A 55,373-nucleotide genomic window follows, 5' to 3' on the forward strand; every position below is an offset into this window, starting at 1 on the left:
ATGTGGCCATAGACCTTCTTGCCGTCCAGCTCCTTGACGTCGTTGGAGAAGAAGTCGGCGATGTCCTCATAGGCGGACCAGTTGGTGGGCACCCCCAGCTCGTAGCCATACTTGGCCTTGAACTTGTCCTTCAGGTCCTGGCGCGCGAACCAGTCGGCCCGGAACCAGTAGACGTTGGCGAACTGCTGGTCGGGCAGCTGATAGAGCTTGCCGTCCGGAGCGGTGGTGAACTTGGTGCCGATGAAGTCCTTCAGGTCCAGGTTGGGGTTGGTCCATTCCTTGCCCGCGCCCGCCATGTAGTCGGACAGCGGCAGGATGGCGCCGTAGCGGTAGTGCGTGCCGATCAGGTCGGAATCGGAGATCCAGCCGTCGTAGATGGACTTGCCCGACTGCATCGAGGTCTGCAGCTTCTCGACCACGTCGCCTTCCTGGATCAGGTCGTGGTTGACCTTGATGCCGGTGATCTCGGAAAAAGCCTTGGCCAGCGTCTTGGACTCGTATTCGTGCGTGGTGATGGTTTCGGACACCACGCTGATTTCATTCACTCCCTTAGCCTTGAGCTTGGCGGCGGCCTCGATGAACCACTTCATCTCGGCCATTTGCTGGTCCTTGGACAGCGATGAAGGCTGGAACTCCGAATCGACCCACTTCTTCGCTTCCGGTTCGCCAGCCCAGGCCGCCGACGTCCCGATCAGTGCGATGGCGGCTGCCATGGCGTGCATGCGCAATTTCATGACCTGTCTCCTCGATAAGTCTTCCCCATCGTTTGCTGCGGACCGCTGGCCGGGGAAGACGCTGGCCGATAGTCCTTACCAACCGCTTGAATACGCGAGGGGTCTGGCGCCCCTCTTCAACCTTTCCTCATGACGAAAGCCAGCAGCAGCATGGACGCGATGAAGCTGATCCACACCGATGGCGGCTCGTCCAGCGAAAACCATTCCGCTGCCTTCTGGCCGAACCCCAGGAACGCCAGGTTGAGCCAGGCCGCAGCCATCAGGCCGATGAAGAGGCGGTCGCCGCGCGTGGTGCGCAGGGGCAGGAAGCCCTTGCGCTCGGCCGTGGGCGATTTCAGTTCCCATACCGTCATGCCTACCAGCATCAGCACGATGCAGGAAAAGAACACGGCGACGGGAGTGGTCCATACCATCCAGCTGAACATGAGCGCGCCCTCCTTGCCTCTACACCCGGCCCATCGCGAAGCCCTTCGCGATGTAATGCCGCACGAACCAGATGACGATGCCGCCCGGCACGATGGTCAGCACCCCCGCCGCAGCAAGCACGCCCCAGTCCATGCCGGAGGCCGATACGGTACGGGTCATGGTGGCGACGATGGGCTTGGCGTTGACCGAGGTCAGCGTGCGCGCCAGCAGCAGCTCCACCCAGCTGAACATGAAGCAGAAGAACGCCGCCACGCCCACGCCCGATTTGATCAACGGCAGGAAGATCGTCAGAAAAAAGCGCGGGAAGGAATAACCGTCGACGTAGGCGGTCTCGTCGATCTCGCGCGGCACGCCGGACATGAAGCCCTCCAGGATCCAGACCGCCAGCGGCACGTTGAACACCAGGTGCGCAAGCGCCACGGCCAGGTGCGTGTCCATCAGGCCGAAGGAGCTATAGAGCTGGAAGAACGGCAGCAGGAACACCGCGGGCGGCGTCATGCGATTGGTCAGCAGCCAGAAGAACACATGCTTGTCGCCAATGAAGCGGTAGCGCGAAAAGGCGTAGGCGGCCGGCAGCGCCACGGCCAGCGAGATCACCGTGTTGATGACCACGTAGATCAGCGAGTTGATGTAGCCCGAGTACCAGGCCGGGTCGGTGAAGATGGTGCGGTAGTGCTCGAAGGTGAAGTCGCGCGGCCACAGCGTCAGGGTGCTGACGATTTCGGTATTGGTCTTGAACGACATGTTCAGCATCCAATACAGCGGCAGGATGGCGAAGACCAGGTACAGGGTCAGGAAGACGCCGCGCCAGCGGGAATTTTTCTCACGCATTTGAGCGCTCCTCGTCAAAGCCGCCGGTGGTGCCGGCGCGTTGCATCCAGTTGTAGAGGATGAAGCACAAGAGCAGGATGATGAGGAAATAGATGATGGAGAACGCGGCCGCCGGCCCCAGGTCGAACTGGCCCACCGCCTTCTGCGTCAGGTACTGCGACAGGAAGGTCGTGGCGTTGCCCGGCCCGCCGCCCGTCAGCACGAAGGGCTCGGTGTAGATCATGAAGCTGTCCATGAAGCGCAGCAGCACCGCGATCATCAACACGCCGCGCATCTTGGGCAGCTGGATATAGCGGAACACCGCCAGGCGCGAGGCGCCGTCGATGCGGGCGGCCTGGTAGTAGGCGTCGGGGATGGCGCGCAAGCCGGCGTAGCACAGCAGCGCCACCAGCGGCGTCCAATGCCAGACGTCCATGACCAGCACCGTGACCCAGGCGTCGACGTCGTTGCCCGTATAGTTGTAGTCCACCCCCAGCCAGGACAGCGTGGCGCCCAGCAGGCCGATGTCGGTGCGCCCGAACACCTGCCAGATGGTGCCGACCACGTTCCAGGGAATCAGCAGCGACAGCGCGATGATGACCAGCACCGCGGAAGCGCGCCAGCCGCTGGCCGGCATGGACAGTGCCAGCAGGATGCCCAGCGGGATCTCGATGGCCAGCACGGCCAGCGAAAAGCCGATCTGGCGGAACAGCGCGCCATGCAGTTCTTCATCCTGCAGCACGGCGGCGTACCACTCGGTGCCGACGAAGACGCGGCGCTCGGGCGAGATGATGTCCTGCACCGAATAGTTGACGATGGTCATCAGCGGCAGGATGGCCGAGAACGCCACGCACAGCACCACGGGCAGGACCAGGAACCAGGCCCGGTGATCTATGGGTTTCATCGGATCAGCTCCTCGTCGCGGTAAAAGCAGGTGTGCGGATTCAGCGCCGACAACCAGACCGTGCCGCCAGCCGCGGCCGGGACGATGTTGCTGGCCAGCCGGGCGCGCACCGGCGTGCCTTCGAAGTCCGCCACCAGCAGCGTGTAGGTGCCCACGTCCTGCACCCGCTCCACGCGCATGGCCAGGGCGCCGGGCGCGCCCGGCTCGGTAATGCGCAAGTACTCCGGACGCACGCCCAGCTTCACGGGGCCCGCGCCGTCCAGCTTTGCCGCCATCTCCGCCGGCACCCCGGCGACGCGGCTCTTGCCCACCTCCAGGCCGCCGTCGCGCCATTGCGCCGGCAGGAAGTTCATGCCTGGCGAGCCGATGAAATGGCCCACGAAGGTATGTGCCGGCCGCTGGAACAGGTCATCCGCGGTCCCGACCTGCACCGCCCTGCCGCGCGCCATCACCATGACCTCGTCGGCAAAGGTCAGCGCCTCGGTCTGGTCGTGCGTCACGTAGATCAGCGTCAGCTTGAACTCGTGGTGGATTTCCTTGAGCTTGCGGCGCAGCTCCCATTTGAGCTGCGGATCAATCACGGTCAGCGGCTCGTCGAACAGGATGGCCGACACGTCGCTGCGCACCAGTCCGCGCCCCAGCGAGATCTTCTGCTTGGCGTCGGCGGTCAGGCCGCTGGCGCGCCGGTCCAGCACATGCGACATCTCCAGCATCTCGGCGATGCGCCCGACCCGCTCGCCGATGAGCTTGGGCGCCATGCCGCGGTTGCGCAGCGGAAACGCCAGGTTCTCGGCCACGGTCATGGTGTCGTACACCACCGGGAACTGGAACACCTGGGCGATGTTGCGCGCCTGCGGCGTCTTGTCCGTGACGTCCTGGCCGTCGAACAGGATGCGCCCGTGCGACGGCCGCAGCAGGCCCGACACGCAATTGAGCAGCGTGGTCTTGCCGCAGCCGGACGGACCCAGCAAGGCGTAGGCCCCGCCGTCCTTGAAGGTGAACGAAAGCGGCAGCAGTGCGTAGTCCTCGTCGGTCTTGGGGTCCGCCACGTAGGAATGGGACAGGTCCAGCTCGATCTGCGCCATCAGGCCGTCTCCCCAGCGCCCGCCGGCTGCCGCGGCGCCGCCAGCAGCGCGCCGCCCGCGCCGAAGGCGTAGGTCTGCGCCGGGTCGAAATAGAACTGCACACGGTGGTCCAGCGTGTAGCGGTGGACCCCGGGCAGTTGCGCCACCACGTCGCCCGCCGCCGTCTGCGCATGCACGAAGGTGTCGGATCCGGAGATCTCGGCCAGCTTCACCACCCCGGGCAGCGCGATGTGCCCGGGTCGCGGCTCGACATCGAGAGCGCCGGCGCGCAGGCCGGCGGTGATCTCCGCATCGGCGCCTTGCGGCAGCGCCCGCTCCACCGCCAGGTCTCCCTGCAGCACGAAGCCCGACCCCGTACGGCGCGCGGAGAACAGATTCATGGGCGGGTCGCTGAAGGCGCGGGCCACGCGGATGGAATTGGGGCGATGGAAGACCTCGGCCGTGGGGCCGTATTGCAGCAATTCGCCCGCATCCAGCACCGCGGTGTGGCCACCCAGCAACAGGGCCTCGCCCGGCTCGGTCGTGGCATAGACCACCGTGGAGCGCCCTTCGGCGAACAATTCGGAAAGTTCGTCGCGCAGTTCCTCGCGCAGCTTGTAGTCCAGGTTGACCAGGGGCTCGTCCAGCAGGATCAGCGGCGCGTCCTTGGCCAGCGCCCGGGCCAGCGCCACTCGCTGCTGCTGCCCGCCGGACAGCTCCGAGGGGTAGCGCTCCAGCAGGTGGTCGATGTGCAGCCGCGCCGCCATGGCGCGGACTTTTTCGCTGATGTCCGCCGCCCCGCGCAGCTTGAGCGGCGAAGCGATGTTGTCGTAGACCGACATGGACGGGTAATTGATGAACTGCTGGTAGACCATGGCGACGTTGCGCTGGCGCACCGGCACGCCGGTCACGTCGGCGCCGTCGACCAGTACGCGGCCCTCGGTGGGCCGGTCCAGCCCGGCCATGATGCGCATCAGCGAGGTCTTGCCCGCCAGGGTGGCCCCCAGCAATACCGTCATGGCGCCCTCGACGGGGGCCAGGCTCATGGGATACAGGTGCGTCTGCGAGCCGGCCCGCAAACCTACCCTGTCCAAGTTCAGCTGCATCTGGTCTCCTCTACCTACTTATACGTCCCTGTTTTTACGGCGGACTTCGGTATTCGGTACAGCGGTCTCGGCCTGCATTCAAGCGAACAACAGGATGAGCATACTCTTTCAGATAGCTTTCGTTTATTGTGCGTTTTACTCAAGAAGCGAACAAAAAACAATCTTGCGGCGCGTCATTATTTTTCGCTTTTGTTGTTTTACTATACGAACATGACACTGAATCCCAGACAGAGCGCCCTGATCGAAATGGTGCGGGCCCAAGGCTCGGCCTCGATCGAGGAACTCGCCAAACGCTTTGACGTCACGCTGCAGACCGTGCGGCGCGACGTCAATATTCTTTCCGAAGCGGGCCTGCTGTCGCGCTTCCATGGCGGCGTGCGCATCGAAGCGTCCACCATCGAGAACATCGCCTACCGCAAGCGCCAGGGCCTGCACGCCGCCGGCAAGCAGCGCATCGCCGAGGCCGTGGCCCGCGCCGTGCCCGACGGCTGTTCGCTGATCCTGAACATCGGCACCACCACCGAAGCCATTGCGCGCGCCCTGCTGCGCCATCGCGGCCTGCGCGTCATCACCAACAACCTGCACGTGGCCGACATTCTCTCGGACAACCCGGACTGCGAAGTCATCGTGGCCGGCGGCGTGGTGCGTTCGCGCGACCGCGGCATCGTCGGCGAAGCCACCATGGACTTCATCCGCCAGTTCAAGGTCGACATCGGCCTGATCGGCATCTCCGGCATCGAGGCCGACGGCACGCTGCGCGATTACGACTTCCGCGAAGTGCGCGTGGCGCGGACCATCATCGAACAGTCGCGCGAAGTCTGGCTCGCCGCCGACAGCAGCAAATTCAAGCGCCAGGCCATGGTGGAACTGGCGCACATCTCGCAAATCGACCGCTTCTTCACCGACGCGCATCCGCAAGAGCCGCTGGCGCAAGTCCTGCTGGACGCCGGCGTGCGCTGCGACGTGGCGGCCGCCCCGAATACCTTGAAGCAAACACCTTGAATCCCATGAACCAACCCCTAGCCCCCGTCGCCCCGCCCGACCGCAACCGCCTCCTGAACACGCTGGACAACACGCACTCCTGGGACGTGATCGTCATCGGCGGCGGCGCCACCGGCCTGGGCACGGCGGTCGATGCCGCTTCGCGCGGCTATCGCACCCTGCTGATCGAAGGCGCGGACTTCGCCAAGGGCACGTCCAGCAAGGCCACCAAGCTGGTGCACGGCGGCGTGCGCTATCTGGCGCAGGGCAACGTCAGCCTGGTGCGCGAAGCGCTGCATGAACGCGGCCTGCTCAACCGCAACGCGCCGCACCTGGTGTGGCCGCTGGGCTTCGTGGTGCCGGCCTACAACCTGTTCGACCAGCCCTTCTACGGCATCGGCCTGAAGATGTACGACATGCTGGCCGGCAAGCTGAACCTGTCGCCCAGCCGCTGGCTGTCGCGCCGCGACACGCTGGCCAATGCGCCGACGCTGGCCGAGAACGTGCAGGGCAAGAATCTCAAGGGCGGCGTGCTGTACTACGACGGCCAGTTCGACGACGCCCGCCTGGCCGTAAGCCTGATGCGCACGCTGTTCGACCTGGGCGGCACCGCGGTGAACTACATGCGCGCCACCGGCCTGACCATGACGGGCGGCAAGGTCGACGGCGTAACGGTGCAGGACGCGATCGGCGGCGCCAGCTTCACGTTGCGCGCGCGCTGCGTGGTCAATGCCACCGGCGTGTGGGTGGACGCGGTACGGCGCATGGAAGACAAGAACGCGCAGACCATGGTGGCGCCCAGCCAGGGTGTGCACCTGACCTTGCCGCAGGATTTCCTGCCGGGCAAGCGCGCCATCCTGATCCCCAAGACCGACGACGGCCGCGTGCTGTTCGTGGTGCCATGGAACGGCCACACCATCGTCGGCACCACCGATACGCCGCGCGACGATCTGCCGCTGGATCCGCAGGCGGGCGCGCAGGATGTGGATTTCATCCTCAGCACCGCGGCGCGCTATCTCAGCCGCAAGCCCACGCGCGACGACGTCACCAGCGTCTGGGCCGGGCTGCGTCCGCTGGTCAAGGCCACGGGCGAAGCCTCCACCAAGTCCTTGTCGCGCGAGCACACCATCCTGGTGTCCAAGGCCGGGCTGGTGACCGTCACCGGCGGCAAGTGGACCACCTACCGCCGCATGGCGCAGGACGTGGTCGACACGGCCATCCAGCACCAGCTGCTGACGCAGGCCACCTGCCGCACGGAATCGCTGCCGCTGCATGGCGCGGCGGGCCTGGCGCCGTCGCAGGAGCATGCCGGCACGCCGGACAGCTACTACGGCAGCGACCTGCCGGCCCTGAAGGCGCTGCCCGGCGCGGACCGCATGCTGGTCAGGAGCAGCGGCTTGTCGGAGGCGCACGTGCGTTTCGCCGCACGGTACGAACTCGCGCGCAGCGCCGAGGACGTGCTGGCGCGGCGCAACCGCGCCTTGTTCCTGGACAGCGAGGCCGCGATGCTGGCGGCGCCCGAAGTGGCTCGCATCCTGGCCGAAGAGCTGGGGCATGATGCCGCGTGGCAGCAGCGCACGCTGCAGGAATTGGCGGTGGTGGCAGCGAATTACCGCTTGAAGTGACCGCCCATCCGGAGTGCCCGACCCGTCGGCGATGCTGACGGGATCTGCGCTACGGAACCCTTAGGGGGCTCTTCGCGATCATCGCTTCGAACGTGCGCAACAGGGCCGGGTCGCATTTGGCGCCGGCTTCCTGGTTCAGGATGCGCATGATCTCCGCATGCGTGCGCGCAGGATGGTAGGGACGCGCATCGCCCAGGGCGTCGTAGGAATCTGCCAGCGAAATGATGCGCGAATGCAGCGGAATGTCCTCGCCCGCCAGTCCTGCGGGATAGCCCGAACCGTCGAAGTGTTCGTGATGATGGCGCACCGCCCGCGCGATCAGCTCGCGTTGCGGAATGTCGCTGTGCATGATGATGTCGGCGCCCACTGCGGCGTGCGCCTTCATGATTTCCCAATCGTCCTTGTCCAGCCGCTTCGGCGAATACAGCACACGATCCGGCGTGCCGATCTTGCCGATGTCATGCAGGCGGGCAGCGACCGCGACCGCCTCCTGTTCGGATTCCGGCAGGCCGCAGGCCCGGGCCAGCGCCACGCTCAGCGCAACAACTCTTTCGGAATGGCGGCCGGTGGCCGGGTCGCGCGCCCGCATGGCGGCAAACAAGGCCGCCACGCAGGAGCCAGCGGGATATTCGGGTACGTCTGGAGGCATCGGTCATCGCGCGCAATGGGCTCTTGCCGCTTTGCGCTGTAGCAAAAGGTCGCGATTCTGACACATTGCGCAGCAATCCTTGCCGATCAGATGCCGCGCGCCAGGGCAAAGCAGAGCCGGACCCGCCCCCGCATCCCGCGGGAACCGGGTCCGGCCCGCCAGCGCTCAATCCTTCAACCTGTCCAGCAGCGCCTGCGCCACGCCGACGGAAGATGCAGGATTCTGGCCCGTGACCAGCAAGCCATCGCCGACCACGTGCGGCTGCCAGTCCGGGCCGCTGCTGTACTGCCCGCCCAACTGCTTCAGCTCGTCCTCGACCAGGAAAGGCACCACGTCGCTCAACTGCACGGCCGCCTCTTCGGCGTTGGAAAAGCCGGTGACCTGCCTGCCCTGCACCAGCGGCTTGCCGTCGGCCGTCTTGGCGTGGCGCAGCACGCCGGGCGCATGGCATACGGCCGCAACGGGTTTGCCCGCCGCCAGCATGGTCTCGATCAGCGAGACCGAATTGGGATCTTCCGCCAGATCCCACAAGGGGCCGTGGCCGCCCGGGTAGAACACGGCGTCGTAGTCGGCCGCCTGCACCTGCGCCAGCCGCAAGGTGGCGGCCAGTTGCCGCTGCGCGTCCTTGTCCTGGCGAAAGCGCCGCGTGTCGTCGGTCTGGGCGTCGGGGTCATCGCTCTTGGGGTCCAGCGGCGGCTGGCCGCCTGCGGGCGAAGCCAGCGTGACCTTGGCGCCCGCGTCGACGAAGGCGTAGTACGGCGCAGCGAATTCTTCCAGCCAGAATCCGGTCTTGCGGCCGGTGTTGCCCAGCGTGTCGTGGGAAGTCAGCACGATCAGGATGTTCATGTGGCGCTCCTTTCGTCCGGGCCGACGCGCACAATGCGCTTGCCGGCGTTTTCACCCCTGAGCAGCCCGATCAGGCCGCGCGGCGCGTTCTCCAGTCCATCGACCACGTCCTCGCGATACTTGATGCGGCCTTGCTTGATCAAGCCCTCCATCGCCTCGCGGAATTCGCCGTAGCGGTGCGCGTATTCGTTGAAGATGATGAAGCCCTGCATCTTGAGGCGCTTGGTGAGGATGGTGCGCATCAGCAGGCCCAGGCGGTCCGGCCCTTGCGGCTGGCTGGTGGCGTTGTAGGCCGAAATCAGGCCGCAGACCGGTATCCGCGCGCGCGGGTTCAAGAGCGGCAGCACCGCGTCGAAGACCGCGCCGCCGACGTTCTCGAAATACACGTCGATGCCCTGCGGCACGGCGCGCGCCAGGCGGCCTGGCAGGTCGGGCGCCTTGTGGTCCAGGCAGTCGTCAAAGCCCAGTTCCTGGACTGCGTAGCTGCACTTGTCCGCGCCGCCCGCGATGCCGACCACCTTGCAGCCATGGATCTTGGCGATTTGGCCGACCACCGCCCCCACCGCGCCGCTGGCCGCGGCCACCACCACGGTCTCGCCCGCCTTGGGCTGGCCGATGTCCAGCAAGCCCATGTAGCCGGTGAAGCCGGGCATGCCCAGCACGCCCAGCGAATAGGACGGGTGTTCGGGATTGGGACCCAGCCGCAGCAGGCCGGCGCCATCGGACAGGGCGTAGTCCTGCCAGCCGGATTGCGCCAGCACCCACTCCCCTGGGCGGTAGTCGGGATGGTTGGAGGCTTCGACCCGCGTCACCGTGCCGCCGACCATGACGCCGCCGACCTGCACCGGTTCGGCATAGGACGGCGCGTCGCTCATGCGGCCGCGCATATAGGGATCGAGCGACAGGTACACGGTGCGCAGCAGCACCTGGCCGGGGCCGGGCTGCGGCACCTCGCCGGTTTCCAGGCGGAAATCGCGGTCTGCCGGCTCGCCTTGCGGGCGCGCGGCAAGCACGATGCGGCGGTTGATGGAAGACGATTGGGGCATGACGGTCCAGCCTCCTGCAAGAAAGCCGCCCGGGCCTGGCGCACACAACCCGGATGGCGGGATGGGGTACCGGCCCATTACACCATCTAAGCCGGCGCATCCGGCGTGTAACCCTGAAGCGCGCCCCTCTTTTAATTAATTAATAATTTAATTAACATACGCGCCATGCGTTCCGCTCCCTCTACCCCGTCCCGCCGGCCCGGCCGCCCGCCGCGACCCGACAATGCCGCCGCCCGCGCCAACCTGCTGGACACCGCCACCGGCCTGTTCGCGGCCCAGGGCGTGGCGGCCACCACGCTCACGCACATTGCGCAACGCGCCGGCGTCACCACGGCGATGGTGCATTACTACTTCAAGAGCCGCGACCAGTTGATCGACGCGGTCGTGCAGGAGCGGATCGTGCCGGTCATCGGCTACGTCTGGTCGCCGTTGCCACAACCTCAGATTCCCGCAGCGGACCCCGCCGCTGCCGCGCGCGCCTTCATCGCCGAGGTCGTGGGCCGGCTGGTGCAAAGCGCGGTCGAACGGCCCTGGCTGCCGGCCCTGTGGCTGCACGAGGTCGTGAATGAAGGCGGCCAGCTGCGCGAACGCGTGCTGCGCCATCTGCCCGTCGAGCGCCTGCAGGCCTTCATCGGCCTCATCGCCGAATGCCAGCGCGCGGGCGCCATCACCCCGGACGTGGAACCGCGGCTGGTCTTTCTGTCCGTCCTGGGCCTGACCCTGCTCCCGCTGGCCACCTCCGGCCTGTGGCGGCGCGTCCTGCTGGACGCTGCGCAACCGCAGGCCATAGACACCCGCGCGATCGCGGCCCACGCCATCGCCATGCTCACCGGCGGCCTGTTCTCGCCGTCCGCCCCGACTCCCGCCACTCCAGGACGCTGACCATGCGCATCCCTCCCGCCTTGCGCCGCCCCCTGCCCGCCTCTGCGCTGGCCTTGCTTGCCCTGGGCGGTTGCGGCAAGGACAACGGCGCCTTTTTCCAGGGCTACGCCGAAGGCGAATATGTCTACGTGGCGTCGTCCGAGGCCGGCCGGCTGGCCGAGCTGCCGGTGCGGCGCGGCCAGCAGGTGCAAGCCGACGCGCCGCTCTTCGCGCTGGAAGCTACGCGCGAAACCGCGGCGCGCGACCAGGCCAGCGCGCAATTGGCCGCCGCCGTGGCCCAGGAAGAAGACATCGCCACCGGCAAGCGTCCACCCGAAGTGGACGTCAGCCGCGCCCAATTGGCTCAGGCCGAGGCGGCCAGCCGCCGCTCGGCGGCACAACTGCGGCGCGATACCGACCAGTTCCGCATCGGCGGCATCGCGCGCGCGCAGCTGGACGACAGCCGCGAACAGGCGCAATCGGACGCGGCGCGCGTGCGCGAGTTGCAGGCCCAGCTGGAAGTGGCCCGCCTGCCTGGCCGCGACGACCAGCGCCGCGCCCAGGCCGCCCAAGTCGATGCGGCCCGCGCCGCGCTGGCCCAGGCGGAGTGGACGCTGGCGCAAAAGCGCCTGGCGGCGCCGGCCGCGGGGCTGGTGTTCGACACGCTCTACCGCGTGGGCGAATGGGTGCCTGCCGGCAGTCCGGTCGTCAGCCTGCTGCCGCCGGGCAACATCAAGGTGCGCTTCTTCGTTCCGGAAACGGCGTTGGGCGCGCTGAAGGTGGGGCAACAGGCGACGGTGCGCTGCGATGGCTGCGGCGATCCCATCCCCGTGCGCATCGACTACATATCGACCCAGGCCGAGTACACGCCGCCCGTGATCTACAGCCGCGAAAGCCGCAGCAAGCTGGTCTACATGGTGCAGGCGCGGCCAGCGCCCGAAGCCGCCACGCGGCTGCATCCGGGCCAGCCGGTGGAAGCGGTGCTGCAATGAGCGCACCCGCCGCCACGCAGGAAGCGTCCGCCGGGCAATACGTCATCGACGTGCACGGCCTGAACAAGCGCTTCGGCAGCAAGCACGTCGTCAACGACGTGTCGCTCCAAGTGCGGGAAGGCGAGATCTTCGGCTTCCTGGGCCCCAACGGCAGCGGCAAGACGACCAGCATCCGGCTGATGTGCGGTTTGTTGACGCCGGATTCGGGCAGCGGGACCTGCCTGGGCTACGACATTCTGCGCGACAGCGCGCAGATCAAGCGGCACGTCGGCTACATGACGCAGAAGTTCTCCTACTGGGACGACCTGACCATCCGCGAGAACCTGGATTTCGTGGCGCGCATGTACGGCATGCCCGAACGGCGCGCGGCGGTGGACCGCGCGCTGGAAGACCTGGGCCTGCAAAGCCGCGCCGGCCAGTTGACGGGTTCCTTGTCCGGCGGCTGGAAGCAGCGCCTGGCGCTGGCAGCCTGCCTGCTGCATCAGCCGAAGCTGCTGCTGCTGGACGAACCCACCGCGGGCGTGGACCCGACCGCGCGGCGCGACTTCTGGGAGCAGCTGCATGAACTGGCGGCGCGCGGCATCTCGGTGCTGGTCAGCACGCACTACATGGACGAGGCCGAACGCTGTCACAAGCTGGCCTATATCTCCTATGGCCGGCTGCTGACGCAAGGCACGGCCGAGGACGTCATCGCCGAGCAAGGCCTGACCACCTGGGCCATCCACGGCCACAACCTGGTGCCTCTGGCGCAGCGCCTGCGCAACGCGCCGGGCGTGGACCAGACCGTGGCCTTCGGTTCGGCGCTGCACATCAGCGGCCGCGACGCCGCCCTGCTGGAACGCACGCTCAGGGACGCCATCGCCGGCCAGGACCTGACCCTGGAACCCATAGCCACCAGCCTGGAGGATGTCTTCATCTACCTGATGAAACGCTCCACCGACAACTTCGCGAGCCCGCCATGATGCGCCATCTGCAAGGCTTTTCCTGGTCGCGCTGGTGGAGCATGGTGCTCAAGGAGTTCCTGCAGCTACGCCGCGACCGTATCACCTTCGGCATGATCGTGGGCCTGCCCATCATGCAGCTGGCGCTGTTCGGCTACGCCATCAACACGGATCCCAAGCAGATGCCGACGGCGGTCATCGCCGCCGACCACAGCCCGTTCACGCGCAGCTTCGTCGCGGCGATGAAATCGTCCGACTACTTCCACATCATCGAAGAACTGGACAATGAAGAAGCGGGCCGCGCGGCCTTGGCGCAAGGGCGCGTCCTGTTCGTCCTGACCATTCCGCCGGACTTCAGCCGCAAGCTGCTGCGCGGCGAGCGCCCCGCGCTGCTGATCGAGGCCGACGCCACCGACCCCATGGCGACCGGACTGGCCATCGGCGCGGCCACGCAGTTGTCGCAGGCCGTGGCGACCAAGGACCTGACCGGACCGCTGGCCAGCCTGGCCGGCGGCCAGCCGCCATTCGACGTGCTGGTGCACCAGCTCTACAACGAAGAGCAGATCTCGCAATACAACACCGTGCCGGGCCTGATGGGCGTGATCCTGACCATGACGCTGGTGATGATGACCGGCCTGGCCATGACGCGCGAGCGCGAACGCGGCACGATGGAAAACCTGCTGGCGATGCCGGTGCTGCCCATCGAAGTGATGACGGGCAAGATCGTGCCGTACATCGCGATAGGCCTGATCCAGTCCAGCATCATCCTGCTGGCCGCGCACTTCGTCTTCCACGTGCCGTTCCAGGGTTCGCTGTTGGCCGTGTACCTGTCTGCGCTGGTGTTCGTGGCCGCCAACCTGACCGTGGGCATCACGCTGTCGTCGCTGGCGCAGAACCAGTTGCAGGCCATGCAGCTGACCATGTTCTATTTCCTGCCCAACATGCTGCTGTCCGGTTTCATGTTCCCGTTCCAGGGCATGCCGATGTGGGCGCAATACCTGGGCAACCTGCTGCCGCTGACCCACTTCAACCGCCTGATCCGCGGCATCCTGCTCAAAGGCAACGGCTGGTGGGACTTGTGGCCCAGCATCTGGCCGCTGCTGGTGTTTACCGTGGTCGTCATGACCGCCGCCGTGAAGTTCTACCGCCGCACCCTGGATTGAACCGCCATGTCCCGCTCCACGCCCTTGCCCTTCCCGTCCGCCGCCGCGCCTTTGCGCCTGGCTGCGCCGGTCCTGTGCGCGCTGCTCGCGGGCTGCGCCGTGGGGCCGGACTTCGAGCGCCCGGCGCCGCCGCGGGTCGACGCCTACACCGCGCCTCGCGGTGCCTCAGCCGCCAGCGGCGCGCAACGCCTGCAGGACGGCGTCGACATCCCCGCGCAATGGTGGCAGCTGTTCCGCTCCGAAGCGCTCGACCAGCTGGTCCGGCAGGCCTTGCAGGCCAGCCCCACGCTGGAGCAGGCGCGCGCCCGCTTGCGCCAGGCCAATGAAGACCTGAACGCCGAAACCGGCGGCCGCATGCTGCCGCAGGTCGACGGCAACCTGTCGGTGACGCGGCAGAAGGTGGACCCTGCAGCCTTCGGCGTGCCGGTGGCCGAGCAGCCCCCGCCCTTCACGCTCTACAACGCGTCCATCGACGTGTCCTACACGCTGGACGTGTTCGGCGGCAATCGCCGCGCGCTGGAAGGCCTGGGCGCGCAGGTGAACTACCAGGCGCATGAGCTGCAGGCTGCGCGCATGTCGCTGGCCGCCAACGTGGTCACTGCCGCCATCCGCCAGGCCGACCTGAACGAACGCCTGGCCGACACGCGGGCATTGCTTGCGGCGCAGGAGCGGCAGCAGGACATCATGCGCCAGCGCCAGCAGGCGGGCGGCGTGTCCGAGGCCGATCTGCGCAACCAGGAGCTGCTGGTCGCGCAGACCCGGGCCACGCTGCCGCCGCTGGAATACCAGCTGGCGCAGGCCACGCACCAGCTGGCCGCCTACCTCGGGCTGGCGCCGGCCGAGCTGCGGTCCGCGCCCTTGCGGCTGGCCGACCTGACGCTGCCCGCCGACGTGCCCACCGGCGTGCCCTCGGCCCTGACCCGCCAGCGGCCCGACATCCTGGCCGCCGAAGCGCTCTGGCATCAGGCCTCGGCCAATGTCGGCGTGGCCGTCGCCAACCAGTATCCGCAATTCACCCTGACCGCCAGCTTCGGCTCGCAACGCACCCGTGCGGGCGACCTGTCCGATGGCCTGAACGTCTGGAGCCTGGGCCTGGGCCTGGTCCAGCCGCTGTTCCATGGTGGCGAGCTGCGCGCGCGCACGCGCTCGGCCGAGGCCGCCTACGACGCGGCCGCGGCCGGTTACCGTCAAACAGTGTTAGAGGGCTTCCGGCAGGTCGCCGACGCCTTGCGCGCGGTGCAGACCGACGGCGACGCCTACCTGGCCAGCGACGAGGCCTGGCGCCGCGCCGACCAGGCCGAGCGCATCGCGCAAGGGCGCTACCAGGCCGGCGGCATCAGCCATCTGAGCCTGCTGGACAGCCAGCGCCAACTGCTTCAGACACGCATTGCGCGCACCGCCGCGGACGCGGCGCGCCACGCCGACACCGCCGCCCTGCTGCAGGCGTTGGGCGGCGGTTGGTGGAATGAAACGTCCGCCGACGCACCATAACGGTGCCGCGACGCGCCTTGCGTAACCTTGCCCGAGAATTCGGGTAATAAAGTGGCGTTGTGCGGGGTTTAGGAAATCGCTGTATCCGATGCATCATGCATGCGCTCATGCTGCACAGATCACAACGATTCATGAATGACCTACTAGACCTGATCGTCTTCTCTCCCGATCCCGGAGTGCGCGCGCACCGCGGCGCGGCGCTGGCGGAAATGGGCTTCTCGCCCCGGTTGTGCGAAGACTCCAATAACTTGTTCCGCCTGTTTCAGGCCCGCCGCACCCCATTGCTGGTGATGGAAGCCGAGCTGTCCGATCTCTGCATGGCCGTGGCTGGCCTGCGCGCCCTGGACACCACCGCGGGCATCGTCGCCATCTCCACCTTCGACTCGCCCGAAAATCGCATACTCGGCCTGCACTGCGGCGCAGACGTCTGCCTGCCCTCTGACGCGGGCGCAACGGAAATCGCGGCCGCGTTGCAGGCGCTGGTGCGGCGCATCCCCGCGCCTGGCCGGCGCGCCGTCGACGCCGAGCCGCGCCCGGCGCAGCCGGCGCCAGGCGACGCGGCAGGCAAATGGCAATTCCATGATGCGGCCTGGACGCTGGTCAGCCCGCAAGGCAAGCGCCTGGCCCTGACGCTGGCCGAGCGCGAGTTCCTGCTCAAGCTGACGGCTTCCGCCGACAAGCGCCTGCCGCGCGCCGACGCAGCCATCACCGATTCGCATGGCGGCCACGAATCGATGCGCCGCACCGACGTGCTGGTCAGCCGCCTGCGCCGCAAGGCCCAGGACCTGAACCTGGAATTGCCGATCCGCACCGTCTGGGGCTGGGGTTACGCCTTTACCGGAGAAATCTGAGGAGGCTGGCCCGGATCAGCGTACGCGCCGCCGCGGCGCCGCGCGGCGGGCGTATCATGCGGCGTACGAGGCCGACTCCCGGCCTGCGCCCCGCCACATCCCGATCTACGCGCCCCGACATGGAAGTCTACGAACGCCTGCAAGCCTTGCTTGCCCAGAACCAGGCCCGCTACCGCCTGATTGAACACGCCGCGGCCGGCCGCTCCGTCGAAGTCGCCGCGATCCGCGGCACCGAGGTCAGCCAGGGCGCCAAGGCGCTGGTCTGCCGCGTCAAGATATCCTCCAACCAGCGCCGCAACGTGCTGGCGGTGTTCCCGGCCGACAAGCAGGCCGACCTGGACGCCATTGCCCGCGCGGCCGGCGGCAAGAAGGCCTCGCTGGCGTCGCAGGACCTGGCGCGAGAACTCACCGGCTGCGAGATCGGCGCCATTCCGCCCTTCACTTTCAATCCGGACCTGCACCTGCTGGTGGACCCAAGCCTGCGCGAGCGCCACGGTGAAATCGTATTCAACGCCGGCCGCCTGGACGCCTCCATCCTCCTGAATACGGAAGACTACTTCCGGCTGGCCGCGCCCGACGAGGCGCCGCTGATCAAGGCCTGATCCCCAGGCCGCGCCACGAGGCCGCCGTGTTCCGTTCCTCGCTGAAACATGTCGCGCGCAACGCCAACATGCGTTGGCTGATGAGCCTGGCGCACATGGAGCCTTCGCCCGTCAGCCGCTGGGTGGCGCTGCGCGCCGCGCTGGCCATCGGCCTGCCTTCGGCGGTCGGACTCGCGCTGGACCAAAGCGCGGCGGCGGCCCTGGTTGCGCTAGGCGCGCTGCCCGCCATCACCGGCGACAACGGCGGCCCATACCGCAACCGCGCCCTGTCCATCGGCGCCACCGTGTTCGGCGGCGCGCTGGGATATTTCCTCGGCACCCTGATTGCAGGGCACGGACTGTGGACGTCCGCCGCCATGACGCTGCTGGTACTGGCGGCCAGCCTGGTCGGCACCTTCAACAACATCGCCGCCGTCTCCACGCTGCAATTCGCCGCCTATGTCATCGTCGGCGCCAGCCTGACGTCCACCCTGCCGCCCTGGCTGCCTTCGGTGCTGGTGGGAGCCGGCGGCCTGTTCGGCCTGGCGCTGACCCTGACGGGCTGGGTGGTCCACCCGACGGCGCCCGAGCGCGCCGCCGTCGCCATGGCCTACCGCAAGCTGGCGGCCATGTTCGCCGCCATCGGCACCTCGCACACCATGAGCGCGCGGCGCGACATGGAAGCGGCCATGACGACCGCCTACGACACCGTGCTGGCCGCGCGCCGCAGCGCGGCCGGCCCCTCCCCGCGACTGGCCCGGCTGGCGGCCCAGTTGCAAGCCTGTACGCCTCTCACCAACACCGCCCTGGAGCTGGCCCGCGCCGGACGCGTGCTGCCGCGCGACTGCGCGCGGGTCATGAACCGGCTCGCAGACCGCGTGGAAAACGACGCAACGCCGGACCCGCGCGAGGACATCGCGGCCTTGCGCCACGTGGACATGGCCCCCTTGGCCGACGCGCTGGCCCAAGTGCAGCCCCTGCTGGACGGCGGCGCGCTGTCCGAAGCCGACGCCTTTGCCGGCCTGCCGCCGGCGCGGCCGCGCACGCCCTGGCGCGTGCTGGCGCGCACTTACCGGCCGGGGCCGACCACCTTGCGCTACCTGGTGCGGCTGGGCCTGTGCCTGATCGCCGCCGAGGCCGTGGCGCTGGCGGCCTCGCTGCCGCGTTCCTACTGGGTGCCGCTGATCGTGGTGGTGGTGTTCAAGCCCAACTTCGGCTCGGTGTTCGCGCGGGCGCTGCAAAGCTGCGCGGGCAGCGTGGTGGGCGTGGCGATCAGCGCGACCGTGCTGGCGCTGGACCGCAACGGCATCGTCAGCCTGCTCACGGTGGCGGGGCTGGCGTCCCTGCTGCCTTGGTCGGTGCGGCGCAACTACGGCTTGTTTTCCGCCATCCTGCTGCCCATCCTGATGCTGCTGATCGGCGCGCTGCAACCAGGCAGCTGGCCCATCGCGCTGGCGCGCCTGATCGATGTGGCCGTGGCCGCCGGCATCGTGCTGCTGGTGGGCTACCTGCCATGGATACGGATAGAACGCGGCAACCTGGACAACGCGGTCGCCGCCGCCATGGACACGCTGGCCGCCTACCTGAACACGGTGTTCCAGGCCGATCCCACCAGCCGCCACGACCTGCGCGCCAGCGCCTACGCACGCCTGTCCGATCTGCGCATCGCCTTGCAGCGCGGGCTGTCCGAGCCGCGCCTGGTCAGCCGCCGCGCACTGGCCTGGTGGCCGGTGGAGGTCGCGCTGGAACGCGTGGCCAACGCCATTTCCGACACGGCCTGGTCGCTGCCCGCCGACCAGGCCGCGCCTAGCGCCGCGGAGCTGGCGCAACTGGCGGCCAGCCTGCACCAGATGAGCGCCGCCGTTGCGCAAGGCGCGGCCATGCCGGCCGCCGCCATCGCCTCGACCGCCCCCGCGCTGCGCGACGTGGCCGCCCAGATCGAAGCCTTGCGCGCCGCGCTGGCCGGCCCGGATTTCGCGGCCGCGCCAGGCAAAGCCATCCCCGACAAACCCGCCAACCAGGTCTGAACCATGTGTCTTGCCGTACTGGCCCTGCATGCCCTGCCGGGCATCCCCGTCCTGATCGCCGCCAACCGCGATGAATTCCACCAACGCCCCACCTTGCCCGCCGCGCAATGGCCTGACGCCCCCGAGGTCTACGCCGGCCGCGACGGCCTGGCCGGCGGCAGCTGGATGGGCGCGACGACCGGCGGACGCCATGCGCTAGTGACCAACTTTCGCGAGCCGGGCAGGATGATCGAGAACGCGCCTTCGCGCGGCGCGCTGGTCGAAGACTATCTGCGCGGCACGGTCTCCCCGGCCGACTACCTGGCGCAAGTGCATGCCGCCGGCCAGGCCTACAACGGCTTCAACCTGATCGTGGGCGATGCGCGCGAAGCCTGGTATCTCAGCAATCGCGACGGCGGCCCGCGGCACCTGGCTCCGGGCGTCTATGCCCTGTCCAACCATCTGCTGGACACGCCCTGGCCCAAGCTGGCGCGCACCAAGGCGGCTTTCGAGGCCGTGCTGCGCAGCGGGCCGCAGCCCGACCTGCCCGCGCTGATGGCCGCCCTGGCCGACCGCCAGCCCGCCGACGACGCCGACCTGCCCGCTACCGGCCTGCCGCTGGATCGCGAAAGGCTATTGAGCAGCCCGTTCATCGTCAGTCCGAACTATGGCACGCGCAGTTCCAGCGTACTGGCGCTGCGCGATGATGGCGCCGGACAGCTGGATGAAAGGCGCTTCGCCCCGGACGGCTCGGTCAGCGGCGAAAGCCGGCTGACATTTTCCTGGAGCGCGGCACGCGGTACGCTTACCTAGGCTGCGGAAACAATCGGTTGATATCGGAGACCCGCGGGTGCGAACTCCGCGCCGGCATGCGGGTCGAAATGTTCATGCGCGCACGACACCGCGCAGATCGTCCTATTCAGGAGAGTCTCATGAACAAGCGTTTAGAACGCTGCACCATGGCCGCCGCGATGGCGCTGGGCAGCATGGCCTTTGCCGGCGTCCTGTCCACCGCCCAGGCAGGCATGCCGGCAGTGCAGCAGCAGGGTTCGGTGCAATACGTCAGCGGCGGCATCGGCCTGGACGAATCCGAGGCCATGAAGGCCGCAGCCAAGGACTATCCGCTGGCGCTGACGTTCGCGGCGCAACGCGGCGGCCAGGCGGACTACGTCGCCAATGTCGCCGTCACCATCAGCGATGCGCAGGGCAAGTCCGTGCTGCAAACCACTGCCGAAGGCCCGTACATGCTGGTCAAGCTGCCGGCCGGCAACTACAGGATTTCAGCGACCTACAACGGCCAGGCCCAACAGCGCGAAGTCTCGGTGCAGAACTCTGGCACCGCGCGCGCCGTGTTCGAATGGAAGTAGCGGCTTTCATGGCCCGCGCTTGAAAGCGCGCGCCACGGCTTCGATTTCGTTGGTCCAGATCCCGCCCGCGTATCCCGCCGGCACGCGGCGTATGTCCTCGGGGGTGTCGATGCCCGTGGAATGGCCCTCGCCGGCGTAAGGACCGAGCAGGAACACGCTGCTGCCCGCCGTCTCCATGCGGTCCAGGAAGCGGCCGGGCCAGCCCCACAACCAGGGCGCGACGTTCACCGGCACCGTCAGCGCCATGCCGCGGCAGACCTGCGGAACGTGGCCGGTCCAGCCCGCGGCCGCATAGCGCAACAGGCAGGACTTCAGGTCCGAGCGCGTCAGCGTGCGCACGCCCGGCGCCAACTGGCGCAACCGGCCTACCGGCTCCTCGCCCCCATACACCATGATGTCTGCCCGCCTGGCCGGCGGCATGCCGTTGAGCACCGCCGCCAACGCCGCGCCCTCCTCCGCATCGCGGCTCTTGACGTTGATGAGAAAGCGCTGGCGCGGAAACGCCTCCAGCACTTCGGACAGCGTCGGCATCAGGCCCACGCCGCGCCCGCGGAACGGAAAGGTCTTGCCGCCATCGGCGGTATAGCCGTAGCCGATGTCCAGCGCCTTGAGTTCGGCCATCGTGTGTTCGCGCGTCGCGCCGCGGCCCTCGGTGCGGCAATCGACCGTCCAGTCGTGGAACACGGCGAACTGGCCATCGGTGGTGGGATGGACGTCGATCTCGACGATGTCCGCTCCGGCCTCGAAGCTCGCGCGCATGGACGCGATGGTGTTTTCCAGATAGCCGTGGGTGGGTTCGACGATGCGGGTCGCGGTGCAGGTGTCCCGCTCCAGGCCCGCCGCGTCGTAGCGTTGCGCGATGCCGCGATGCGCGAGCAGCGTCACCCGCGCACCGGGATCGGGCGCCGCCCAGTCAGCGTTGTTGATGTAGATGAAGCCTAGCAGCGCGATGGCCGCCAGTGCCGCGACACGCCGCTTGCGCATGGCGCCGTCCGTCAGACGCCCGCGAACAGGATCGCGATGATGAAGCCCACGCTGATGGCCCACACCAGCGAACGCAGCGCGCCCCAGCCCGCCAGGTACATGGCCAGATAGCCCAGCCGCACGCCCAGCCAGCAGGCCATCAGCGTGGCCACGTGCGCGGGCGGCGCCTGGGTATACAGCGCGAACAGCACCGCCGCGTAGAAGAACGGCAGCGATTCAAAGGTATTGGTCTGCGCCGCATTGGCACGCGCGCGCCAACCTTCCTGGCGTGCCAGCCAGGCGCGCGGATCATTGTTGTCGAACTTCTTTCCGCCCGCCTTGGCGACGATGGCCGACACGAAAGGCAGCACTGCCGCCGCCAACATCAACCACGCGATCATCTTCATAGTCTGGCTCCCAGGTATCCGGCAGGCGCCAGGATACCTGGGTTCGCGGCGCGGCGTCAGCACACGCGCTCAGCGGTCCGGCGCGCATGCCGTGCGGCCCGCAAAGAGCCGCGCGTTTACACTCAGCCCTTTCAACGCCCGTCCACGCCCGTGTCCGCGCTAAGCCCCTGGTCCGCACTGTTCATCGCCGCCGCCATGTTGTGGCCACCCGCCACCCGCCGCTGGGCGCTGGCGCCTCTCGCCGCCGCCTACGCCTGGGCCTGGAGCGATGGCACGATAGACGCCGTGGCGCTGGCCTCGCCTGCGTTGCTGATCCTGGCCGCCGTGCTGGTCCGGCCCGCATCGGGCGCGCTGGCGCGCACCGCCGGCCATGCGCTCTTCATCGCGCTGGCCGCGCTGCTGTTCCTGCACCTGCTGCCGGGCTTTCACAACCCGCAGGTCATCGCGCCAGCGCCACTGAGTCCGGACGCCGTGCCTTTCGGCATGTACCTGAACCTGGACAAGCCGCTGGTGGCGTTCTGGGTCGTGCTGGCGCTGACGCCGCCGATGGCGGGACTGACTCCGCGCGCCACGCTGTCGTCCGCGTTCCTGGCTTGCGCGGGCGCCGTCGCCATCTGCCTGGGCTGCGCGCTGGCGCTGGGCGTGGTCGGCTGGGCGCCCAAGTGGCCGCAATCGGGCTGGATCTGGCTGATCAACAACGCCTTGCTGGTGACCTTGGCCGAGGAGGCGCTGTTCCGCGGTTATCTGCAACAGCGGCTGACGGACTTGTGGCGCGGCCGCGCCTGGGGGTCGTGGGCGGCGTTGATCATCGCGGCCGTGCTGTTCGGCCTGGCGCATTACGCAGGCGGCTGGCAATGGATGCTGCTGGCCAGCCTGGCGGGCGCGGCCTACGGGCTGGCCTACAAATACGGCGGCCTGGCCGCTGCGGTGCTGGCGCACCTGGGCCTGAACGCGGCGCACTTCGGCTTGTTCACCTATCCGATGCGCGCCGTGTTCTGAATGCCGGACCCGCCGGTCAGGCCAGGGCCGGATAGTCGGTGTAGCCGCCCGGGCCCGGCGCATAGAACGTGGCCGGGTTGGGCCGGTTCAGCGGCGCCTTGAGTTCGAAGCGGCGCGCCAGGTCCGGATTGGCGATGTACTGCACGCCAAAAGCCACGGCATCGGCGCGGCCCGCGGCAATGGCGGCCTCGGCGGACTCGCGGCCGAATCCTTCGTTGGCGATGTACGTGCCGCCGAATTCGGCCTTGAGCATCGGGCCCAGGCTGTCGGCGGCTTCGTATTCGCGCACGCACAGGAAGGCGATGCCGCGCTTGCCCAGTTCACGCGCCACATAGCCGAAGGTGGCGGCCGGGTTGGAATCGCCCATGGTGTGGATTTCCCCGCGCGGCGACAGATGCACGCCCACGCGGCCCGCGCCCCACACCGATATACAGGCATCCACAGCTTCCAGCAGCAGCCGCGCGCGGTTCTCCAGCGAGCCGCCATAGGCGTCAGTGCGATGGTTGGTGCTGTCCTGCAGGAACTGGTCCAGCAGATAGCCGTTGGCGGCATGCACTTCCACGCCGTCGAAACCGGCCTCCATGGCCATCTTCGCGCCGTGGCGGTAGGCCTCGACCACGCCCGGAATCTCGGCCGTTTCCAGCGCGCGCGGCGTGACGTAGGCGCGCTCCGGACGCACGTGGCTGACGTGGCCGCGGGCGGCAATGGCGCTGGGCGCCACCGGCAGTTCGCCATCCAGGAACATGGGGTCGGAGATCCGGCCCACGTGCCAGAGCTGCGCGACGATCAGGCCGCCGGCCCGGTGCACCGCGGACGTGACCTTGCGCCAGCCCTGGACCTGTTCGGGGGTCCACAGGCCCGGCGTATCGGCATAGCCCACGCCTTGCGGGGTGACGGCCGTGGCTTCGGTCAGGATCATGCCGGCGCCGGCGCGCTGGGTGTAGTACTCGACCATCAGGTCGTTGGGCACGCGGCCCGGACTGGCGTGCATGCGCGTCAAAGGCGCCATGACGATACGGTTGCGCAGCGTCAGATCGCCTGCGCGCAGGGGTTCGAAAAGTTGGCTCATGCGTAAATCCTTGGCCCCGGATCAGGGGCCGCTGGCGGCGTAGCGGGGCTACATATCCTGGTTCAATTGCCGCAGGAACGCGGCAATGGCGGCTTCGTTGCGACGGTAGAAAATCCACTGCCCCACCTTGGTCGCCGAGATCAGGCCCGCGCGCTGCAGAACGGCCAGGTGCGAGGACACGGTGGACTGGGACAGTCCGCAGCGTTCGTCGATGTGGCCCGCGCATACGCCATGCTCGAAAGTATGGCCCGGGCGTTCCTCGAAGTACGCGTGCGGCGTCTTCAGCCAGGCAAGGATGTCGCGCCGCACCGGATTGGCCAACGCCTTGAGGATGGCGTCGGCGTCAATGGCCGGTAACGAGGCGGCTGGGTCGGAGCTGGAAGTGGAGACCGTCATATTGAAGTATCGCAATTTATCGAATCTTATATCGGAAGTATTCGATATATAGTCATGCCCCTGTGGCGGACAGGGCTTTATGGCCCCGGCATCCGCGCCCGGCCATCCGCCACGGATGCCCCCATAGCCGCCCTTCCCCTTCCTTCCGCGCCGCTCAGGCCACGAGCCTATCCAGCACCGACCACCCCGCCCGCGCCTCGATGGCTTCGCCCGCGGCCAGGCACAGGTCTTCGCGGAACCGCCCCGCCACCAGATGGACACCCATCGGCACACCGTCCGCCAGGCCGACGGGGACCGACAGGCCAGGCAAGCCCAGGATCGCGGTCGAGACCAGCGGGCTCTGCGCGCGCAGTATGTCGCCCATGGCCGCGTCGCCTTGCTGGTCCTGGTCGATCGGGAATGGACGCTCGAACGACACCGGCATGAGCAGGACGGGATAGCGGTCGAAGAATGCGCCCCACTCCCGCAGTATCGTGGTGCGCAGCGCCAGCGCCTGGATAAAGCCGTCCTTGTCCAGCGGCGAGGTGTGCGCAAGCATGCTGCGGTAGGCGCGCTGTATCGCCGCGTCGCCTGCACGCTCGATTTCGCGGCCCATGGAGCCGGACGCTTCGTTCATCAGCACGCTGCGCCATAGCTCGGCCGCTTCCTCGAACCTGGGCGGCGTTGCTGTTTCGACGATGTAGCCCGCGTCTTCCAGGTACTTTGCGGCGCGCAGCAAGGCATCCAGCACAGCGGGATCGGATTTCAGGGCCGAGGTGCCGCAGAACAGCGCCACCCGCCGGCTATCTCCAGGCTGGCGCAGGTCCAGCGGCGCGGGCACCCACCACGGATCGCGGGAATCGCCCGCCGACATGGCCTCCAGCCCCAGTCTCAGGTCGGCAATGTTCCGCGCCAAGGGGCCCTGGGTCGCGGCCAGTTGGGAAGCCACCGGACGCTCCGATTTCTGGCTGGCGTTGTAGGCCGGCACCCGGCCTTGCGAGGGCCGCAGCCCCGCCACGCCGCAGGCATAGGCCGGATACCGGATCGATCCACCCTGGTCGCTGCCATGCGCCAGCGGCCCCATGCCCAGGGCGGCGGCGACGGACGCGCCGCCGCTGGAGCCGCCCGGCGTGCGCGCGGCGTCGAACGGGTTGACGGTGCGGCCATGCAGGTCGTTGTCCGAAAACCAGCGCCAGGAGAATGCCGGAACGTTGCTGCGGCCGATCACGACCGCGCCGGCCTTGAGCCAGTTGTCGACGGCGGGATTGTTCTCCCTGGCAATGAGGTCCCGGTACGCGACGACGCCATTGGTCGTGGCCGACCCTGCCAGATCGGCGTTGGCCTTGATGGTGACCGGCACGCCATGCAGGAGGCCCAGCGGCGCGCCCCCGCGCACCGCGGCGTCGGCGGCATCGGCCGCCTTCAGTGCCTGGTCGGCGCAGATCTCGGTAAGCGGATTGAAGACCGGATTTAGCTGTGCCGCCCGCTGCAGGCAGCTCTGCACGGCCTCCCGGCTGGAAACTTCCCGCTGGCGGATGGCCTGGGCCAGATCGACGGCGCTCCAGCGCCAGAGTTCGTTCGTCATGATGGCTCCCTGTGGGGTTGAACGCAGTCAGTCGGCCGACGCGCCGGAGCGCTTGACCATCTCGCCCCACCGCGGGATCTCGCTGGCGATGAGGCTGGCGAACTGTTCGGGCGTGGACGGCGTCGCATCGACGGACAGCGTTTCGTTGAGCTTGAGCACCGCGGGGTCCTGCAGCGCCTTGGCGATGGCGCGATTGAGCTTGTCGATGATGGGCTTGGGCGTACCGGCGGGCGCGACGATGCCGCCCCAGGACACCACCTCAAATCCCTTCAAGCCGGATTCGTCGAGGGTGGGCACGTCCGAGAGGACAGGCACACGCGTGAGGCTGGTCGCCCCCAGCACCTTTACCTGTCCGGAGCGGATGAAGGGCAGCACGCCCGCGACGTTGTCGATCATCACGTCGAGCTGCCCGCCCACGATGTCGCCCACTGCCTGCTGGCCGCTCTTGTACGGGACGTGCAGCATGGTCGTGCCCGTCTCGCTCTTGAGCATTTCCCCGGCCAGATGGGCGCTCGATCCCACCCCCAACGAGCCGACGCTGACCTTGCCCGGATGCTGCCTGGCATAGCTGACCAGGCCCTGCACATCGCTTGCCGGGAAGTCGTTGCGGGCGATCAACACCAGGGCATTGCTGATGGCCAGGCTGATGGGCGCAAGGCTGCGTTGCGGGTCGTAAGGCAGCTTCGAGTACATGCTCTTGTTGATTGCCAGCGTGACCAGATTGCCGAAGCCTATCGTGTAGCCGTCCGGCGCCGCCGCGGCCAGCGCCTGCGTGCCGACAATACCGCCCGCCCCTCCCCGGTTGTCGACGATCACCGGTTGGCCGAGTTCGCGCCCCAGGGCGTCCGCGATCGGGCGTAGCACCACGTCGGGACCGGACCCCGCCACATACGGCACGATGAGCTTGACTGGCCGTTGGGGCCAATCAGCCTGCGCCGCGCCGGCGCCTGCCGCTCCCAGCAAGGCAAAACACAATGAAATGGCCTGACCTACACGACGGGGAAAGATCTGCATGGCTTGCTCCTGAAGTACGGGACTGCATGGTCTTGTCGTCGTGAAGCTTAGAGATCGCCCGCGCTGCGCATAAGGCTATTTCTTTGTTAAGGTGACAACTACAGGTTGTCGCTATCGAGAGGCACATGAAAGACCACCATCTCCGGGCCTGGCTGAAGGTCGCCGAGTTACGCAGCATCCGCGCCGCGGCGCGCAGCCTGCACTTGAGCCAGGCGGCGGTGACCAAGGCCATCAAGGAACTGGAAACGGAGCTCGAAGCGCCGCTGCTCACGCGCAGCCCCCAGGGCATCGAGGTCACCGAATGCGGCGAACACCTGACGGTGCGGGCGCAGCTTGCCCAGGCCCAGTTGTCCCTGGCGCGCCAGGACATCCGCCAACTGCTCAGCGGTGCGCAAGCGCGGGTAGCAGTGGGCGTGACGCCCATGGTGATGCTGAGCGTGCTGCCTGACGTGCTGAACGATTTCAGGCAGAGCATGCCCGCGGCCAAGCTCAAGGTTTCGGAAGGCCTGCTGGCCGCCGTCCTGCCGGCTTTGCGCAACGGCTCGCTGGATTTCGCGTTGGCGTCCGGCATGGCGGACAACCATGGCGGGCAGGAGTTCGATTTCGAGGAACTGCGGCCGCTGGAATTCATGGTCGCCTGCCGCCGCGGACATCCGCTGGCGGGCGCCACGCGGTGGCAAGACATCGCGGGCTGCGAATGGCTGCTCAACACCTCGGGTGGCAGCCACACCGACGCCTTTCTGCAAGGCCTGCGCGCAAACGGCCTGCAGCCGCCCGAACGCGTCATCGACTGCGATACGTTCGGCGTGATGTGGAACCTGATGGTCCGCAGCGACGCGTTGATCGTCTGCCCGGCGGGCATGCTAGAGATCCCGCCTTACGGCGCCGAAGCCAGCCAGATCCGCACCGAAGCGCCCATGCCGGTCGCCAGCATAGGCATCATGACGCTGCGGGGAACGCCCCTGTCGCTGGCGGCGTCCACCATGGCGGACCTGTTCCGCCGACGCATCCAGCGGCTAGCCCAGGCGGGTGCCGTGGCTACACGCCAGGCTGGCGGCGCGGCTTGAGGCTGTCGGCCCAGTCGCGCGCCAGGTCGCGGCGGGCGCGGCGGTTGACCAGGGCGGTGATGGCCATCGCGATGACGGCGCCCCCGGCCGCCAGCGCCATGTCCTTCTGTGCGTCCCAGATATCGCCCTGCGTGCCCAGATAGGCCGCGCCCAGGTCGCCGCCCACGGTGGCGGCAGCGCCCCACTCCAGCAGTTCGTAGAGCGCCGAGGTCGACAGCGTGACGTCCATGGGCAGGAAATACGCCCAGAAGCCGCGCACCTCGACCACGCGCAGGAAGATCTCGCGGATGGGATACGCCAGCAGCAAGCCGTAGGAAAAATGCACCACGCGGTCGAAATTGTTGCGTTCCCAGCCGACCATGCTGTTGAAACTGTGTCCCGTCAGCGCCCGCCACCAGTCGTCGTAAGGCACCAGCGAATAGGTGTAGTGCGCGCCGACGGCATGCAGGCACAGGTAAAGAAAGATCAGCGTGTACGAGGTGCGCGAAAACACGAACCAGCGCCGCGTAAAGAGCAGCGCCGCGCCGAAGGCCAGCACCAGCGCGTTCTCCAGCGCCCAGTCGGCGCGGTCATGCGGCGCAATCGCCAGCGCCGTCCATATCACGGCGAACAGCGCGCCCAGCGTGTACAGGTAGCGCCGGCGCGCATCGGCCATGGTCAGTCTCCCTGGACCCGGCCGCGCAGGCGTTTGACTTCGCCGTGCAGCACCTTGCGCTGCACACGGCGGCGCTGCGAGGCGCGGGTGGGCTTGGTCGGACGGCGCGGTTTGTCGGTGCGCGCCGCTGCGCGCACCATGGCAATCAGGCGTTCGATGGCTTCGGCGCGGTTCTTTTCCTGGCTGCGGAACGCCTGCGACTTGATGACGATGACCCCGTCCTTGGAGACGCGGTGGTCGCTCAGCGCGCACAGCGCTTCCTTGATTTCTTCGGGCAGGCTGGAGGCGCGCACGTCGAAACGCAGGTGCACGGCGCTGGACACCTTGTTGACGTTCTGGCCGCCCGCGCCCTGGGCGCGGATCATGGTGAACGCCAGGTCGCGTTCATCCAGATAGATGGAATCTTGGACGTGAAACATAGCCCGCAAGTATAGATGCGCCGCGCAAAGTAAAATAATGCGCTTTTGCCTGATTTATCCGGGGTCCGGCCTTATCCGGCCGCCGGCACCACCATGACTTACTCCGCCAAAGAAATCTTCAAGACGCTGCAGGGCGAAGGCGCCCACGCAGGCCGCGCGGCGGTCTTCTGCCGCTTTGCCGGCTGCAACCTCTGGACCGGCCGCGAAAGCGACCGCGCCAGCGCCGCCTGCACCTTCTGCGACACCGACTTCATCGGCACCGACGGCGACGGCGGCGGCAAGTTCGCCACGCCCGAACTGCTGGCCGACGCCATCGCCGCGGCCTGGGGCCCGGGCGCCAATGACCGCTACGTGGTCTTCACTGGCGGCGAACCGCTGCTGCAGCTGGACGCGCCGCTCTTGACCGCGGTGCACGCGCGCGGCTTCACGGTGGCCATCGAAACCAACGGCACCATCAAGCCGCCCGCCGGCATCGACTGGATCTGCGTCAGCCCCAAGGGCACGGCGCCCGTGGTGCTGGAACGCGGCGACGAGCTCAAGCTGGTCTATCCGCAGGCCAATGCGCAGCCCGAAGCCTTCGCGCACCTGGACTTCGAGCACTTCTTCCTGCAACCCATGGACGGCCCCGCGCGCGTGGCCAATACCGAACAGGCCGTCCAGTACTGTATGCAGCATCCGCAATGGCGGCTCAGCCTGCAGACCCACAAATACATAGGCATTCCATGATTCACCCTAGCCCCCTGCGGAGCGCGCCATGATTTCCGTGACCCGCAGGCTGGAATTCGACGCCGGCCACCGCATTCCCGACCACCGCAGCCAGTGCCGCAACCTGCATGGCCACCGCTATGTGCTGGAAATCACCCTGACCGGCGACGTGGTGCAGGCGCCCGGCGAGTCCGACAACGGCATGCTGATGGATTTCTCCGAGATCAAGCACATCGCCAAGACCCACATCGTGGACGTCTGGGACCATGCTTTCCTGGTGTATGAGGGCGACGCCGCCGTGCGCGGCTTCCTGGACAGCCTGCCCGGCCACAAGACCGTGGTGCTGGACCGCATCCCCACGGCCGAAAACCTGGCCGCCATCGTCTTCCAGACCCTGGCGCCGCACTATCACGGCCACTATGGCGCCGAACTGCGCCTGACCCGCGTGCGCCTGTACGAAACGCCCAACTGCTGGGCGGACTGCAACGGCTGAACGCCGGGGCGCGGCCGCCGCTGCCGCGCCCGTCCTTGCCGCGACACGGCCCCCTGGCTGCCGGTTTTCCATAGACGGAAAACCCGCCCCCTATTTTCCCGATTGAGAAAATCCATGGAGATAATCGCCATTTTCAATTATTAGTAAGCTAATAAATAGGATACAATCTATTCCATGAACACGCCCACCGACTCCCAGCTCATGGCCACCACCTCCGCCCTGATGGTCCTGTCGCGCGCCTATCGCGGCGCCGCCGACAAGGCCCTGGCCGATTACGGCCTCTCCCAGGCCACCGCCTGGCCCGTGATCCTGGCCGGCCGCCTGGGAGACGGCGTACGCCAGGGCGCGCTGGCCGAGGCGCTGGGCGTGGAAGGCCCCTCGCTGGTGCGCGTGCTGGATCACCTGGTCGCCGCCGGCCTGATGGAACGCCGCGAAGACCCGCACGACCGCCGCGCCAGGACCCTGCACCTGACCGACGCCGGGCAGGCGCTGCGCGCCAAGGTCGAGGACGTCCTGGTCGACCTGCGCCGCCACCTGTTCCGGGACGTAAGCGAAGCCGACCTGCAAGCCTGCCTGCGGGTCTTCGACAGCCTGAAAGTCACCCTGGGCCGCGGCGGCGCCGGCACCCAGCCACAGGACGAACAAGCGTGAAACTCCCCAACGTCCGCGAAGCCATCTTCTCGCTCAAGAGCTACCTGAGCGCCATCATGGCGCTCTACCTGGCCTACAGCATGGGATTGCCGCGTCCGTTCTGGGCCATGACCACGGCCTATGTCGTGGCCCAACCCTGGTCGGGCGCGGTGCGCTCCAAGGCGCTGTACCGCCTGGCCGGCACCTTCTTCGGTTCGGCGGCCACCGTCTACCTGGTGCCGCGGCTGTCGAATTCCCCGGTGGTCATGACCGCCGCCATGGTGCTGTGGGTGGGCGCCTGCCTGTACCTGTCGGTGCTGGACCGCACCCCGCGTTCGTACCTCTTCATGCTGGCGGGCTATACCGCCGCGATGATCGGCTTTCCCAGCGTGACGGCCCCCGCCCAGGTGTTCGACACCGCGCTCGCCCGCGTCGAGGAAATCAGCCTGGGCATCGTCTGCGCCACGCTGATCCACAGCATCGTGCTGCCGCGCGGCCTGGCCCCTGCCCTGACGCTGATGCTGGACAAGGCCGTGCGCGACGCCCGCAACTGGATGCACGACACGCTCAGCGGCCAGGCCACCGAGCAGAAGGACCGCGACCGCCGCGTACTGGCCAACGACATCACGCAGCTGCGCCTGATGTCCACCCACGTGCCGTTCGACACCAGCAACCTGCGCTGGACCTCGGGCGCGGTGCGCGCCATGCAGGACCAGATCGCGGCCCTGACGCCCACCGTGTCCGCCGTGGAAGACCGCATGCGCGCCCTGCAGGCCGGCGGCCAGCCGCTGCCGGAGCCCGTCACGGCCCTGCTCGCCGACATCTCCGAATGGATCAACGCCGGCGCGCAGGCCACCCACGAGACCGCGGTGCAGCTGCGCGCCGCCGCCACCCGCCTCACGCCTGAAATCGACAGCCGCTCCAGCTGGCGCGACGTGCTGCTGGCCAGCCTGATGACGCGGCTGCGCGAGCTGGTCGACACCTATGACGAATGCCTGGCGCTGCGCCGCGAGATCCGCGCGGGCCTGGCCGGCGCGCCGCTGCGCGCCCCGCGCTCCAAGCCCGCGCCCAACGCCGCGCTGCATCGCGACCGCGGCATGGCGCTGCTTTCGGCCCTGGCCGCGGGCGTGGCCATTTCGGTCTGCTGCGCCTTCTGGATCGGCACCGCCTGGAGCAACGGCGCCACCGCCGCGCTCATGGCCGCCATCTTCAGCTGCTTCTTCGCGTCGCAGGACAATCCAGTGCCCGGCATCATGCAGTTCCTGACCTACACGGTGTATTCGATTCCGCTATCGGCGCTGTACCTGCTGGGCATCATGCCCGCCATCCATTCGTTCGAGATGCTGGCCCTGGCCATGCTGCCCACGGCCTTCGTGCTGGGCATCTTCATTGCCCGGCCCGCCACCGCGGGCAAGGCCATGGCGATGCTGTTCGGCTTCCTGGGCACGATGGCGCTGCAGGATACCAACACCGCCGACATCGTGTCCTTCATCGACACGCAGGTCGCGCAGTGCATGGGCGTGGCCACCGCGGCCATCATCGCCGCCATCTTCCGCACCGTCAGCGCCGACTGGAGCGCGCGCCGCATCCAGGCCGCCAACTGGAAGGAACTGGAAACCCTGGCAAGCTCGCCGCGCGCGCCTTCGCGCCACACCTACGCCGCCCGCATGCTGGACCGCATCGGCCTCCTGCAGCCGCGCCTGGCGCTGGCCCAGCGTCCGGACGACCTGGTCGCCGCCGATGCGCTGAAGGATCTGCGCGTGGGCCGCGACATCACCGAACTGCAGCGCGCCCGGCGTCACCTGCCCATGGCCGAACCGGCCATCCAGCCGGTGCTGGACGGGCTGGCGAAGTTCTTCCACGCGCGCTCGGCCTGGCAGGTCGGCGAGAAAACGCCCGAATTCCTGGCGCAGATCGATCGCGCGTTGGCCAGCGTGACGGCCACGCCCCCGGGCGCCGCGGCCCGCGACCGGGCAGTCGTCGCGCTGGTGGGCCTGCGCCGCGCCTTCTTCCCCGACGCGCCCGACTACCAACCCGCCCATCCCACCCTGGAGGGCCAAGCATCATGATCGGCGAATTCAATCTTTATGGCGTCTATTTTCCCTGGCTGCTGGTGCTGGGCGTGGTGACCCTGGGCGTTGCCTGGGCGGTGCGCCGCGTGCTGGCCCGCGCCGGGCTGTACCGCCTGGTGTGGCACCCCGCGCTGTTCGACCTGGCGCTGTTCGTGGTGCTGCTGTACGGCGTATCCCTCATTTCCCCCTATTTACTCCAGAGATAAGCATGAAACTCCCCAATGCCCTGCGCCCCGCAGCCATCGGCAAGTTCGCGGTGACCGCCGTCGTCGTCGCCGCGGCCGCCTACGCCGGCTGGCAGCTCTGGGTGCACTATGAAGTCGAACCCTGGACCCGCGACGGCCGCGTCAAGGCCTACGTGGTGCAGGTCGCGCCGGATGTCTCCGGCCTGGTGACCAGCGTGCCGGTGCACGACAACCAGGACGTGAAGGCCGGCGACGTGCTGTTCGAGATCGACCGCGCGCGCTTCCAGCTGGCCTACGACCAGGCCCAGGCCTCGGTGCGTTCCGCGCAAGTGGCGCGCGACCAGGCGGTGCGAGACGCCAAGCGCAACCGCTCGCTGGGCCAACTGGTGGCCGCCGAGGCGCTGGAACAAAGCCAGACCAAGCTGCAGCAGACCGAAGCCGCGCTGGCCCAGGCCGAAGTGCAGCTCAACACCGCGCGCCTGAACCTGGAACGCAGCCGGGTGCTGGCGGTGAACGACGGCCGCATCACCAACCTGGACCTGCGCGCCGGCTCCTACGCCACCGCGGGCCGCGGCGTGATGGCGCTGGTGGATTCCGGCTCGTTCTACGTCGAAGGCTACTTCGAGGAAACCAAGCTGCCCGGCATCCATGAAGGTGATCCCGTCACCGTGACGCTGATGGGCGACTCGCACCATATCCGCGGCCACGTCGAAAGCATTGCCATGGGCATTGCCGACCGCGACCGCAGCACCGGCGCCAACCTGCTGCCCAACGTCAATCCCACGTTCAACTGGGTCCGCCTGGCCCAGCGCATCCCGGTGCGCGTGAAGATCGACGACGTGCCCGAAGGCGTGCGCCTGGTGGCCGGCCAGACCGCCACCGTATCGGTGGATTCCGGCCCTGCCCGCTCGCAGGACGAGGCGCACCAGCCGTCCTGATCACCACTTTTTCAACCCCTTACCCCTAATCGACGCACAGCCGTAACCGCCATGAACACCAGATACCTCCTGCCTCTTACGCTGGCCCTTGCGCTGGCCGGATGCGCCGCCGTGGGCCCGGACTACCAGGTGCCCCCCGGATCGGTGGCCGAGCGGCAGAGCGCGCAGGCGCCCTTCACGCAGGCGCGCGAGGCGGCGTTCCGGCAGGATGCGGTGCCCGGCCACTGGTGGCGTCTGTACGATGATCCCGTGCTGGATGGTTTGGTGGAGAAAGCCCTGGCCGCCAACACCGACCTGCGCGTAGCCAGCGCCAACCTGGAACGGGCCCAGGCCGCCGTGCGTGAAGCGCAGGCGCAGCAGCAGCCGTCCATCGGTGTCAATGCCTCGCCCACTTTCGGCCACGTGTCCGGCCTGCAGGAACTGCAGCCCGGCATCGATCCGCCCAACCGCTGGTCCTATTCCATGGGCGCCAGCGTGTCGTACCAGCTGGACCTGTTCGGCCAGATCCGCCGCGCCGTGGAAGCGGCCAGCGGCGACGAGCAGGCCGCGCAGGCCGCCTATGACGCCACCCGCGTCACCGTCGCCGCCGAGACCGCCCGGGCCTACGCCAATATGTGCGCGGCCGGCATGCAGCTGGCCTCCGCCCAGCATTCGGTACAGGTGCAGAAGCAATCGCTGGACGCGGTGGACCGGCTGCAACGCGCCGGCCGCGGCACCACGCTGGACGTGACCCGCGCCCGCAGCCAGCTTGAACAGCTGCAGGCCAACCTGCCGCCATTCCAGGCCCAGCAGCGCACCGCGCTGTACCGCCTGGCGGCGCTGACCGGCCAGACGCCGGGCCAGATCCCGCCCGCGCTGCTGCAATGCGCCCAGGCCCCGCGCCTGACCGAGACCATCCCCGTGGGCGACGGCGCCGAACTGCTGCGCCGCCGTCCGGACATCCGCCAGGCCGAACGCACGCTGGCCGCGGCCACCGCGCGCATCGGCGTGGCTACAGCGGACCTGTATCCGAAGATCTCTCTGGGCTTGTCGGCGGCCTCGGGCGGTCCGGCCGCCATGTTCGGCGACCGCGGCACCTTCAGCTGGAGCGTCGGTCCGCTGATCTCCTGGACCATCCCCAACACTGGCGCCGCGCAGGCCCGCATCGCCGAGGCCCAGGCCAGCACCAAGGCCGCGGCGGCGCGCTTTGACGCCACCGTGCTGAACGCCCTGCGGGAAACGGAAAGCGCGCTGGTGGTCTACGCGCGTCAGCTGGACCGCGACGCCGCCCTGCGCGCCGCGCGCGACCAGAGCGCCGAGGCCGCCTCGCAGGCCAGCCGCCTGTTCCAGTACGGCAAGACCGACTACCTGACCGTGCTGGACGCCGAGCGCACGCTGGCCAGCAATGAAAGCGCGCTGGCCGCCTCGCAGGCCGACCTCAGCAGCGACCAGATCGCGCTGTTCCTGGCGCTGGGCGGCGGCTGGGAAAAATGATCAATGCACCGGGGTGCCGTCGGGCGGCGTCTGGTTAAGACCCAGCGCGGCCTCCCAGCTGCGCAGCGGCACGCAGGTCTTCAAGCGCACGATGGCGCGCTCGATCAGCGCCGGATGCAACGCGTGCCCCACCTGGGTGGCGATGTCGATGGTCGAGTCGCCGTGCAGCTCGGTCAGGCGCGCCTGGGCGGCCTGGATGAGCTCCACGTTCATGATCGGATCGGCGGCGCCGTGCAGCAGGTGCAACGTGGTGAACTGCGGCGCGATCTTGGGCATCTGGGCATAGCGGCCCGAGAACGCGATGACGCGACCGGCGATGCCGTCGTGCGCCTGCACCAGTTCCAGCGCCATGATCGCGCCCTGCGAAAAGCCCGCCAGCGCCGTGTCCGACTGCAGCAGGCCGAAACGGGCCTGCGCCTCGCGCACATAGGTCTCCAGGGGCGGCAAGGCCTGCGCCACGCGTTCCGGGCGGTTTTCCTCGGTCACGCCGCGTACCGAGAACCACTGCCGGCCGTCGCCGCCGCCGTCGTAGGGCTCGAACCCCTGGGGCGCCAGCACCGCCGCGCTCGGGAACGCCGCGCGCACGGCTTTTGCCAGCGGCTCCATGTCGTCGGGGCTGCCGCCCACGCCGTGCAGCAGGATGAACAGCTGGCGCACGTCGACGCCGGCGTTGGGAAGAAATTCGATAGAAGTGGAAGACGCCATGAAACTGCTCCGTGCTGGCTGGGGCCGCCGAACGGCCCCGGAATAGCCGCATTGTAAAATGCGCGCCTTGAAGCAACCTTTGCCGCACCGCCACGGACCGGCTGGCTTGCGCGGCATTGCCTGGCGGGCAGGCCCGCGCGCCCGTGCCTGATGGTCCGCCGCCGCGGCAACTTCCTACCCCAGTAATGCAAACTCCGACGACAGAATCCGGCGCCACGCCTGCCGGCCAGAACCAGCTGCATCGCGTGCTCAAGGCGCGCCACCTCACGATGATAGCGTTGGGCGGAGCCATCGGCACCGGCCTGTTCGTGGCTTCCGGCGCCGCCATCGCCCAGGCCGGCCCGGGCGGCGCGCTGCTGGTCTACCTGGCCATCGGCCTGATGGTCTACTTCATCATGACCAGCCTGGGCGAACTGGCCACCTTCATGCCGGTATCGGGTTCCTTCTGCACCTATGCCTCGCGCTACGTGGACGGCGGCTTCGGTTTCGCGCTGGGCTGGAACTTCTGGATCAGCTGGGCCACGGTGGTGGCGGTGGACGTGGTGGCCGCGCAGCTGGTCATGGCCTACTGGTTCCCCGATACGCCCGGCTGGATATGGAGCGTGGCCTTCCTGACCCTGACCTTCGGCCTGAACGCCTTTTCGGCGCGCAGCTTCGGCGAAGCCGAATACTGGTTCGCCATCATCAAGGTCGTGGCCGTGCTGTGCTTCATCGGCGTCGGGCTGGCGATGCTGGTGGGCATCATCCACAGCGGCACGCCCGTGGGACTGGCCAACTGGTCGGTCGGCGACGCGCCCTTCGTGGGCAATGTGGCCACCTGGGTCGGCGTGGCGATGGTGGTGGCCTATTCGTTCCAGGGCACCGAACTGGTGGCCGTGGCCGCCGGCGAATCCGAAAATCCCCGCCGCAACGTGCCGCGCGCGATCAACCATGTGTTCTGGCGCATCCTGCTGTTCTACGTGCTGGCCATCCTGATCATCGGCCTGCTGCTGCCCTATACCGACCCGCAACTGCTGCGCAACGAAGTGGAAGACATCGCGGTCAGCCCCTTCACGCTGGTGTTCCAGCACGCCGGGCTGCTGTCGGCGGCCACCGTGATGAACGCCGTGATCCTGACCTCGGTGCTGTCGGCCGGCAATTCCGGCATGTACGCGGCGACGCGGATGCTGTTCAACATGGCGGTGGAAGGCCAGGCGCCCGCCCTGTTCCGGCGCGTGACGCGCAGCGGCGTGCCGCTGTATGCGCTGATGGCCACCGCGCTGCTGGCCTGCCTGTGCCTGTTCAGCCTGGTGTACAGCCCCAAGGCCGTCTACATCTGGCTGCTGAACTTCGCCGGCATGACCGAATTCATCGTCTGGCTGAGCATCGCCGTCAGCCATTACCGCTTCCGCCAGGGCTATGTGAAGCATGGCTACGACACCGCCGACCTGCCCTACAAGGCCGGCTTGTTCCCCTTCGGTCCGCTACTGGCCTTCGTCCTGTGCCTGGTGGTCACGCTGGGCCAGAACTACCAGGCCTTCCTGCAAGACCGCATCGACTGGATCGGCGTGATCTCCACCTACCTGGCGATCCCGCTGTTCCTGGCCTTGTGGATCGGCCACCGGCTGGTGCGCAAGTCGCACTGGATCCGGTACGAGGATATGCGGTTTTATGGCTTGGACCTGGATCGCGCGGCGGGTGTGGCGGCCTCGGCAGCTACTAGTGAGAACGCCCGCGCTTAGTTGCGATCCGCCTGCCTGAAGCAACTAAAATCGTATCCAACACGGCCCACCCCTCTGCATCGAAAGGTGTACGGGTGGGTTTTCTTTTAGTTCGCGGCATGCTCCGCCCCTTTTAAATACTGTACATATATACAGTTATAATGGCTCATCGGCCACTTCCACCGGGTTCCTATCTCCCGGCAACCGATTTGCCATGCAGTCCCCAGAACGTATCCATCCCGCGTTGTGGCGCGCCACCCAGTTGGCTCAAGGCGCCGCCCGCACCCTGCCCACCGGGCATGCCGCGCTTTCGGCCGAGCTGCCAGACGGCGGCTGGCCGCTGGGTTCCCTGAACGAATTGCTGGTCCCGCACCCCGGCATCGGCGAAATCCGCCTGCTGCGTCCGGCGCTGGCCCAACTGGAAACGCGCCGCGCCATTGCGCTGGTGCAGCCACCGCACGCGCCCCACATCGCCAGCTGGATGAGCTGGCGGCTGGATCCCCGTCAATTGCTCTGGGTGGCGCCGGAAAAACCCGTGGACGCGCTCTGGGCCGCCGAACAGATCCTGAAGAACGGCAGCTGCGGCGCCCTGATCTGCTGGCTGCCTCATGTGCGCCCCGAATCCCTGCGCCGCCTGCACCTGGCCGCCCAGGCCAGCGACCTGCTGTTCATCGCGGTGCGCCCCAGCAGCGCGGCGCAGAACGCCACGCCCGCGCCCTTGCGGCTGGCGCTGGCGCCGGCCGCGGGCGGCCTGTCCGTCCATATCCTGAAGCGCCGCGGGCCCGCCTGCGACACGCCGCTGTACGTGGGCCTGGACACCGGCGCCACCATTCCTGTTTCTCCCCGCCATGCGCCTCTGGATCGCCGCCTTCCTGCGCTGCCTGCCGCTGGACGCACTGCGCCCGCACTGGCCGCTTGAGGGGCAGGCATTCGCGGTCCTGGAACAGGAACGCGTCGCCGCCCTGACGCCCGCCGCCCGCCGCGCCGGCGTCAAGCCGGGCATGCGCCGCGCGGGCGCGGCCGCCATCGCTCCCGAGGTCGAGCTGCTGCCCCGCGATGCCCAGGCCGAGTCCGAAGCCTTGCAGGGCGCGGCGCTGGCGCTGCTGCAATACACACCCGAAATCGCCCTGGCCGACGGCGACACGCTGCTCCTGAACGTGAGCGCCAGCCTGATGCTCTTCCGCGGCCCCAAGGCGCTGCACCGGCGGGTCGCCGCCACCTTGCGCGCCCTGGACCTGCACGTGTCGCTAGGCATGGCGCCGACCGCCGCCGGCGCCTGGCTGCTGGCGCGCAGCCCCGGCCGGCGCGCGCCCCGCCGTACCCTCACGCTGCCCACGCTGACCCGGCGGCTGGACTCCCTGCCGCTAGCCCTGCTGCCGCAGGCGCAGGCCCGCCGCGACTGGCTCGACGACATCGGCTGCCATACCCTGGCGGACCTGCGCGCCCTGCCGCGCGCGGGGCTGCAGCGGCGCAGCGCCCCCGAACTGCTGCAGGCCCTGGACGCCGCCTACGGCCTGACGCCCGAGCTCCACCGCTGGGTCGAACCGCCACACCAGTTCTCGCGCCGCATCGAACTCACCGACTACGTCGAGCACACCGACGCGGTGCTGGCGGTGGCGCGCCGCCTGGCCGAACAGCTGGGTGGCTGGCTCAGCGCCCGGCAACTGGCGGTACGCCGCGTGGTGCTCAGCATGGAACACGAACGCGGTCGCCACGCCCGGCCGCCCACCGAACTGGAACTGGCCCTGGCCCAGCCGGTCTGGCAGGCGCCGCAGATCCTCCACCTGCTGCGGGAAAAGCTGGCGCGCTTCACACTGGAAGCGCCCGTGATCGCCGTGGCGCTGCTGGCGCCCGACACGGTCGAGCAGCCCGCCGCCAGCACCACCCTGTTCCCCGAGCCCGGCGGCACGCCTGCCGACCATGCCCGGCTGCTGGACCTGCTGGTGGCGCGGCTGGGCCGCGACCAGGTGCGCCACGCCCACCCGGTACCCGACCACCGCCCCGAGGCCGCCAACGCCTGGGGCGACGCGCTGTCGCCGCCCCAACGCCCCGCGCCCCTGCCCGCCCTGCTGGACCGCCCCTTCTGGCTGCTGGACCCGCCGCTGCCCTTGAAGCTGTCCGGCCACCGGCCGCAATACGGCGGCCAGGCGCTGCGCCTGATGCGCGGCCCCGAACGCATCGAAAGCGGCTGGTGGGATCCGGCCTTGACCGTGCGCGACTACTTCGTCGCCGAGGACGCCGCCGCCGCGCGCTACTGGATCTACCGCGAGCGCGACGACGAGCACGCCCGCTGGTTCCTGCATGGGCTCTACGCCTGAAACGCCATGCGCATGGACGACGACGACACCCCCGGCATCCTGGCGCAGTTGCCCGGCTACGCCGAGCTGCAATGCCAGTCCAGCTTCTCTTTCCTGCAGGGCGCTTCGCACCCCGAGGAACTGGTCGAACGCGCCGCCGAACTGGGCTACGCCGCGCTCGCCATCACCGATGAATGCTCGCTGGCGGGCGTGGTCCGCGCCCACGTAGAGGCCAAGGCCCGCAAGCTGCCGCTCATCATCGGCGCCACCTTCCAGCTGCGCGCCGCGCCCGACGCCGCGCCACTGGGCCTGACCCTGCTGGCGCAGACGCGCGAGGGCTACGGCAACCTGTCCGAACTGATCACCCTGGCCCGCACCCGCGCGCCCAAGGGCGAATACCAGCTGGCGCCCGAAGACCTTACCCACCCGCCCGCGGGCCACGCCCATCTGCGCCACCTGCCCGAATGCCTGGCCATCCTGAGCCCCGCCTACGGCACCGATGCCGACCGCATGGCCGAGCAGGCGCGCTGGCTGGCACGCGTCTTCCCCCACCGCGCCTGGGTGGGGCTGACCTTGCTGCACCGCTCGCGCGACGACCTGCACCGCGCCGCGGTCGAGCACGCCGCGCAGGCCGCGGACCTGCCCATCGTGGCGCTGGGCCAGGTGCAGATGCATCTGCGTTCGCGCAAGCCGCTGCACGACACGCTGACCGGCATCCGCACCCGCCAACCGGTATCGCAATGCGGCTATGAACTGTCCGGCAACGCCGAACAGCACCTGCGCACGCGCATGCGCCTGGCCAACCTGTACCCGCCGCAAGCGCTGGCCCAGACGCTGGCCGTGGCCCGCCGCTGCGCCTTCTCATTGGACGAGCTGCGCTACGAATACCCGGATGAAATCATTCCGCGCGGCCACACGCCGGCCACCTATCTGCGCCAGGAAACCCTGGCCGGGGCCGCCCGCCGCTTTCCTTCAGGCACGCCGGACAGCGTCACCGCGCAGATCGAAAAAGAGCTGGCCCTGATCACGGACCTGCACTACGAAGCCTATTTCCTCACCGTCTACGACATCGTCCAGTACGCCCGCGGCGAGGGCATCCTGTGCCAGGGCCGCGGGTCCGCCGCCAACTCCGCGGTCTGCTACTGCCTGGGCATCACCGAAGTGGATCCGGTGCGCGGCAACAACCTGTTCGAACGCTTCATCAGCAAGGAGCGCAACGAGCCGCCCGACATCGACGTGGACTTCGAGCACCAGCGCCGCGAAGAAGTCATCCAGTACATCTACCGCAAGTACGGCCGCGAACGCGCCGCGCTCACCGCCGTGGTCATTTCCTACCGGCCGCGCAGCGTGCTGCGCGATACCGGTTGCGCGCTGGGCGTGGACGCAGGCGTCATCGACGCCGTGGCGCGCGCCCACCAATGGTGGGACGGCAAGAAGGAAATGCTGCGCACCCTGGGCGCCTGCGGACTGGACCCGGAATCGCAGGTGGCGCGCCAGTGGGCGGCGCTGGCGCAGACCCTGATGGGCTTTCCGCGCCACCTGTCGCAGCACCCCGGCGGCTTCGTGATTTCACGCGGCAAGCTGTCGCGTCTGGTGCCCATCGAAAACGCCGCCATGGCAGACCGCAGCGTCGTGCAATGGGACAAGGACGACCTGGATGCGCTGGGCCTGCTGAAAGTGGACGTGCTGGCGCTGGGCATGCTGTCGGCCCTGCGCCGCACGCTGGAGCTGGCTGGCCAGCGCCGCGGCCAACCCTTGCGGCTGCAGGACATCCCCGCCAGCGACACGCCCACCTACGACATGATCTGCGACGCCGACACCATAGGCGTGTTCCAGATCGAATCCCGCGCCCAGATGACCATGCTGCCGCGGCTGCGTCCGCGCGAATACTACGACCTGGTGGTGCAGGTGGCCATCGTGCGCCCAGGCCCGATCCAGGGCGGCATGGTCCATCCCTACCTGCGCCGCCGCCAGGGCAAGGAACCCGAAACCTATCCCAGCGAAAAAGTGCGCGGCGTGCTCAGCCGCACCATGGGCGTGCCCATCTTCCAGGAACAGGTCATGCAGATCGCCGTGGTGGCCGCCGGCTTCACGCCGGGCGAATCCGACCAGTTGCGCCGCTCCATGGCGGCCTGGAAGCGCAAGGGCGGCGTGGACAAGTACCGCAGCAAACTGGTCGGCGGCCTGCTGGCCCATGGCTACAAACTGGATTTCGCCGAGGCGCTGTTCCGGCAGATCGAAGGCTTCGGCGAATACGGCTTCCCCGAAAGCCACGCCGCCAGCTTCGCCCTGCTGGCCTATGCCAGTTCTTGGCTCAAGCGGCACGAGCCCGAAGCCTTCCTGGCCGCCCTGCTCAACTCCCAGCCCATGGGCTTCTACGCCCCCGCGCAACTGGTGCAGGACGCCCGCCGCCACGGCGTCTGCGTGCTGCCGGCGGACGTCACGGTCAGCGGCTGGGACTCGGCCCTGGAGACCCTGCCCGACGGTCATCCTGGCGCCCGCCGGCCCCCCCATCCGCACGCGCCCGCCGCCGACGGCACCCGCCCCGCCGTCAGGCTGGGACTGAGCCTGATCCAGGGCATGCGCGAAGACGCCGCCCGGCGCATCGAGGACGCGCGCGCCGCCTCGCCCTTTGCCGACACCGGCGACCTGGCCCGCCGCGCCGCGCTCACCCGCCATGACCTCAACGCGCTGGCCGCTGGCGACGCCCTGCGCACGCTGGCCGGCCATCGCCGCCAGGCCAGCTGGGAAGCCGCCGCCAGCGTGCAGAGCCGCGACCTGCTGCGCGACGCCGCCATCCAGGAAACCCAGGCGCCACAGCTGTCCGCCCCGTCCGAGGGCCAGGCCGTGGCGGCCGACTACCGCAGCGTGGGCCTGACGCTGCGCAGCCACCCGGTGGCCTTGCTGCGCCCCCAGCTCGCGGCGCGCAACTTCCAGCCCGCCTCGGTGCTGAACAGCTACCCCGACAAGCGCGTGGCCCGCGCCTGCGGCATCGTCACCGTGCGCCAACGTCCCCAAACCTCCAAGGGCGTGATCTTCGTCACGCTGGAAGACGAGACCGGCCCCGTCAACGTGGTCGTGCGCCCGGAACTCATAGAACGCCAACGCCGCGAATTGCTGGGGGCCTCGCTGCTGGGCGTCTACGGGTCCTGGCAAAGCGTGGACGGCGTGCGCCACCTGATCGCGCAGCGGCTGGTGGATCTGTCCGACCTGCTGGGCGGGTTGAACACCCAGAGCCGGAATTTCCACTGACCGCTGCGGCCGCCGTTCAATCGCCGAACAGCGTGACCATGTCCAAGGCCTGCGCCATGGCCTGGTAGCCGGCATCGTTGGGATGCAGGCTATCGCCCGAGTCATACGCGGGCAGCAGCCGCGCCGGATGCGCCGGATCGCGCAGCACCGCGTCAAAATCCACCACCGCGTCGAACACGCCGCTTTCGCGGATCCAGCGGTTCACCTCCCGCCGCACCGCGTCCTTGGTCGGGTTGTAGTGGCCCGACAGCGGCGTGCCGTGCAAAGAGCCTTCATACGGCGCAATGGTGCCGCCGACGATGCGCACGCCGCGCAGGCGGGCCGCCTCCGCCAATTGCCGGTAGCCCTCGGTCAATCTGGCCGCCGTCATGGGCGCGTCGTCCGGCGCGAAGCCGCTGTCCGGCCAGCCGATGTCATTGATGCCCAGCATCATCACCACCGTGCGCACGCCCGGCTGCGACAGCACGTCGGCGTCAAACCGGGCCATCGCGTTCACCCCCATCTTGTCGCCCCAGACCCGCGCGCCCGAAATGCCCGCGTTCGCCACGCCCACGCCCTGCGGCGCCAGGCGGCGCGCCAGGAAGTCCGGCCAGCGGCGGTTGGCGCCTGGCGTCGAGCCGTTGCCATCGGTCAGGGAATCCCCAAAGGCCACCACCACCGGCACGCGCTTCGGGCTTTCCACCCAGATCCCCGCCAGGAACGCCCGGCCTTGCAGCGCCTGCGCCTCAGGCAGCTCCGCCGCCGCCGTGGCATTGCCCCGGACCAGGACGCCGGTCTGCTGCGCGCCCCAATGGAAGGTCGTCACCGGCGTCGCCTGCGGGAAGTAGAGGCTGACGGCCAGTTCGGCCAGCGTGGATACCGGCAGGTCCACCGGATCGCTGACCGCCTGCGCCCCCGGCGCCACCGTCACGCTTGGCCGACCGCCAAAGGCCAGCCCGCGGCTGGACGCCGGACGGATCCTGGACTGGCCCGAGGCCAGCGCCACGCTGGCCGCCCCAATCTCCAGGGGCTGAGTCCCATAGCGGTTGGACAACACCACCCGCAAGCGCGGTCCGCCCACGCTGAGCATCAAGGTCTGGCGCAGAGTCTGGTCGCGCAATTCGGCCGGCATTTCCGTGGGCAGCACGAAGGAATCCTCCCACAGCGGTTGCGGACTGGCGAACCAGGAGCTGACCCAGCTGGAACGCGCGACATCCGACTGAACAGGCGGCTGCGCGGCGGCGGCCACGGACGGCCCCAGGACCGCAAGGCCCGCGGACAGGGTAGCGGCAGAAACCAGGGAAAAAGGATTGAAGCGGTTCATGACGACTCCAGAAAAAGAGAAAGTGACGTCACGATAGGTTCTTCCCAATTCCACCGGTAGAACCCTAAACTGCATACCTCTTCTTCCAAAAAGGAATGACCTTGGACACCCTGCGCGCAATGCGGGCCTTCGTCCGCGCCGTGGAGCTGGGCACCTTGTCCGCCGTCGCCCGCGAACAGGCCCTAAGCCAGCCCGCCCTGAGCAAGATCGTCGCCGCGCTGGAAAAGGACCTGAACGTGCGGCTGCTGGAACGCAGCACCACCCGCGTCGTGCCCACCGAACAAGGCAAGCGCTTCTACGAACGCGCCACGCGGGTGCTGGAGGAATACTCCGAAGCCGTCGCCGACGCCCGCGGCCAGACCGAAAAGCCCGCCGGCTTCCTGCGCATCAACGCGCCCGTGGCGCTGGGCCAGTTCCGCCTGAACGCGCTGGTCCGCGAATTCCTGGACGAATACCCCGACATCCAGGTCGAACTGATCCTGAACGACCGGTTCGTGGACCTGGTGGAAGAAGGCGTGGACGTGGCGCTGCGGCTGGGCGGCAATCTGCCGCCCAACGCCATCGCCCGCAAGACAGCCTTATCGCCGCGCTACCTGGTGGCCGCCCCCTCCTACCTGGCGCAGCGCGGCAAGCCCCGCGCGCCCCGCGATCTGGCCGCGCACGAATACGTGCGCTTTGCCTGGCTGGCTGCCGGCGACACCCTGGAACTGCACCAGGGCGCGACCCTAGCCACCGTCCAGACCCAGGGGCGCTTTCGCGTCAACAACGCCCTGGCCATCCGCGAAAGCCTGGCCATGGGCGCCGGCATCGGCCTATGCCCCGCGTGGCTGGTGCAGGACCTGATCGCCAGCGGCGAACTGCTGCGCGTGCTGCCCAAATGGAGCGCCACGCCGCAAGAGGCCTTCCTCATCTATCCGTCGCGCCGCTACCAGTCGTTGCGGGCGCGGCTGCTGATCGACTTCCTGAATGACCGGCTGGCCAGCCTGCCCGGCATGCAAACACCTTAGCCGCAGACGGCGCGCACCAGATTCCGGTAGATATCGCGCGCGCCTTCCAGCTGCTCCAGCGCGATGGATTCGTCGATCGTGTGGGCGTCCTCTTCGTTGCCCGGCCCCAACCCTATCGTCGGAATGCCGCGGCGTCCGGCCGATTCCGAGCCGTTGGTGCAGAACGCCCAACTGCCCACCACCGGGTCCCGGCCGCTGGCGCTGACCGCCGCGCGCGCAGCCTGCAACAAGCCGGCCTGCGCGTCGCAACGCCAACCCGGCAACCAGCGCGGCGGCGTGGCGTGCTGGCCGGTATAGGTCGCCACTTGATCCTCGCTGACCCGCAAGGTGAAGTCGGACAGGCCGTGCGCCGCCAGATGCCCGCGGATCTGCGCCAGTACATCCTCCGGGCGTTCGCCCGACACGGTGCGCCGGTCAAAGCGTATCGTCGTCGAGATCGGAATCATGGAGATCGACGGATAGGGATGCGACACGATGTCCGTCGGCACCAGCAGCGCCTGGCCCAGCACCTCGTCGTGCGGCAGCGGCAGGCTCTCCAGCGCGGCCAGCGCCCGGGCCGCCGCATGCAGGGGATTGACACCGATATGCGGCGTCGCAGCGTGCGCCGGCTTGCCGTGGAAGGTCAGCAGCAGTTCCACCCGCCCCTTCTGGCCTGCCTTGATCTGCAACTTTGACGGCTCGCAGATGACCACCGCCTGCGGCGTGCAGAGGTCCAGCACCGAAGCCAGCGCATGCCCTTCGATGACTTCCTCCAGCACGCTGGCCGACACCGCCACGCGGTGCTTCAAGCCATCCCGCGCCGCCTCCGCCACGCCGCAAATCGCCGCGGCAATGCCGCCCTTCATGTCGGTGCTGCCGCGCCCATACAGCCGCCCATCCCGGATTTCGGCGCCGAACGGATCGAAGCGCCAGTCGCCCGCCACCGGCACCACGTCCATGTGCCCGTCGAACAACAAGGCCACGTCCGCATCCTCGGGGCCGATCAGCCCCAGCACCGAGCCATTGCCATCGGTCGTGACCGAACTGAACCCCGCCTCGCGCATGGTCGCGGCCATCAGCGCCGCCATCTCGCCTTCCTTGCCGGAAAGGCTGGGAATGCGCACCATCGCCTGGGTCAACGCAACTACGTCCAGAGTCATCATCATTCCTGTCTGAAAGTGGCGGGCGCGGCGCGCCCGCCGATGTAGAGAAGCCGCCTACCGGGCCTACCGGTTGACCAGGCTCTTCGGCACGCGGTACACCAGCACCGCCCCGATCAGCGTGAAGCTGGCCAGGAAGTACATGCCCCAATCCGTCGAACCGGTCAGATCCTTGATCCAGCCGATCGCATAGGGGCTGACAAAGGCCGCCAAGCCGGCGAAGGAATTGATCCCGGCGATGCCCGCCGCGGCGCTCTTGCCTTCCAGGAACGCCGTCGGCAGGCTCCAGAACAAGGGCGAGCACACCATGCAGCCGGCGGCCGCCACCGACAGCATGGCCACGGCCAGCACCGGGTTATGGCTGAACAGCGTGCTCAGCGCCAAGCCCGTCCCGCCCACCAGAAACGGCACGATCATGTGCCAGCGGCGCTCGCGCACTGCATCCGAATGGCGGCACACCAGCACCATCGAGATCACCGCGCAGACGTTCGGCACCGCCGTCAGCAGGCCGATGTCCAGCAGCGACACCACGCCGGTCGAACGGATCACCGACGGAATCCAGAACGCCAGGCCCGACAGGCTGGATACCGTGCAATAGCAGATCAGCGCCATATGCACGACGCGCCGGTCCTTGAGCAAGGTCAGCATCGATACGTGTTCGGTCTTGGCGGTCTTCTCGCTCTGCAGGTTCTGGCCCAGCCGCGACTTCTCCGAAGGCGACAGCCAGCGCGCGTCGTCGATGCGGTCATCCAGGTACCAGAACACCGCCAGGCCCAGCAGCACCGAAGGGATGGCCTCGATGATGAACATCCACTGCCAGCCGGCCATGCCGTGCGTGTCATGGAAAGCCTCCATCACCCAGCCCGACAGCGGCCCGCCCAGGATGCCCGCGAACGGCACCGCCGTCATGAACACCGCCACGATCTGGCCGCGCCGGTTCGACGGAAACCAATAGGTCAGGTACAGGATGATCCCGGGATAGAACCCGGCCTCGGCCGCCCCCAGCAGGAAGCGCAGGATGTAGAACTGCGTCGGCGTCTGCGTCAGGGCCATGGCGGCCGAGATGATGCCCCACAGGATCATGATGCGCGCCAGCGTCTTCTTCGCGCCGATGCGGTGCATCAGCACATTGCTCGGCACCTCGAACAGGAAATAGCCGATGAAGAAAATGCCCGCGCCCAGGCCGTACACCGTTTCGCTGAACTTCAGGTCATCCAGCATCTGCAACTTGGCAAAGCCGACGTTCACCCGGTCCAGGAACGCCGCGATGTAGCACACCATCAAGAACGGCAGCAGCCGCCACGCCACCTTCCGATACAGCGCATCATCCCGCGCCGCCAGGGGATCCTTGTCTGCGGCAACCGGAGGCGCCGCAATGCTCTCGACTGACTGGTCCATATTTTCACCTTGGGGTCTGTATTTTTTTAGGCCGAACGTTCCCCTGCAGGCGCTCGGGGCGCCCGCATGCTGTTTTTTATGGGAAGGGAACGTCCGGGCCGGTTATGCGGACGGTCTATCGACAGTCCGCGCTGGCCGCGCCGCAGGTCAGGCGGTTACCGCCACCTCCGGCGCAGGTTCCACCGCGCCTCTGCGTTCCGTGATCAGGCCGTAAGCCTCGGGACGCCGGTGGCGGTCGAAATTGAAAGTCGTGCTCTTGTAGGACAGGCACAGGTCCAGGTCGCAGCGCGCGATCGCCAGCTCATCGCCCTTGGTCGAGCAGGCGGCAACGATCTCGCCCGACGGCGCGATGATGCAGCTGCCGCCGATCATCTCGCAGCCCTCTTCCTTGCCGGCCTTGGCCACGCCCACCACCCAGGTGCCGTTCTGATAGGCGCCCGCCTGCATCACCAGATGGTTGTGGAACATGGACAGGTCGTCATGCTCGGGCGCCGGCGGGTTGTGCACCGGCGTGTTGTAGCCGAGCAGGATCATTTCCGCGCCTTGCAAGCCCATGACCCGATAGGTCTCGGACCAGCGACGGTCGTTGCACAAGGCCATGCCCATCACGCCGCCAAAGCCGCGCCAGACATCGAACGATGCACCCGGCTCGAAATAGTGCTTCTCCAGATGCTGGAAAGCGCGCCATGGCTCGTGTTCGGCATGCCCGGGCAAATGCACCTTGCGGTACTTGCCGATGATTTCGCCGTTCTGGTTCACCAGGATCGACGTGTTGAAGCGGCGCTTGACGCCCTGCTCCACCGCCAGCTCCGCATAGCCCAGGTAAAAGCCTATGCCCAGCTTGCGCGCGGTCTCGAACAGTACCCGGGTCTGCGGACCCGGCATCTCGCTTTCATAGAACGCGTCGATCTCGGCCGGATCTTCCATGTACCAGCGCGGGAAGAAAGTCGTCAGCGCCAGCTCCGGAAAAACCACCAGTTGGCAACCCATGGCATGGGCCTGGCGCAGATGCGCGAGCAGGCGCTCGACGACGTCGCGACGCGAGTCGCTGCGCTGGATCGGCCCCAGCTGCGCGGCCGCGACATTGATGATGCGTGACATGTTCAGTCTCCTACGGTTTCATTGTTCTGCGAGTTCGAGCATCAGTTCCAGCAACACGCCGGCGCCCGCCTCGATATCCTGGTCCTGCGTGAATTCAGCGACGTTGTGCGACAGCCCGCCCACGCTGGGCACGAACACCATGCCCGTAGGGCACATGCGCGCCAGCATCTGGGCATCGTGTCCGGCGCCGCTGGGCAGCCGCCGCACGCGGTGCCCGCGGCTGCGCGCGATGTCCTCGACCCGGCCGACGATGGCCTCGTCGAACGCCACCGGCGCGAAATCGGCCAGCACCCGATGGCTCAGTTCCACCCCCTCAGCCGCCGCAGCCTGCGCCGCGTACGTCATGCAGCGCGCAATCGCCTCCTGCAAGGCCGCACCGTCGGTGTTGCGCAGGTCCAGCGTGAAGGTCGCGCGGTTGGGAATGACATTGATCAGGTTGGGAAACAGATTCACCTGCCCCACGGTCGCCAACTGGCCCGCCCCCAACTCGACGGTCAGATCCCGCGCAAAGCACGCGATGCGCGCCGCCACGATGCCGGCGTCATGGCGCAACCCCATCGGCGTGGTGCCGGCATGGTTGGACACGCCGCGCACGGTGAACTCGATCCAGTGGATGCCCTGCACGCCCGTCACCGCGCCGATGGTGTAGCCCTCGTGCTCCAGCACCGGTCCCTGTTCCACATGCAGTTCGACAAAGGCGTGCACCTGGTTATTGCCTACCGGGGCCGTCCCGGCATAGCCGATGCGGGCCAGGTTCTCGCCCACCGTAGTGCCGTCTATGCCGACCGTGGCCAGCGCATCCTCCAAGGCCAGGTCACCCTGGAACACCAGGCTGCCCATCATGTCGGGCGCAAAGCGCGCGCCTTCCTCGTTGGTGAAGAACGCCACCGCCATCGGTCTTTCAGTGACCACGCCTGCGTCGTTCAAGGCCGCGACCACTTCCAGCCCGGCCAGCACCCCCAGGTTGCCGTCATAGCGGCCGCCGGTGCGCACCGTGTCGATGTGCGACCCCGTCATCACGGGCGGACCGGCCTTGCGCCCGGCCCGCAGGCCCACCACATTGCCGATGCCGTCCACCGTCACGGCCAGGCCCAGTTCGCGCATCCACCGCACCACCAGATCGCGTCCCTGCCGGTCGGCGTCCGTCAGCGCCAGGCGGCAAACGCCGCCGCCCTCGATGGCGCCGACCTGCGCCAGGTCCGCAATGCGGCGCAACAACCGGGCGCCGTCGACCCGCACGGCCTGCCGGCCTGCCTCAAGCGCGGCGCCAGTCATGCCATGGCCTCGGCTTCGACCTCGGCAGCGCTCTTGCCGACGATGCGTTGATACAGTTCCGGGTCGGTCGCCCCTTCGCTGCCGAACACCAGCACACGGCTGCCAGCGTCCAGGCCCAGCGCATCGCGTACCGCCGGATCGGCCAGCGCCGCCAGGCAGCCGGTCAGTCCCGCCACGGCCGACTCGCCGGCGACGATGGGCGCATCGCCATACGTGCCGCTTGCCAGCAAACGCACCGTTTCCAGCGCCGCCTCGTCGTCAACCGTCAGGAAAGCCTGCGCGCCGGGATGCAGCACCTCCCACGCCAGCAGCGATACTTCACCGCAGGCCAGCCCGGCCATCACGGTATCCAGATCGCCGTGCACCGCCACCGGCTTGCCGGCGCGGGCGCTCTCGTACAGGCAGGCCGCCTTGTCCGGCTCCACCACGATGAAACGCGGACGGCGCTCGCCCAGCTGCTCCCAGAAATGCGCGCACACCGCGGCCGCCAGCCCGCCCACGCCGCCTTGCAGGAACACGTGCGTCGGCAGCTCGCCATCGCCCGCCTCGCGCAGCTGGCGCAGTGCCTCGTCGGCCATCACTGCGTATCCCTGCATCACGTCCTTGGGCACCTCCATATAGCCGGGATAAGAAGTATCCGAGACCACATAGCGCCCAAGCCGCGCCGCGTCTTGCGCCGCCTGGCGCACCGAGTCGTCGTAGTTCCCCGGCGTGCGCACGACCTGCGCGCCGTATTGCTCGATCGCCCGCTTGCGCCCTTCGCTGACCGTCGCGTGGATGTAGATCACGCACTGGCAACCGAAGCGTTGCGCGCCCCAGGCCACCGACCGGCCATGGTTACCGTCCGTCGCGCAGGTCACCGTCATGGCCTGCGTCAGCTCCCGGTAGCGGCCGGACAGCAAGTCGTCCACCGACAGATCGTCGCGCCCCAGCTTGACCGCCAATTCCCGCAGCAATTGGCGGCTGACGGCATAGGCGCCGCCCAGGGCCTTGAAGCTGCCCAGCCCAAAGCGGCCGCCCTCGTCCTTGTACCGGATGCCCGCCACGCCTACGGCATGGGCCAGACCCGACAGATCGCGCAACGGCGTAGGCTGATAGCCCGGCCAGCGCCGGATCTGCGCCTCCGCCTGCGCATAGGCCTGGCCGCCCAGCACGTCCAGCTGCCGTTGGCCGTAAGGCGCGGCGGGTTCGAAGGCCGGATTGGGCGCGTACTGCAGCCGAACGTTCGGAATGGGATGGTTCAAGTCAGTCTCCTCTTGGAAATCAGCGATGCAAGTCGCCGTAGTGTTCGTGCAGGCGTTCTATGTTCTGCAGACGTTCGCGCGCGGCCGCCCCGAGCTTGCGGGCCAGGGCCGAGCACAAATGATTGATGACGCTGGTGGCCGCGACGTAGGAATCGAACACGGCCGCGCCGCTGTTCACGCATCGCAACACCAGGTCCGAACGCGCGGGCAATTCGGTGGCGGTGGGATCGGTCAGCACCACGACCTTCGCGCCCACCCGGTTCGCATGTTCGACAATCGGCTTGAGCAGCGTGACGCGACGCCGGAAATCCATCACCAGCAACACGTCGTCAGGCCCCAGGTCAGCCAGATCCTCGGCCAGGTTCAAACCCGCGCCCGGCACCAGCGCAACGCCGTCGCGCAGCTGCGTCAGCAAGGCCCAGGCGTACTGCGCCAGCACCCGTCCATTACGAAAGCCCGCAATGCAGATACGGCGAGCGCCGGCAAACAGTTCGATGGCCCGCTCCACGTCGCGGCTGTCCAGGCGCTCGAAGGTCTGCGCCAGGTTCTGCAAATCGGTGGCCAGATGCTCCGCCAGCGCATCCCCCGTCGCGTCCGGCGGACGCACGCCCGCCATCTCGTACAGCGGCGACCCACGGTCGGCCTCATCGCGCGCCTGCGCCCGCACTTCGTTGAAGTTCTCGTACCCCAGACGCCGGAAAAACCGCCCCGCCGTCGCCTTGGACACGCCCGCCTTCTGCGCCAGCTCGGCGCCCGAATAGGCCGCGATATTGCCCAGGCACTCCAGGGTCACGCTGGCCAACCGCTGCTCGCTGTCCGTGAAGCTGTCCTGCAGCGCGAGGATGCGCTCCTGCAACACCGAAGTCATGATGATCCCGCCTATGAAACTATGGTTTCAGAAATATATTCTCATGAAACTTTAGTGTCAATGCAAAATTTGGATCATCGCGCCTGGGGTCAGGACTGCCGCGTGCAGCCCTGCCCCGGCCCAGGTCACAGCGCGCCCGCGCTGGTCTATCATGGCTTTTTTCAGACGTGTTGTTGTAAGGAGCGTTACATGATCCGAAAGCTGATCCCTTTCCTGCTGGTCGCCAGCCTGACCGCGTGCGCCAACACCGGCGCCCCGCGCTCATCCAGCTCGCCGGCGGCCTCCAGCTCCTCCGGCACCTCGTCTTCCGCTGATGCGGGGACCAGCTATGGCGGGTCTTCATACGGCGGGTCGTCCATGGGCGGCGGCAAGACCTGCGACGCCGCAGCCTTGCAATCCCAGATCGGCCAGAAAGCGACTGCTTCCGTCATGGAAGACCTGCGTACCCGCAGCGGAAGCGCCACCGCACGCATGCTGCGCCCGGGCCAACTGGTCACGATGGAGTACAACGCCACGCGCTTGAATTTGATCGTGGATGACAAGGACGTCATGACTGCGATTCGCTGCGGTTGATCGCAAGTCTGGCTGGCGCGAAAGACTAGCGGTGGAGTCCGCAACCCCCGGCAGACCCCGCTCCTATCCGCTTGCGCGCAGACTGAAACGAGTCGTGGCCATCATCCTGATACGGCTGGACGAATTGACGGATGGGGTGTGCAGCACGCGCATGTCCATCAAAAACACATCGCCAGCCCGTCCCGACATCTCGATGATCTTGGTGTCGGATGCGCTGAGCACAGCTTCGAGATCACCCGGCGTTTTCAACGATCCACGAAGCCTCCCAGCCGCTACACCCGCCACGCGATGAGAACGGGCCAGCGCCAAAGTCGCGCCCCCGTGCTCAATAACGTCGTCGATCAGATAGAACACCTGGATGCCGGGGACCTCGGCGCCGGATTTCGCAGCCAGGTCAACGTGCCAGTTCAGGCTGCGCAGAGACCATGGCCCCTGATGAGGCAAAGACAGCAAGGGCTGCGTGCCTTGGCCGGGTTGCGGGGCTCTGCCGGTCAGGCCAGCGATTGCGTTGCGAATTTCCGCCGTGTTCAGCGTTTCATCCAGATCCGCAATCTTCACCATCGAGGATAGCTTTGCGATCTGCTGAAACGGCGCCAAATTGTTCAGCGAACTGCCCAGACTTTTTCCGCCGGCCCAGACCTTGAGCCGCGATAGCTCTCGCAGAATGCGCTCCCGAAGCTGCGTAAGACAGCGCTTGGAATGTGCGCCGCTCAATCGCAAGTACCCTTCACTATGGAAGAAGTCGAGCTCTGATTGATTGAGAGTTCTGCCTGTCATGTTCGAGACTTTCGTGGAACGGCTTCTGTCCAGAGGGTCGTAAACGTCATTTCCAAACTCGATTTCGGGAGCCATCGTGGCGACTGACACTGAGCAACGTAAAATGTCAGGTCTCCAGCCTCTACTTGCTTTCCTTATGAACCTTGAACGACTACGCCGCGAATTTCCCGACTTCGACATAGCCACCCTGCCGCCCCTGCCCGAAGGGTATTTCGATACGTCGAGCTACATCGATGCCGCTCCCTCATTCGAGAACGAGGAGCGCAGCCTGAAAGTGTATGTCGACTACGCCAACTACGCCGACCGCGAATCCGGCAGAAGCCAGCGCTTCTGCGTTTCGCGCTACGACGAGGAAGCTGGCGACTACGAGGACGTCGCCCTGTCGACTAACGATTGGGCCGAAGTCTTGCGCTTTCTGAGCGCCTGAACACTTGCGACGGGGGGGGTGATCGGATTCCACTCCGATTATCGGATGATCGCCCCCGCGACCTCTTGCGTTCCCGTGGTCTTTCTTGATCAGCTCTTAGGTAGCGAACTGTAGGCTGACACCTTTTCTCGAAGCCCTAACGCTTCAGTTTTGTGAGGTAGGGTTCTTGAGTCGCCGGCGCCCGGCCTGCGGGATTCCGATGCTCGCCCCGGTGGGGCTGCGCTTCGGATCCCTCCGCCCGGACACCGGCTCACGACATCTGCCCATGAACGGTATCCAAAGCCAATGCATTAGGCGACTGCCAGCCGAGGACTCCAGAGTCATCCGAAGCGCAGCCCCGCCGGGGCGAGCATCGGAATGACGCAGGGCAGCCTCGGCGGCTAAAGAACCCTGGCTGTAGGAGGCTTCTGGCCGAGAGCCGCCGGATCCGCCGCTGTGCGCCTCTTCTTCATCGGCATATCCATGATCTTTAGGCCTCATGATATGCCTCGCACACAAAATCACGGATAGGCCCGGGCGCTTACCATCAACCGCCATAGCATTGCGCGTATGTAAAGTCGACCAGGCGCTTGTCTGACGCATCCTGTGGCGTGGACGGCTCTACTTGGAAATGCCCGAACATATCGTCGTTGCAGATCCTCACGTTCTTGCGCTGCGTACCTTCCTGCAATACGCAGGAGCCGCCAAAACTGTGATTACTCCCGGCGACGCCAACCGGTAGGTCAATCAGCCGGCTACAACCGATGATTCGGCCGTTTTGCTTCTGATACGACAACGATTGGTTGAACGATTCAACACGGGAGTTGGGATCACG

Annotated in this window: 55 protein-coding genes (2 of these 55 cut by a window edge); 28 read left to right on the forward strand and 27 right to left on the reverse strand. The window is 67.8% G+C overall.

Features of this window, described 5'->3' with window-relative positions; all coding sequences use genetic code 11:
* The 6 genes from IB257_RS04875 to IB257_RS04900 all read right to left on the reverse strand — a co-directional run.
* Window positions 1-734, reverse strand: partial view of an ABC transporter substrate-binding protein gene (locus IB257_RS04875; RefSeq protein WP_054453885.1) — the 5' portion only. The gene continues 997 nt to the left of window position 1, outside the view; the window shows 734 of its 1,731 coding nt (coding positions 1-734); it begins with the start codon at window positions 732-734; the stop codon falls past the left edge of the window.
* A 116-nt stretch (window positions 735-850) separates the two neighbouring features.
* Window positions 851-1,159, reverse strand: coding sequence for a DUF2160 domain-containing protein (locus tag IB257_RS04880; protein WP_054453883.1), 309 nt, complete (start codon window positions 1,157-1,159; stop codon window positions 851-853).
* A gap of 19 nt (window positions 1,160-1,178) precedes the next feature.
* The gene (locus IB257_RS04885) at window positions 1,179-1,991 is read right to left on the reverse strand and encodes a carbohydrate ABC transporter permease (protein ID WP_054453881.1); all 813 of its coding nucleotides are present in this window, start codon (window positions 1,989-1,991) and stop codon (window positions 1,179-1,181) included.
* The gene (locus tag IB257_RS04890) at window positions 1,984-2,874 is read right to left on the reverse strand and encodes a carbohydrate ABC transporter permease (protein WP_054453879.1); all 891 of its coding nucleotides are present in this window, start codon (window positions 2,872-2,874) and stop codon (window positions 1,984-1,986) included. The genes IB257_RS04885 and IB257_RS04890 overlap by 8 nt, the downstream gene beginning before the upstream one ends.
* The gene (locus IB257_RS04895; protein ID WP_054453877.1) at window positions 2,871-3,959 is read right to left on the reverse strand and encodes an ABC transporter ATP-binding protein; all 1,089 of its coding nucleotides are present in this window, start codon (window positions 3,957-3,959) and stop codon (window positions 2,871-2,873) included. Before IB257_RS04895 ends, IB257_RS04890 begins: the two co-directional genes overlap by 4 nt.
* Entirely contained in the window at window positions 3,959-5,044 is a 1,086-nt protein-coding gene (locus IB257_RS04900; RefSeq protein ID WP_175213469.1) for an ABC transporter ATP-binding protein, read from the reverse strand. The genes IB257_RS04895 and IB257_RS04900 overlap by 1 nt, the downstream gene beginning before the upstream one ends.
* Before the next feature lie 210 nt (window positions 5,045-5,254).
* Here IB257_RS04900 and IB257_RS04905 point away from each other — a divergent pair, with 210 nt between their 5' ends.
* Window positions 5,255-6,046: a DeoR/GlpR family DNA-binding transcription regulator gene (locus tag IB257_RS04905; RefSeq protein ID WP_013394120.1), complete on the forward strand. Its 792-nt coding sequence runs from the start codon at window positions 5,255-5,257 to the stop codon at window positions 6,044-6,046.
* A gap of 5 nt (window positions 6,047-6,051) precedes the next feature.
* Window positions 6,052-7,650, forward strand: coding sequence for a glycerol-3-phosphate dehydrogenase/oxidase (locus IB257_RS04910; RefSeq protein ID WP_054454808.1), 1,599 nt, complete (start codon window positions 6,052-6,054; stop codon window positions 7,648-7,650).
* A 49-nt stretch (window positions 7,651-7,699) separates the two neighbouring features.
* Here the strand turns inward: IB257_RS04910 and IB257_RS04915 are convergent, their stop codons facing one another.
* The 3 genes from IB257_RS04915 to IB257_RS04925 all read right to left on the reverse strand — a co-directional run bounded on the left by IB257_RS04915 (window position 7,700) and on the right by IB257_RS04925 (window position 10,191).
* Window positions 7,700-8,299 (reverse strand): HD-GYP domain-containing protein, encoded by a 600-nt coding sequence (locus tag IB257_RS04915; protein WP_054453873.1) that lies wholly within the window; start codon window positions 8,297-8,299, stop codon window positions 7,700-7,702.
* A 165-nt stretch (window positions 8,300-8,464) separates the two neighbouring features.
* Window positions 8,465-9,145 carry a type 1 glutamine amidotransferase domain-containing protein gene (locus IB257_RS04920; RefSeq protein WP_119449637.1) on the reverse strand — a complete coding sequence of 227 codons (681 nt, stop codon included), beginning with the start codon at window positions 9,143-9,145 and terminating at the stop codon, window positions 8,465-8,467.
* Window positions 9,142-10,191: an NADP-dependent oxidoreductase gene (locus IB257_RS04925; protein ID WP_192491936.1), complete on the reverse strand. Its 1,050-nt coding sequence runs from the start codon at window positions 10,189-10,191 to the stop codon at window positions 9,142-9,144. Before IB257_RS04925 ends, IB257_RS04920 begins: the two co-directional genes overlap by 4 nt.
* A 165-nt stretch (window positions 10,192-10,356) precedes the next feature.
* On the opposite strand from IB257_RS04925, the gene IB257_RS04930 reads away from it, so the two are divergent.
* The 10 genes from IB257_RS04930 (at window position 10,357) to IB257_RS04975 (ending at window position 20,444) form a co-directional block, all read left to right on the forward strand.
* Window positions 10,357-11,073: a TetR/AcrR family transcriptional regulator gene (locus IB257_RS04930; protein ID WP_054453865.1), complete on the forward strand. Its 717-nt coding sequence runs from the start codon at window positions 10,357-10,359 to the stop codon at window positions 11,071-11,073.
* Window positions 11,074-11,075: 2 nt separating this feature from the next.
* Entirely contained in the window at window positions 11,076-12,044 is a 969-nt protein-coding gene (locus IB257_RS04935; RefSeq protein WP_175213471.1) for an HlyD family secretion protein, read from the forward strand.
* Window positions 12,041-13,006 (forward strand): ABC transporter ATP-binding protein, encoded by a 966-nt coding sequence (locus tag IB257_RS04940; protein ID WP_054453859.1) that lies wholly within the window; start codon window positions 12,041-12,043, stop codon window positions 13,004-13,006. The genes IB257_RS04935 and IB257_RS04940 overlap by 4 nt, the downstream gene beginning before the upstream one ends.
* A complete protein-coding gene (locus IB257_RS04945) occupies window positions 13,003-14,148 on the forward strand; it encodes an ABC transporter permease (RefSeq protein ID WP_054453857.1) in 1,146 nt (381 codons plus the stop codon). Before IB257_RS04940 ends, IB257_RS04945 begins: the two co-directional genes overlap by 4 nt.
* 6 nt (window positions 14,149-14,154) lie before the next feature.
* A complete protein-coding gene (locus IB257_RS04950; protein ID WP_192491937.1) occupies window positions 14,155-15,639 on the forward strand; it encodes an efflux transporter outer membrane subunit in 1,485 nt (494 codons plus the stop codon).
* A 131-nt stretch (window positions 15,640-15,770) separates the two neighbouring features.
* Entirely contained in the window at window positions 15,771-16,490 is a 720-nt protein-coding gene (locus IB257_RS04955; RefSeq protein ID WP_054454806.1) for a response regulator transcription factor, read from the forward strand.
* 119 nt (window positions 16,491-16,609) lie between these two features.
* Window positions 16,610-17,092 (forward strand): YbaK/prolyl-tRNA synthetase associated domain-containing protein, encoded by a 483-nt coding sequence (locus tag IB257_RS04960; RefSeq protein WP_054453853.1) that lies wholly within the window; start codon window positions 16,610-16,612, stop codon window positions 17,090-17,092.
* Window positions 17,093-17,118: 26 nt separating this feature from the next.
* Window positions 17,119-19,098 carry an FUSC family protein gene (locus tag IB257_RS04965; RefSeq protein WP_370540086.1) on the forward strand — a complete coding sequence of 660 codons (1,980 nt, stop codon included), beginning with the start codon at window positions 17,119-17,121 and terminating at the stop codon, window positions 19,096-19,098.
* A 3-nt stretch (window positions 19,099-19,101) separates the two neighbouring features.
* Window positions 19,102-19,890, forward strand: coding sequence for an NRDE family protein (locus IB257_RS04970; RefSeq protein WP_192491938.1), 789 nt, complete (start codon window positions 19,102-19,104; stop codon window positions 19,888-19,890).
* A 119-nt stretch (window positions 19,891-20,009) separates the two neighbouring features.
* A complete protein-coding gene (locus IB257_RS04975; RefSeq protein WP_054453848.1) occupies window positions 20,010-20,444 on the forward strand; it encodes a carboxypeptidase-like regulatory domain-containing protein in 435 nt (144 codons plus the stop codon).
* Window positions 20,445-20,450: 6 nt separating this feature from the next.
* On the opposite strand, the gene IB257_RS04980 is transcribed toward IB257_RS04975, so the two are convergent.
* Complete coding sequence (locus tag IB257_RS04980) at window positions 20,451-21,428, reverse strand: glycerophosphodiester phosphodiesterase family protein (RefSeq protein ID WP_192491939.1); 978 nt, start codon at window positions 21,426-21,428, stop codon at window positions 20,451-20,453.
* A gap of 11 nt (window positions 21,429-21,439) precedes the next feature.
* Entirely contained in the window at window positions 21,440-21,814 is a 375-nt protein-coding gene (locus tag IB257_RS04985; RefSeq protein ID WP_054453844.1) for an MAPEG family protein, read from the reverse strand.
* Between the two features lie 150 nt (window positions 21,815-21,964).
* Between IB257_RS04985 and IB257_RS04990 the strand changes: the two genes are divergently transcribed.
* A complete protein-coding gene (locus IB257_RS04990; protein ID WP_370540087.1) occupies window positions 21,965-22,813 on the forward strand; it encodes a lysostaphin resistance A-like protein in 849 nt (282 codons plus the stop codon).
* A gap of 16 nt (window positions 22,814-22,829) precedes the next feature.
* On the opposite strand, the gene IB257_RS04995 is transcribed toward IB257_RS04990, so the two are convergent.
* The 4 genes from IB257_RS04995 to IB257_RS05010 all read right to left on the reverse strand — a co-directional run bounded on the left by IB257_RS04995 (window position 22,830) and on the right by IB257_RS05010 (window position 26,856).
* Window positions 22,830-23,882 (reverse strand): alkene reductase, encoded by a 1,053-nt coding sequence (locus IB257_RS04995; RefSeq protein WP_054453840.1) that lies wholly within the window; start codon window positions 23,880-23,882, stop codon window positions 22,830-22,832.
* 48 nt (window positions 23,883-23,930) lie between these two features.
* On the reverse strand, window positions 23,931-24,278 hold the full coding sequence (locus IB257_RS05000) for a helix-turn-helix transcriptional regulator (RefSeq protein WP_054453838.1): 348 nt from the start codon (window positions 24,276-24,278) through the stop codon (window positions 23,931-23,933).
* A gap of 154 nt (window positions 24,279-24,432) precedes the next feature.
* Window positions 24,433-25,842 (reverse strand): amidase family protein, encoded by a 1,410-nt coding sequence (locus tag IB257_RS05005; RefSeq protein WP_192491940.1) that lies wholly within the window; start codon window positions 25,840-25,842, stop codon window positions 24,433-24,435.
* 27 nt (window positions 25,843-25,869) lie between these two features.
* Window positions 25,870-26,856, reverse strand: a complete 987-nt coding sequence (locus tag IB257_RS05010; RefSeq protein ID WP_054453834.1) for a tripartite tricarboxylate transporter substrate binding protein — start codon at window positions 26,854-26,856, stop codon at window positions 25,870-25,872.
* 125 nt (window positions 26,857-26,981) lie between these two features.
* On the opposite strand from IB257_RS05010, the gene IB257_RS05015 reads away from it, so the two are divergent.
* Window positions 26,982-27,923, forward strand: coding sequence for a LysR substrate-binding domain-containing protein (locus tag IB257_RS05015; protein ID WP_054453832.1), 942 nt, complete (start codon window positions 26,982-26,984; stop codon window positions 27,921-27,923).
* Here IB257_RS05015 and IB257_RS05020 read toward each other — a convergent pair.
* Both IB257_RS05020 and arfB read right to left on the reverse strand, forming a co-directional pair.
* Window positions 27,895-28,578 (reverse strand): DUF2238 domain-containing protein, encoded by a 684-nt coding sequence (locus tag IB257_RS05020; RefSeq protein WP_119448980.1) that lies wholly within the window; start codon window positions 28,576-28,578, stop codon window positions 27,895-27,897. The genes IB257_RS05015 and IB257_RS05020 overlap by 29 nt on opposite strands.
* Before the next feature lie 2 nt (window positions 28,579-28,580).
* On the reverse strand, window positions 28,581-28,997 hold the full coding sequence (arfB, locus tag IB257_RS05025) for an alternative ribosome rescue aminoacyl-tRNA hydrolase ArfB (protein WP_054453829.1): 417 nt from the start codon (window positions 28,995-28,997) through the stop codon (window positions 28,581-28,583).
* A gap of 93 nt (window positions 28,998-29,090) precedes the next feature.
* Here arfB and queE point away from each other — a divergent pair, with 93 nt between their 5' ends.
* From queE to IB257_RS05060, 7 genes are all read left to right on the forward strand, one after another.
* Window positions 29,091-29,723 (forward strand): 7-carboxy-7-deazaguanine synthase, encoded by a 633-nt coding sequence (queE, locus tag IB257_RS05030; protein ID WP_192352211.1) that lies wholly within the window; start codon window positions 29,091-29,093, stop codon window positions 29,721-29,723.
* Between the two features lie 28 nt (window positions 29,724-29,751).
* Entirely contained in the window at window positions 29,752-30,195 is a 444-nt protein-coding gene (queD, locus tag IB257_RS05035) for a 6-carboxytetrahydropterin synthase QueD (RefSeq protein WP_013394146.1), read from the forward strand.
* A 174-nt stretch (window positions 30,196-30,369) separates the two neighbouring features.
* The gene (locus IB257_RS05040) at window positions 30,370-30,846 is read left to right on the forward strand and encodes a MarR family winged helix-turn-helix transcriptional regulator (RefSeq protein ID WP_054453825.1); all 477 of its coding nucleotides are present in this window, start codon (window positions 30,370-30,372) and stop codon (window positions 30,844-30,846) included.
* Window positions 30,843-32,894: an FUSC family protein gene (locus tag IB257_RS05045; protein WP_054453823.1), complete on the forward strand. Its 2,052-nt coding sequence runs from the start codon at window positions 30,843-30,845 to the stop codon at window positions 32,892-32,894. The genes IB257_RS05040 and IB257_RS05045 overlap by 4 nt, the downstream gene beginning before the upstream one ends.
* Window positions 32,891-33,103, forward strand: coding sequence for a DUF1656 domain-containing protein (locus IB257_RS05050; RefSeq protein WP_013394149.1), 213 nt, complete (start codon window positions 32,891-32,893; stop codon window positions 33,101-33,103). Before IB257_RS05045 ends, IB257_RS05050 begins: the two co-directional genes overlap by 4 nt.
* Window positions 33,104-33,105: 2 nt before the next feature.
* Window positions 33,106-34,020 carry an HlyD family secretion protein gene (locus IB257_RS05055; RefSeq protein WP_192491941.1) on the forward strand — a complete coding sequence of 305 codons (915 nt, stop codon included), beginning with the start codon at window positions 33,106-33,108 and terminating at the stop codon, window positions 34,018-34,020.
* A gap of 51 nt (window positions 34,021-34,071) precedes the next feature.
* Window positions 34,072-35,493 carry an efflux transporter outer membrane subunit gene (locus IB257_RS05060; RefSeq protein ID WP_119448975.1) on the forward strand — a complete coding sequence of 474 codons (1,422 nt, stop codon included), beginning with the start codon at window positions 34,072-34,074 and terminating at the stop codon, window positions 35,491-35,493.
* Here the strand turns inward: IB257_RS05060 and ypfH are convergent, their stop codons facing one another.
* Complete coding sequence (ypfH, locus tag IB257_RS05065) at window positions 35,494-36,198, reverse strand: esterase (RefSeq protein WP_054453817.1); 705 nt, start codon at window positions 36,196-36,198, stop codon at window positions 35,494-35,496. It abuts the gene before it with no gap.
* 185 nt (window positions 36,199-36,383) lie between these two features.
* Here ypfH and IB257_RS05070 point away from each other — a divergent pair, with 185 nt between their 5' ends.
* The 4 genes from IB257_RS05070 to IB257_RS05085 all read left to right on the forward strand — a co-directional run bounded on the left by IB257_RS05070 (window position 36,384) and on the right by IB257_RS05085 (window position 43,447).
* Window positions 36,384-37,919: an amino acid permease gene (locus tag IB257_RS05070; RefSeq protein WP_225588738.1), complete on the forward strand. Its 1,536-nt coding sequence runs from the start codon at window positions 36,384-36,386 to the stop codon at window positions 37,917-37,919.
* Window positions 37,920-38,112: 193 nt separating this feature from the next.
* Entirely contained in the window at window positions 38,113-38,817 is a 705-nt protein-coding gene (gene imuA, locus IB257_RS05075) for a translesion DNA synthesis-associated protein ImuA (RefSeq protein WP_054453813.1), read from the forward strand.
* Window positions 38,747-40,216: a DNA polymerase Y family protein gene (locus IB257_RS05080; RefSeq protein WP_192491942.1), complete on the forward strand. Its 1,470-nt coding sequence runs from the start codon at window positions 38,747-38,749 to the stop codon at window positions 40,214-40,216. Before imuA ends, IB257_RS05080 begins: the two co-directional genes overlap by 71 nt.
* A 6-nt stretch (window positions 40,217-40,222) precedes the next feature.
* On the forward strand, window positions 40,223-43,447 hold the full coding sequence (locus tag IB257_RS05085; protein ID WP_192491943.1) for an error-prone DNA polymerase: 3,225 nt from the start codon (window positions 40,223-40,225) through the stop codon (window positions 43,445-43,447).
* Window positions 43,448-43,463: 16 nt separating this feature from the next.
* Here IB257_RS05085 and IB257_RS05090 read toward each other — a convergent pair whose 3' ends face one another.
* Entirely contained in the window at window positions 43,464-44,750 is a 1,287-nt protein-coding gene (locus tag IB257_RS05090) for an SGNH/GDSL hydrolase family protein (RefSeq protein ID WP_192491944.1), read from the reverse strand.
* A 101-nt stretch (window positions 44,751-44,851) separates the two neighbouring features.
* Here IB257_RS05090 and IB257_RS05095 point away from each other — a divergent pair, with 101 nt between their 5' ends.
* The gene (locus IB257_RS05095) at window positions 44,852-45,757 is read left to right on the forward strand and encodes a LysR family transcriptional regulator (protein WP_192492149.1); all 906 of its coding nucleotides are present in this window, start codon (window positions 44,852-44,854) and stop codon (window positions 45,755-45,757) included.
* On the opposite strand, the gene IB257_RS05100 is transcribed toward IB257_RS05095, so the two are convergent.
* The 6 genes from IB257_RS05100 to IB257_RS05125 form a co-directional block, all read right to left on the reverse strand.
* Window positions 45,754-46,896, reverse strand: a complete 1,143-nt coding sequence (locus IB257_RS05100) for a YgeY family selenium metabolism-linked hydrolase (RefSeq protein ID WP_192491945.1) — start codon at window positions 46,894-46,896, stop codon at window positions 45,754-45,756. The two genes, IB257_RS05095 and IB257_RS05100, sit on opposite strands and share 4 nt — an antisense overlap.
* 66 nt (window positions 46,897-46,962) lie before the next feature.
* Window positions 46,963-48,294 carry an MFS transporter gene (locus tag IB257_RS05105; protein ID WP_192491946.1) on the reverse strand — a complete coding sequence of 444 codons (1,332 nt, stop codon included), beginning with the start codon at window positions 48,292-48,294 and terminating at the stop codon, window positions 46,963-46,965.
* 147 nt (window positions 48,295-48,441) lie between these two features.
* Window positions 48,442-49,395, reverse strand: a complete 954-nt coding sequence (locus tag IB257_RS05110) for an N-carbamoyl-D-amino-acid hydrolase (RefSeq protein ID WP_125473186.1) — start codon at window positions 49,393-49,395, stop codon at window positions 48,442-48,444.
* 18 nt (window positions 49,396-49,413) lie between these two features.
* On the reverse strand, window positions 49,414-50,670 hold the full coding sequence (locus tag IB257_RS05115) for a M20 family metallo-hydrolase (RefSeq protein WP_192491947.1): 1,257 nt from the start codon (window positions 50,668-50,670) through the stop codon (window positions 49,414-49,416).
* Window positions 50,667-51,914, reverse strand: coding sequence for a diaminopropionate ammonia-lyase (locus IB257_RS05120; RefSeq protein WP_192491948.1), 1,248 nt, complete (start codon window positions 51,912-51,914; stop codon window positions 50,667-50,669). Before IB257_RS05120 ends, IB257_RS05115 begins: the two co-directional genes overlap by 4 nt.
* A gap of 19 nt (window positions 51,915-51,933) precedes the next feature.
* A complete protein-coding gene (locus tag IB257_RS05125) occupies window positions 51,934-52,782 on the reverse strand; it encodes a MurR/RpiR family transcriptional regulator (RefSeq protein WP_082400960.1) in 849 nt (282 codons plus the stop codon).
* 189 nt (window positions 52,783-52,971) lie between these two features.
* On the opposite strand from IB257_RS05125, the gene IB257_RS05130 reads away from it, so the two are divergent.
* Window positions 52,972-53,355: an I78 family peptidase inhibitor gene (locus IB257_RS05130; RefSeq protein ID WP_054453798.1), complete on the forward strand. Its 384-nt coding sequence runs from the start codon at window positions 52,972-52,974 to the stop codon at window positions 53,353-53,355.
* A gap of 63 nt (window positions 53,356-53,418) precedes the next feature.
* Here IB257_RS05130 and IB257_RS05135 read toward each other — a convergent pair whose 3' ends face one another.
* Window positions 53,419-54,132 (reverse strand): phytanoyl-CoA dioxygenase family protein, encoded by a 714-nt coding sequence (locus IB257_RS05135; protein WP_192491949.1) that lies wholly within the window; start codon window positions 54,130-54,132, stop codon window positions 53,419-53,421.
* Window positions 54,133-54,268: 136 nt separating this feature from the next.
* On the opposite strand from IB257_RS05135, the gene IB257_RS05140 reads away from it, so the two are divergent.
* Window positions 54,269-54,559 carry a hypothetical protein gene (locus tag IB257_RS05140; protein ID WP_054453796.1) on the forward strand — a complete coding sequence of 97 codons (291 nt, stop codon included), beginning with the start codon at window positions 54,269-54,271 and terminating at the stop codon, window positions 54,557-54,559.
* A 526-nt stretch (window positions 54,560-55,085) separates the two neighbouring features.
* Here IB257_RS05140 and IB257_RS05145 read toward each other — a convergent pair.
* Window positions 55,086-55,373, reverse strand: partial view of a lysozyme inhibitor LprI family protein gene (locus IB257_RS05145; protein WP_225588739.1) — the final stretch only. 459 nt of this gene lie beyond the right edge of the window; 288 of the gene's 747 nt are visible here — the last part of the coding sequence; its start codon lies beyond the right edge, outside the window; the stop codon is at window positions 55,086-55,088.

It is taken from the genome of Achromobacter sp. ACM03, from assembly GCF_014851665.1.
Lineage (GTDB): Bacteria > Pseudomonadota > Gammaproteobacteria > Burkholderiales > Burkholderiaceae_B > Achromobacter > Achromobacter aegrifaciens.

Excerpts from the sequence above, each read along its gene's own strand:
- IB257_RS05050 (WP_013394149.1), top strand. The coding sequence starts at position 32,891 with ATGATCGGCGAATTCAATCTTTATGGCGTCTATTTTCCCTGGCTGCTG.
- IB257_RS05005 (WP_192491940.1), bottom strand. The coding sequence starts at position 25,842 with ATGACGAACGAACTCTGGCGCTGGAGCGCCGTCGATCTGGCCCAGGCC.
- IB257_RS04925 (WP_192491936.1), bottom strand. The coding sequence starts at position 10,191 with ATGCCCCAATCGTCTTCCATCAACCGCCGCATCGTGCTTGCCGCGCGC.
- IB257_RS04970 (WP_192491938.1), top strand. The coding sequence starts at position 19,102 with ATGTGTCTTGCCGTACTGGCCCTGCATGCCCTGCCGGGCATCCCCGTC.
- IB257_RS04885 (WP_054453881.1), bottom strand. The coding sequence starts at position 1,991 with ATGCGTGAGAAAAATTCCCGCTGGCGCGGCGTCTTCCTGACCCTGTAC.
- IB257_RS05055 (WP_192491941.1), top strand. The coding sequence starts at position 33,106 with ATGAAACTCCCCAATGCCCTGCGCCCCGCAGCCATCGGCAAGTTCGCG.
- IB257_RS04920 (WP_119449637.1), bottom strand. The coding sequence starts at position 9,145 with ATGAACATCCTGATCGTGCTGACTTCCCACGACACGCTGGGCAACACC.
- IB257_RS05020 (WP_119448980.1), bottom strand. The coding sequence starts at position 28,578 with ATGGCCGATGCGCGCCGGCGCTACCTGTACACGCTGGGCGCGCTGTTC.
- IB257_RS04945 (WP_054453857.1), top strand. The coding sequence starts at position 13,003 with ATGATGCGCCATCTGCAAGGCTTTTCCTGGTCGCGCTGGTGGAGCATG.
- arfB (WP_054453829.1), bottom strand. The coding sequence starts at position 28,997 with ATGTTTCACGTCCAAGATTCCATCTATCTGGATGAACGCGACCTGGCG.
- IB257_RS05040 (WP_054453825.1), top strand. The coding sequence starts at position 30,370 with ATGAACACGCCCACCGACTCCCAGCTCATGGCCACCACCTCCGCCCTG.
- IB257_RS04985 (WP_054453844.1), bottom strand. The coding sequence starts at position 21,814 with ATGAAGATGATCGCGTGGTTGATGTTGGCGGCGGCAGTGCTGCCTTTC.
- IB257_RS05010 (WP_054453834.1), bottom strand. The coding sequence starts at position 26,856 with ATGCAGATCTTTCCCCGTCGTGTAGGTCAGGCCATTTCATTGTGTTTT.
- IB257_RS04895 (WP_054453877.1), bottom strand. The coding sequence starts at position 3,959 with ATGGCGCAGATCGAGCTGGACCTGTCCCATTCCTACGTGGCGGACCCC.
- IB257_RS04980 (WP_192491939.1), bottom strand. The coding sequence starts at position 21,428 with ATGCGCAAGCGGCGTGTCGCGGCACTGGCGGCCATCGCGCTGCTAGGC.
- IB257_RS05105 (WP_192491946.1), bottom strand. The coding sequence starts at position 48,294 with ATGGACCAGTCAGTCGAGAGCATTGCGGCGCCTCCGGTTGCCGCAGAC.
- IB257_RS05115 (WP_192491947.1), bottom strand. The coding sequence starts at position 50,670 with ATGACTGGCGCCGCGCTTGAGGCAGGCCGGCAGGCCGTGCGGGTCGAC.
- IB257_RS04880 (WP_054453883.1), bottom strand. The coding sequence starts at position 1,159 with ATGTTCAGCTGGATGGTATGGACCACTCCCGTCGCCGTGTTCTTTTCC.
- IB257_RS05100 (WP_192491945.1), bottom strand. The coding sequence starts at position 46,896 with ATGACTCTGGACGTAGTTGCGTTGACCCAGGCGATGGTGCGCATTCCC.
- IB257_RS04950 (WP_192491937.1), top strand. The coding sequence starts at position 14,155 with ATGTCCCGCTCCACGCCCTTGCCCTTCCCGTCCGCCGCCGCGCCTTTG.
- IB257_RS04890 (WP_054453879.1), bottom strand. The coding sequence starts at position 2,874 with ATGAAACCCATAGATCACCGGGCCTGGTTCCTGGTCCTGCCCGTGGTG.
- IB257_RS04935 (WP_175213471.1), top strand. The coding sequence starts at position 11,076 with ATGCGCATCCCTCCCGCCTTGCGCCGCCCCCTGCCCGCCTCTGCGCTG.
- ypfH (WP_054453817.1), bottom strand. The coding sequence starts at position 36,198 with ATGGCGTCTTCCACTTCTATCGAATTTCTTCCCAACGCCGGCGTCGAC.
- IB257_RS04910 (WP_054454808.1), top strand. The coding sequence starts at position 6,052 with ATGAACCAACCCCTAGCCCCCGTCGCCCCGCCCGACCGCAACCGCCTC.
- IB257_RS05140 (WP_054453796.1), top strand. The coding sequence starts at position 54,269 with ATGAACCTTGAACGACTACGCCGCGAATTTCCCGACTTCGACATAGCC.
- IB257_RS04900 (WP_175213469.1), bottom strand. The coding sequence starts at position 5,044 with ATGCAGCTGAACTTGGACAGGGTAGGTTTGCGGGCCGGCTCGCAGACG.
- IB257_RS05110 (WP_125473186.1), bottom strand. The coding sequence starts at position 49,395 with ATGTCACGCATCATCAATGTCGCGGCCGCGCAGCTGGGGCCGATCCAG.
- IB257_RS04955 (WP_054454806.1), top strand. The coding sequence starts at position 15,771 with ATGAATGACCTACTAGACCTGATCGTCTTCTCTCCCGATCCCGGAGTG.
- queE (WP_192352211.1), top strand. The coding sequence starts at position 29,091 with ATGACTTACTCCGCCAAAGAAATCTTCAAGACGCTGCAGGGCGAAGGC.
- IB257_RS05080 (WP_192491942.1), top strand. The coding sequence starts at position 38,747 with ATGCGCCTCTGGATCGCCGCCTTCCTGCGCTGCCTGCCGCTGGACGCA.
- IB257_RS05135 (WP_192491949.1), bottom strand. The coding sequence starts at position 54,132 with ATGACAGGCAGAACTCTCAATCAATCAGAGCTCGACTTCTTCCATAGT.
- IB257_RS04975 (WP_054453848.1), top strand. The coding sequence starts at position 20,010 with ATGAACAAGCGTTTAGAACGCTGCACCATGGCCGCCGCGATGGCGCTG.
- IB257_RS04905 (WP_013394120.1), top strand. The coding sequence starts at position 5,255 with ATGACACTGAATCCCAGACAGAGCGCCCTGATCGAAATGGTGCGGGCC.
- IB257_RS05060 (WP_119448975.1), top strand. The coding sequence starts at position 34,072 with ATGAACACCAGATACCTCCTGCCTCTTACGCTGGCCCTTGCGCTGGCC.
- IB257_RS05090 (WP_192491944.1), bottom strand. The coding sequence starts at position 44,750 with ATGAACCGCTTCAATCCTTTTTCCCTGGTTTCTGCCGCTACCCTGTCC.
- IB257_RS05130 (WP_054453798.1), top strand. The coding sequence starts at position 52,972 with ATGATCCGAAAGCTGATCCCTTTCCTGCTGGTCGCCAGCCTGACCGCG.
- IB257_RS05070 (WP_225588738.1), top strand. The coding sequence starts at position 36,384 with ATGCAAACTCCGACGACAGAATCCGGCGCCACGCCTGCCGGCCAGAAC.
- IB257_RS04915 (WP_054453873.1), bottom strand. The coding sequence starts at position 8,299 with ATGCCTCCAGACGTACCCGAATATCCCGCTGGCTCCTGCGTGGCGGCC.
- IB257_RS05125 (WP_082400960.1), bottom strand. The coding sequence starts at position 52,782 with ATGACTTCGGTGTTGCAGGAGCGCATCCTCGCGCTGCAGGACAGCTTC.
- IB257_RS04995 (WP_054453840.1), bottom strand. The coding sequence starts at position 23,882 with ATGAGCCAACTTTTCGAACCCCTGCGCGCAGGCGATCTGACGCTGCGC.
- IB257_RS04960 (WP_054453853.1), top strand. The coding sequence starts at position 16,610 with ATGGAAGTCTACGAACGCCTGCAAGCCTTGCTTGCCCAGAACCAGGCC.
- IB257_RS04930 (WP_054453865.1), top strand. The coding sequence starts at position 10,357 with ATGCGTTCCGCTCCCTCTACCCCGTCCCGCCGGCCCGGCCGCCCGCCG.
- imuA (WP_054453813.1), top strand. The coding sequence starts at position 38,113 with ATGCAGTCCCCAGAACGTATCCATCCCGCGTTGTGGCGCGCCACCCAG.
- IB257_RS04940 (WP_054453859.1), top strand. The coding sequence starts at position 12,041 with ATGAGCGCACCCGCCGCCACGCAGGAAGCGTCCGCCGGGCAATACGTC.
- IB257_RS05000 (WP_054453838.1), bottom strand. The coding sequence starts at position 24,278 with ATGACGGTCTCCACTTCCAGCTCCGACCCAGCCGCCTCGTTACCGGCC.
- queD (WP_013394146.1), top strand. The coding sequence starts at position 29,752 with ATGATTTCCGTGACCCGCAGGCTGGAATTCGACGCCGGCCACCGCATT.
- IB257_RS05085 (WP_192491943.1), top strand. The coding sequence starts at position 40,223 with ATGCGCATGGACGACGACGACACCCCCGGCATCCTGGCGCAGTTGCCC.
- IB257_RS05015 (WP_054453832.1), top strand. The coding sequence starts at position 26,982 with ATGAAAGACCACCATCTCCGGGCCTGGCTGAAGGTCGCCGAGTTACGC.